Source organism: Thermostichus sp. MS-CIW-36 (genome assembly GCF_054059035.1).
This window is the reverse complement of record NZ_JBSSBR010000019.1, coordinates 1-55,781: the sequence shown is the minus strand read 5'-3', so window position 1 is coordinate 55,781 and position 55,781 is coordinate 1. Positions and strand designations below refer to the sequence as shown.

Sequence of the window (55,781 nt, the reverse complement as noted above, 5' to 3'; positions counted from 1 at the left end):
AAATTGAGCGAAGGATTGGTAGACAAGATTTCTCAAAAGTTACAGGAAAAGTTACAGGCCGTCCAAGCTACCCTTGAAGAGTTTAAATTTCGCCTTGCTGACAGCCAGCAAAGCTTGCTACAGGACTGGGGCAGAGACCTTCTACAAGCTATATCTGTAAAGTTGGCCGAACATGGCCAGCAACTGAACGATCAGCTAGCTATTCTGGAAAACCTAGTGGAAGAGGCCAAAGATATTTACCAGCAACTACGGGTTACTATTCAAAGTTCTCATGGATCCGAGATATGCCCAACTGCAAATCAGGACTCCCAGAATGAGCAGGTTACTCAGGTCATTGGTAAAGCACCAGATCCTGAGACACCAGACGAAGTACTAAGAGACAAGGATGGGACAGCTACTGTTGATATATCAAAGATAGAGTCGTTCTTAAACTCAAAAAACATAAAGATAAAAAGCATAGCTGCGGAAGAAAAAGAGGAAAAGCTAGACCAAATAGCTACCTTTATGGGCAGCCGATACTCTTTTATCAAGAGATTTTATGGAATGGTTAAGTCAAATATGAATAGCGGCAGTTCTTTCTCCCTAAACCTTAGAGACGAACCTCCACAAGTAATCAGTTTAACTTGCCAAGTTGCTAAGGAGTTACACGGCATCGCATTTTTGGAAGAGTACAGATACTCTAAGGCACCCAAACGCCTCTTGGAAGCAAGACCCAGTAGGTCGCCTCAGGCGCTGAATTTTCTGGCAGGGAACTGGCTGGAAAGATATGTTAGGGACACGCTGATCCGCCTTGTTGCGGCTCACACCAAAAAGATCAGTTTCTCTTACGTCGCGAATGCCCAAGTTACTTTATCGAATGGAGCCGATTTTGAGATGGATCTTTTCTTCCATATCAATGATAAATTCTACTGGGTGGAATCGAAGACAGGTGGGTACCAAGATAAAATACAAAAATACTCCAGAATCGCTCATGAACTCGGTCTTCAGGGAAGCCAAGCTTTCATAGTTTTAACTGATGTTAGTCAAGATACAAGAAGTAGTCTATCTTCCCTCTATCACCTGTCAGTGATTGGCGTCGATGAGGTTGAGTCTACCTTTGATGGGATCCTGAAAAGCCATCTCTGAAAGTCTGAAAAAGTCCCCAAGAGCATCGGCTCAGGCCACAATCTTGACGGCTTGCTCCATACACCACCAGGGATCCTCCGCAAAAGCTGGCATGGGAGTGCTGCCTGCTTTGCCCAGAATGGCCAGCCGGACTTCCCGATCCAGGCGGGATCCGGCCCCGTAGGGATCCTCGGAGGGGGGCTCCAGCCGTTGCCCCAGGGGAGGCATCACCATAATGCCCGGCTGCATGCTGGTGCCGCTGACCCAGATTTTGAAGCGATCCACCGCTACGTCTGTTCCTTCTGGCAGCTGCATCTGCAGCAGGTAGCGGGGGCCAGAGCCAATCAGCAGGCTCTCGTTGGGGCGTAAACGGGCAGGCAGATCTGGTTGATAGGGGTAAACCAAATCCACGCTGTACCGCCGCTCGTCAAAGACGGTGACATAAACATGCACTGGAGTGGGGGCTCTGTTTCTCAAGGCAATGGCCAGGTTGCGGCCTGCTTGGATTTGCACTTTCCCTTGGGGATCCCGCGGCAGAGGGCTCACTTCGGCAGGGGCAGAGCTGCTGGCCGGGGTTTCCAGTTGGAGAAATTCCACTTCCAAGATGCTGCTCAGCGCATCGCTGGGAGGTTGCAGATTCAAGAGGTTGCCGAAAGCGGCCACGTGCTCCAACAGCCGCACCAGCTTGCGAGGCAGGGCCTGTAGCTTTTTCACCGGGATCCGGAAGGCCGCCAGAGCCACCTCTTCCCCCCGACGGTAAAAGTGATAAATGGCATCGGGCAACAGCTCTACCCGCAAGTCTGCTGCTTCCGGATCTGTGTAGGCCAGAAGCGGTGAGGCCGGCAAAGCCGCCAGCAAATTGGCAACAGGCATTTGGATCTGACTGGGATCCGCACAGGTGAAAGCCACCCGCAACGGCTGGAATCGGACAGAGGACATGGGGGCAATCCTGCAAAAACCTGGAACGGAGTCTGCCGTATTCTCCTGCTGTGAGGTTGCCGGGCAAGCAAGCCAAGCTCTATATTACCTGCTCAGTTCTCCCCACCTCGACCGGGCTGTGGCCAAGTCAGCTCCCGGCCAACAGACCCCCAACAGGCCACAGCTCCGTAATCAAACTTAACACCAAAGGCAAATGGAACCATTGGGAAACTATCCCGGATCCCATCTGCAAATGATCTCTTGATGGTCTATTCTTGATCCTGTTGTCGGGTTTGCGGCTGGAGTGGAGCCCACCTCTCCTCTTTCTAGGCTGATCTACGGAGAACCATGTTTAGCAAAGCTTTTTCTTTTCAGAAGGTGTTTGCGCCAGCGCGTCGTCGGTTGCTTGTCCTGCTGTTGGCTGCGTTGATGGCTGGGTTTGGCTGGGGTCTGGCTCCAGTGTTTGCAGCTAGGGATATTCCTGCGGTGGCTCTGTCGCCAACTGAGTCTATTACCTTTACCGAAGCCCAGTTGGCCAAAGGGAAGAAGCTATTCAACACCGCATGCGCCCAGTGCCATGTGGGCGGCCAGACCTATCCCAACCCGGATGTGAGCTTGAAGCTTTCGGATCTGGAGGGAGCAACTCCCCCACGGGATAATGTGCTGGCGATTGTGGATTACATCAAGAATCCAGTCACCTATGACGGGGTGGAGTCTCTGTTGGAGTATCACCCCAACACCCAGCTCACCAGTGAGTATCCACGTCTGCGCAACCTCACCGACGAGGATCTGAAGCTGATTGCGGGCTACATTCTGGTGCAGGCCAAGACCGTTCCCGGCTGGGGTGGTACCAAGAACGAAAGCCACAGCGACCTATCAGCCTATCTCTAATGCCGCATCTGGATCAGAAGTTGCCTATGAGATGGCGGATCCCGTCTCGCCTCTAGGCCTAGGTCGGGATCCTGGCCTTGTTGTGGCTGGGGCTGGCCAGTCCGGTGGCGGCTCGCATTCATCCTTACCAAGAAAACTGGGTTTAGGGAACTGCCCCGCAAGGGGGAATGCCTGGGGAGATGAGCACCGCTGTCGTAGAGGGGCAGCCCAACACGGTAAGTGCTGTCGCAGAGCCAGGAACCAGAATCTCCTGCCTTTGGGCAGGGGAGTATGTCAAGGATGTCAAAAATCGTTTTCAGTCCGCCTGCTCGAATTGTCATGTGGGCGGTGCCACCTTGTCGGCTCCCAACATTTCCCTCTCTTTGAAGGACTTGCGCGGTTCTACTCCACCCCGAGATACCCTTCAAGCCTTGATGAAGTACCAGCGGGATCCCCGTAGCTACGATGGCTCGGATTCTATCTATGAATGACGTCCTGTGCCCCCTTCCTGGATGGACAACGAAGCCCTAAGAAATCTGGCTGCCTTTATTCGTTGAAGACCTTTCCGTATAGTCCAGCCATCCGGTGAATAAACTCCAACTGGCATCGCGAATGGCCTTGGCCAAGTGGTGGTTCCTCACCAAGTTGCGCACCGGCAAGTCCTCATACGCCACAATGTCGTGAGACAAAGCGCTCCGCGTCGCCGTAGGCGAGTACCACGCACCGGGTCACCTTGATGACACAGTCTCTGCGCTGGCGCTAGACTTTGAGATGCACCTTGCCCAGTCGCTTCCTCTGCTTTGGGTAGTTCTTAGATTGGGGTTTGATCCCCTTCCTATACTTCCGACTTAACCTCCGCTGGTGTCGCTTCAACCTCCTCTTGGCACGACGCAAGAATTTGGGGCACTCTACCTTGTTAGTGCATCAAGCCCACATCCAGCCCCGCCACCTGGCCGGTGGACTCCACCTGCTCCTGACGCTCCACGTCCAGGCAGAACTGGGCGTAGTAGCCATCGGCTCTCCGCACCACCCGCACCGGTTGATTTTCAGGGTGAGGATGTCCTGCCGCACCTCGCCGTTGCAATACAGAGCAAAGGTGCCTGCTTGGAAGCCATCTGTGAAGGTGAGGGACATCCTATCTGCTGCCAGCTTCCAGCCGGAGACTTTGTACTCCACAGAGCGACAGTGTTTCTGGAACTGGGGACAGCCTTTTTGGGCTTCCTGGTTCTGGCAGCGGCGGTAGAAGGTGGAGATGGCAGACCAAGCTCGCTCCGCGCTGGCTTGTCGGGCAGAGGAGTTCAGCTTCTGGGCGAAGGGGAACTCTCTGGCCAAGTTCTTGCAGAGGGCATAGAGGGCAGCTCTGCCAACCCCCTGGTTATCCATCCAGTGGCGCAGGCATTTGTTGCGGATAAACTGGGCAGTGCGGATGGCCTCGTCCAAGGCTTGGTACTGCTGGGCTGTGCCGTTGAGGAGCTTGGCTTCTGGAACGCGCATGGGCACACTTTAGCGCAGGTCTAACGAGATAAAAGTCGTCCTAGAAGGGCAGGGCTTTAAACCCAGTTTTTTGGTAATCGGTGGATGCCGATCTGTAATCCAACGGCTGCTCGAACTCCCTCAGGGCTCTATTTGGGATGGATCCGACTGCGCCCCTGGCCGATACGATCGCTGCCATTGCCACTGCGGTGGTGCCTGAACAGGGCAGCGTGGGGATTGTGCGCCTTTCCGGGTCACGAGCCCTTCCCATTGTCCAAGCCATCTTCACCCCTGCCCGCCGCAACGCAGTCTGGGAGAGCCATCGGCTCCTCTACGGCTGGATCCGCGACGAGAAAGGCCAAATTCTAGACGAAGCGCTGGCCGTTTGGATGCAAGCCCCCCGCTCCTACACCCGCGAAGATGTGGCAGAGCTGCATTGCCACGGTGGCATCATGGTGGTTCAGGCCACGTTGCAACAATGCCTGCGGCAGGGGGCGCGGTTGGCCCAGCCGGGGGAGTTTAGCCTGCGCGCTTTTCTGAATGGCCGCATTGACCTCACCCAGGCCGAGAGTGTGGCCGATCTGGTGGCGGCCCGCTCCCCTCAGGCAGCCCGGATGGCCTTGGCGGGCTTACAGGGCAAGCTAGGGGGATCCATTCGCGCCCTGCGCCAGGAGCTGCTGGGTTTGTTGGCAGAAATTGAGGCTCGCCTCGACTTTGAAGAGGATCTGCCCCCCTTGGATGTTGCCGCTTGGCAGGCCCGGCTCCAAGCTATTCAAGCCCAGATGCAAGCCCTGCTGGCCACGGCAGAACGGGGACAACTGCTGCGCACCGGGGTGAAGGTGGCCATTGTCGGGAGGCCCAATGTGGGCAAGTCCAGCCTGCTCAATGCTTGGTCAGGACAGGATCGGGCCATCGTCACCGATCTGCCCGGCACCACCCGCGACGTGGTGGAATCCCACCTGGTGGTGAAAGGGATCCCCGTTCAACTGCTGGACACTGCCGGCATCCGCGCCACCGAAGATCCGGTGGAACGGCTGGGGGTGGAGCGCTCCCAACGCCTAGCCCAGGCTGCCGATGTGCTGGTACTGGTCATCGACGCCCAAGCGGGCTGGACGGCTGCCGACGCCGCCATCTACGAGTCGATCCGCCATCGCCCCCTCATCCTGGTGATCAACAAAACCGACCTCGCCCCGCCAGAGGGGATCCCTCTCCCCCCCGAGATTGCCCACCGCGTCCCCGCCGTTGCCGCCCAAGGGAAAGGGATCCCGGAGCTGGAAAAAGCCCTGGAGCAGCTTGTCACCCAGGGACGTCCCCAGCCCAATCTGGAGATAAGCCTGAACCAGCGGCAGGCCGCTGCCCTCCAACAAGCCCAAGCCAGCCTGGAACAGGTGGGGCAGGCCATCCAAGCTCAGCTCCCCCTGGACTTTTGGAGCATCGACCTACGGGGCGCCCTGCATGCCCTTGGCCAGATCACCGGCGAGGAGATCTCGGAATCGGTGCTGGATCAGATCTTCAGCCGCTTCTGCATCGGCAAGTAACTCTATAGACTCCTCCTAACTCATACTCATTCTGAGTTTGTGTTACCATGGGCTCAGTTGGGAAGCCGAAGCGGATCCCCGATAATGGAAACACAGTTAGGAGGTTGGCCATGGTTACCGCCGAGAAAACCCGTCTCTACCCCACCCAGATCGATTTGCCAGCAGAGGCTCGCGCGCAACTGGTGGAGCTGCTCAACCAGTCCTTGGCAGACACGTTGGATCTGAAGACGCAGGTGAAACAGGCCCACTGGAACGTTAAAGGCATGCACTTCATCGCCTTGCACGAGATGTTCGACACTTTTGCCAGCACCCTGGAAAACTACGTGGACATGCTGGCGGAACGGGTTACGGCGCTGGGGGGCATCGCCCGCGGCACGGCTCGCATCGTTGCCCAAACCTCCACCTTGCCAGAGTACGATCTGGCCGCTGAAGAGGGTCGGGATCACCTGCAGGCTTTGGCAGCCCGTTACGCTCAATATGCAGCTTCCGTCCGCCGCAACATCGACCGCACCACCGAACTGGGGGATGCCGACACAGCAGACCTGTTCACCGAGATCTCGCGCCAGATTGACAAAGATCTTTGGTTTATCGAGGCTCACCTGCAGGCGTGACGCCAGCGAGGCCAGTCACAGGCAAGTGGATCAAGCAAAATGGGCGTTAACGTTCCCCTCCTGTATTTGGTGGCTCTGGCCAGTATCCTCGGCGTGGCGGGCTTCTTTGTCCTGCGGGAGGTGCTGCGGGTACGAGCCCAGGAAAAGGTCATCCGTGAGCTGCAGCCCCGCCTGAGCAAAGGCAAGGGATCCCCGCAGGAGCACTACGAGTTGGGCAGCGTCTATTTGCAAAAAGGCCTCTACGACCAGGCGGTTGCCCAGCTCAAAAAAGCCCTAGAAGTGGCTGGGGAGAACATTCCCCCCGTCTGCAACGCCCTCGGTTTTGCCTACTTCAGCCAGGGGCAGTACGACTTGGCCATCCGCTACTACAAGGATGCCGTGGCTGCGGATCCCGGCTATGTGACCGCCTGGAACAATCTGGCCCATGCCTATGAGAAGAAAAATCTCTACGGCCCAAGCCTGGAAGCTTACGAAACTGCCCTGAAGTTGGATCCCCAAAATGCCATTGCCAAGCGCCGCTCGGATTCTCTGCGCAAACGGTTGCAGCCCAGCCCTTGAGGATCCCATCTGCAATTCCATCCGCAGAAATCCTCTTGACCGCGGCACAGTTGTCCATAGGGGTTGGCGCTAAAGACTCCATCCTGCCTCTATAGGCACCTCCTTATCCTCTCAAAAGAAGATTGAAATATTGAAATCTTGAGCGTAAATGTAAGATCCGGTATCGTGTTGCCTGGGCTGGTATTATGTCTTAAATAAAATGAGAGGCCATTTCATGGATTCGCAATCGGTAGCACCTGTGGTTTTGGTGATCCTGGATGGCTGGGGTTATCGGGATGCTCTCGATGGCAACGCGGTGCTGGCTGCGGAAACCCCTGTCCTGGATAGCCTTTGGGCTGCCTATCCCCACACCCTGCTGCAAGCTTCGGGTCGGGCCGTGGGCCTGCCGGCAGGACAGATGGGCAACTCTGAAGTCGGGCACCTGACCTTGGGGGCAGGGCGGGTGGTGCCGCAGGAATTGGTGCGCATCAGCGACGCGATAGAGACAGGATCCCTTTTCCAGGATCCCTTGTTGATGCAAGTTTGTCGCCAGCTCAGAGAGCGAGGGGGCCGTTTTCACTTCGTTGGCCTTTGCTCCGAGGGGGGGGTTCACTCCCACATCGACCATCTCTATGGGTTGCTCAAGCTGGCGGCCCAGGCTGAGATTCCGGCCTATGTCCACGCCATCACCGATGGCCGCGACACCTTGCCCCGCGATGGTGCCAGGGTTCTGGCCGCCCTGGAAAAAGAGCTGCAATGGCTGGGCAATGGCGTCATCGCCACCCTGAGCGGACGCTACTACGCCATGGATCGGGATCGCCGTTGGGAGCGCACCCAAAAGGCCTACGAGATCATGACCCAAGACGGCCCTGGCCGTGGACAAAGCGCCGCGGAGGTGATGGAAGCTTTCTATGCCCAGGATCTCACAGACGAGTTCATCCCGCCCACCCGCCTGGCTCCGGGGGCTGTGCAGCCGGGAGATGCGGTGCTTTTCTTCAACTTCCGCCCAGATCGCGCCCGCCAACTTACCCAAGCCTTTGTCTGCCCAGACTTTTCGGGTTTTCAGCGCCCCTTGCTGCCGGATCTCACCTTCATCACCATGACTCAGTACGAGGCGGAGCTGCCGGTGCAGGTGCTTTTCAAGCCGCAGAACCTGGATCACCTGCTGGGCCAAGTGGTGAGCGAGGCCGGCCTCAAGCAATTGCGCATTGCTGAGACGGAAAAATACGCCCATGTCACCTACTTCTTCAACGGCGGCATTGAGCAGCCCTTCCCCGGTGAGGATCGCATCCTGGTGCAAAGCCCGCTGGTGACCACCTACGACCAGGCGCCGGAGATGTCGGCAGTGGAAGTGACCGACAAAGCGATAGAGGCCATCGCCCGCCGCGAATACAGCCTGGTGGTGCTCAACTATGCCAATCCCGACATGGTGGGCCACACCGGCAACTACGAAGCCACCATCCGCGCTTTGGAGACGGTAGATCGCTGTTTGGGCAGGTTGCTGGCGGCAGTGGTAGATGCGGGAGGCACTACTTTGATCCTGGCGGATCATGGCAATGCAGAGCTGATGTGGGATGAGAACGGCAACCCCTGGACGGCCCACACCACCAACCCCGTTCCCTGCATTTTGGTGGAGGGGGAAAGGCGCAAAATCCCCGGCTGTGGCGGCGATGTCAAGTTGTGCTCCAACGGCACTTTGGCTGATGTGGCCCCCACCCTGCTGGAGATTTTGGGCCTGCCTCAGCCCCCCGAAATGACAGGACGCTCGCTTTTGCAGCCGGCAGAATACACCATCCTCCAGCGGCAACCCAGTCCTGTGGGGCGGTAGGTGCCAGGGATCCCTTACTCCGTCACTGGGATCCCTTCTTGGGCCAGCCATGCTGTTAGCTCTCCCCAGTTGCGATAGACAGCCAGAACCCGTGAGCGATCGGGGTGATAGGGGGCAGCCAAGCGCTCCAACTGCAAAAAGCGGGCCTGGGGAGGGATCACCGCCGCTTCGGGATCGGGGGGAGTGGGTCGGCGCAAGGAGCTGCTGTAGCCGCGGTAGATCAGCACCAGATCAGACTCTCCCTCGCTTTCCACCTCCACCCGCAGCACCTCTTGCGGGTGGTCTTGGCTATAGCGCTCCAAGGCCAAGGGCCAAGGCAGGGCCCTCATGCTTCCAGTTCCCCCTTATCAGTTCCGGGTCGCAGCCGCCAGACAAAGTAGAGGCTGTAGAGCAGGTAGGCCACCAGCCCCCAGGCCCCCACGCTCCCCAGCAGCTCCGGCGATACATTGGGATGGAAGATCTCCCGAAACCCCAGCGGTGGCCCAAACCAAGCCCGGCACTCCTCTGGCAGAGAAGTGCGGAAAGCACAGGGCACAAAGGCCCCCGAAAAGAGGATCCCGGCCCCCATATAACCAGTCAGGCCCCACCGCCAGAGCAAAAAGGCTCGCGCCGCCCAGCTTCTCGACTGCTCGAGAGCAGCACTCCAGTCCCGCCAAAACCAAAGACAAACCAAGATCAACAGCCGCGCCATTGCTCCACTGAGAAAGCTGACGGGCAGGCCCCCAATCATCAGGTACACCGTCACCGCCAAGAGGCTCGATACCCGCCAATAAACGATCAATAGCTGAATCAAGGGCCGCAACCCCACCGCAAAAGCCCAAATCAGCAGCAGCAATGGCATCACCACCGTCAGCGCCACTGCCAAGCGGTAGTCCAGCCAGATTGCATCCACCAGCCAACTCTGGGGAGTCATCCTCACCCTCTGCCACTCCTGCCCCTTAGTATATGAAACCTGGGGGATCCAGGACGGGACACAGAGAGTTACGGAATGTTAACGCCTGCTGACCATCCCCAGCAAAACTTTACACCAGACAGCTTTCAGAAAGTTTTCCATTTTGCCGCTACCGATCCCCGAAAGTGGTAGATTCTTAGCTAGCTCCTCAGAGGAGTATCCCTGTCGTTCGGAAGGCCAGCTGCCTGTCTGAGCGACCAGCGGAGTCTCCTTCAGACCTTGGCCCAACTTAATCTCATTAAGTATTGTTACTTAATCGTGTTATCTTGGGTTAAGGTCAAACCTTGAGAGGCATGACCTCGAAACCATGGCCCGTTCTTCCAGACTCCTCTCTCACAGTTCTACCCGTTGGAAGGCGACCCAGTGGAAGCCCAGACCACTGCCTCCCTTGGAGAATGCACCTCCTTCTCCGAAGCGGGAGGAAGAGACAGGGGATCCAGTTGCGTCAGAGCCACCCCTTGCCCTGGGGAAGCCCGATTTGGCGAGGAAGGTGAAGGGTGGAGCTAGGGGGGCAGCAGTTGCTGGCAGCGGGAGCTATGAAGCGCTGCAGCTGTGGCTGGTGCTGGTTACCTTGGGGGTAAGTCTGGCCATTGCCGTGGGAGTGGCCCTGGTTTACTCTCTGGGGGTAGCTGCCAACTACTTGCTGGGGGCGGTTGTTGGCGTGGTTTATCTGCGCATGCTGGGCCGCGGCGTAGCGGAGCTGGGCAAAAGCCGCAACCGTTTGGGGGTGACGCGTTTGGCTCTGTTTGTCGGGCTGATCGTTTTAGCCACTCAGGTGAAGTCTTTACAGATATTGCCCATTTTCCTGGGGTTCATGACCTACAAGGTCACCCTGCTCATTCATCTTGTCCAGACCTTGACCCGTTCATCTTCTTCTGTGTGATGCCCATGAACCTGTCCTTCTCCTCTCCTCCTCTTTTGGCAGAACTCGAGGTCGGCCATCACCTTTACTGGCACCTGGGCAAATTCACGGTTCACGGGCAGGTTTTGATCGCCAGCTGGATCGCCATTGCCCTGATCTTGACGGTGGTTATCTTGGGCACCCGTCAACTGCAGCGGGAGCCGGCTGGTCTGCAAAACTTTGTCGAGTATGCCCTGGAATTTGTGCAGAGCATTGCCCGTGCCCAGATTGGCGAGAAAAACTTCCGGCCCTGGGTACCCTATGTCGGCACCTTGTTCCTGTTCATCTTCGTCTCCAACTGGATGGGCAACCTCTTCCCCTGGAAGTTAATTCCCCTGCCGGAAGGGGAGTTGGCCTCCCCCACCAACGACATCAACACCACTGCCGGGTTGGCGCTGCTCACCAGCATCATGTATTTCGTGGCCGGCATCAGCAAGCGGGGGCTGTCTTACTTCAAAAAGTACATCGAGCCTACCCCGATTCTGCTGCCCATCAACGTTTTAGAAGATTTCACCAAGCCCCTTTCCCTGAGTTTCCGTCTATTCGGCAACATCCTGGCAGAAGAGCTGGTGATTGCGGTGTTGGTGTTGCTGGTGCCCTTGTTTATCCCCGTGCCGGTGATGGTTCTGTTCCTGTTTACGGGGGCGATTCAGGCTTTGATCTTCTCAACCCTCTCGGCAGCTTACATTGGAGAGGCGCTGGAAGGTCATGGAGGAGGGGATCACCACGATTGATCCCGCTGGTCGGTCGATCCATCTTGAACCTTTTCGGGAGGATCATCTCAAATGGGTCAGCGCAAGGGATCCCTTCTTTTGGTAAGGTTTGTTGGGGCTGACAGATTGGTTCTGAAAGCCGCCGACAAGGGAGTGATTTGAGGCTGTAGTGTATCAGACCCGATCACCTCTGAAGCTCAAGAGACGTTGTTGTTGTGTCAATCACCAAGGAGCATCTCACTATGGATCCGTTAACCTCTGCTGCTTCTGTTCTGGCTGCTGCTCTGGCCATTGGTCTGGGATCCCTGGGTCCTGGGATCGGACAGGGGAACGCCGCTGCTGCTGCGATGGAAGGGGTGGCCCGCCAACCGGAGGCGGAAGACAAGATCCGCGGCAACCTGCTGGTTAGCCTGGCCTTCATGGAAGCTCTGACCATCTACGGCTTGGTGGTGGCTTTGGTGCTCTTGTTTGCCAACCCCTTCGCCTAGTGTCCTACGGGGGCGGGCCGCAGCGATGGCCGAGGTGAGCCATATCCGCCCCCCAACCCGGCCTGACGGTAGACCTAAGTTTCTGTTGGGGTCATAACACCCATGCTCTTCCAAACTCTATTGGCTGTTGAAGCGGCTGAAAAAGGTGGTCTTTTCGATCTGGATGCCACCCTGCCCCTGATTGCCATTCAGTTTTTGCTGTTGGTGGCAGTGCTCAACTCCCTCTTCTATGAGCCGGTTACGCGGGCTATCGACAGCCGCAGCGACTACATCCGCACCACTCAAGCGGAAGCCCAAGAGCGGTTGGACAAGGCGGTGTCGTTGACCCGACAGTATGAGTCTGAGATCAGCCAGGCCCGCTTGCAAGCCCAGCAGGTGATCGCTGAGGCAGAGGCTGCAGCTGCTCGCATTCGTTCCGAGAAACTGGCTGCTGTGCAGGCAGAGATCCAGCAGAAGCTGGAGGCGGCGCGGCTACAGGTCGAGCAAGAGAAGCAGGCAGCCCTCGAACAGCTGCAGCAGCAGGTGGATGCCATTGCCGCCCAGATTACCCAGAAACTGTTGGGCAGTGCTCGTTAGATCGCTGGTTGGAAGTACTTTTGGAGGAGCTTGCGATGCCTGTGTGGAGTTGGGTGGCCGGTTGGATCTTGGCTGTGGCCGAGACCACGGAGCTACTCCCAGAAGCCAAGGCAGGAGAGGGGGATCTCTTGGCCAAGATTCTCGAGAGCAACCTGATCAACATCGCGATCATTCTCACCTTGCTGTTTATCTTGGGTCGCAAAGTGGTGGGAGAAGCCCTGGCCAAGCGGCGGGAGGGGATCCTAGAAGAACTGCGGCAGGCGGAGCAGCGCAAACAGGAAGCCATCGAGAAGCTGGCGGATCAGCAGCAAAAGCTGGCCCAGGCTCAGCAGGAGGCTGAACGTATCCGCAAGCAGGCGGAAGCCAACGCCGAAGCCCGTCGGCAAGAGTTGTTGGAGCAGGCGGAGCGGGAAGTTGAGCGGCTGCGGGCCAATGCCGAGAAAGAGTTGTCCAGCGAGCAGGAGCGGGTTTTTCAGGAGTTGCGTCGGCAGATCGTTCGCCAAGCCTTGAGCAAGGTGGAGCAGGAGCTGCCGCAGCACCTCAACGAAGAGACCCACCGCAGCCTGATCGAGAAAGGGATCCAAATGATTGCCCGCTAACTCTCAAGGAGGAGAAAGGTATGATCAGCAGCACAATGGCTGAGAAGGTGGTGGATCCCTATGCCGAGGCTCTCATTGCTCTTGGGTCAGGCCAGGGATTGCTGGACACTTTTGCCGCCGATATGCGCTTTATTGCCGAGGTTTTGCGGGCTACGCCGGAGCTGGGCCAGTTTCTCGCCAACCCGGTGATCAAGGCCGAGGCCAAAAAGAACCTGCTGCAGCAAGTATTTGCCGATCAGATCCACCCTCTGCTGCTGAATGCGCTGAAGTTGTTGACCGACCGCCGCCGTATCATGTTTCTCGGGGCTGTCTGCCGGCGCTTTTTGGATCTGCAGCGGAAGCTCCAGAACATCGTCCTGGCCGAGGTGACGACGGCGATACCCTTGACGGAAGCTCAGCAGCAGTCAATTCGCGAGCGGGTGATGGACTTCACCCAGGCCAGCGGTGTGGAGTTGCAAGCCACTCAGGATCCGGAGCTGCTGGGAGGGGTGGTCATCAAGATTGGATCCCAGGTGATCGACCTCAGCTTGCGTGGACAGTTGCGCCGGCTTGCCTTGCAGTTGGCCTAAGTTGGTTTTTGAGGATCCCTTCCCATTACTTGAGAGGACTGCTATGCCTACCATTCGCCCAGACGAGATTAGCACCATCATCAAACAGCAGATTGAGCAGTACAACCAGGAGATGCAGGTCTCCAATGTGGGGACAGTTCTGCAGGTGGGGGATGGCATTGCCCGCATCTACGGTTTGGATAAGGTGATGGCCAGCGAGCTGCTGGAATTTGAGGATGGCACCACCGGTATTGCCCTCAACCTGGAAGAAGACAACATCGGTGCCGTGCTGATCGGCTCCGGGCGGAATATCCAAGAAGGATCCACCGTCAAATCCACGGGCAAGATTGCCAGCATCCCGGTGGGGGAAGCCCTCTTGGGCCGCGTGGTGGATCCCCTGTGCAACCCCCTCGACGGCAAAGGCCCGATCCAGTGTACGGAGTCTCGCCTGATCGAATCTCCGGCACCTGGCATTGTCGATCGCCGCTCTGTGTACGAGCCCCTGCAAACCGGCATTACCGCCATCGATGCCCTGATCCCCATCGGGCGGGGGCAGCGGGAACTGATCATCGGCGACCGCCAAACCGGCAAGACCACCGTTGCTGTGGACACAATCCTGAACCAAAAAGGGCAGGATGTGATCTGCATTTACGTGGCCATTGGTCAGAAGCAGAGCACCATCGCTCAGGTGGTGGGCATCCTGACCGAGCGAGGGGCTATGGACTACAGCATTGTGGTGGCTGCCGGCGCCGATAGCCCGGCCCCGTTGCAGTGGCTGGCCCCCTATTGTGGTGCCACCATTGCTGAATACTTCATGTACCAGGGCAAACACACCCTGGTGGTCTATGACGACCTCTCCAAGCAGGCGGTGGCCTATCGGCAAATGTCGCTGCTGCTGCGCCGTCCACCCGGTCGGGAAGCTTATCCTGGGGATGTGTTCTACCTGCACTCGCGGCTATTGGAGCGAGCCGCCAAGCTGAGCAGCCAACTGGGAGAGGGATCCATGACGGCGCTGCCGATCGTGGAAACCCAGGCCAATGACGTGTCGGCCTACATTCCCACCAATGTTATCTCCATCACCGATGGGCAGATCTTCTTGGAATCGGATCTGTTCAACGCTGGCATCCGCCCGGCCATCAACGTCGGGATTTCCGTCAGCCGCGTCGGCTCGGCAGCTCAGACCAAGGCGATGAAAAAGGTGGCTGGCTCCATCAAGGTGGAACTGGCCCAATTTCGGGATCTGGAAGCCTTTGCCCAATTTGCCTCTGACCTGGATGAGGCTACCCAAAAGCAACTGGCCCGCGGCCAACGGCTGCAGGAGTTGCTGAAGCAGCCACAGTACTCTCCCCTGTCTCTGGATCAGCAGGTGGCCATTATCTATGCGGGAACACGAGGCTATTTGGATGACATTCCGGTGGAGAAGGTCTCCAGCTTCAAACATGGCCTTTTGGCTTACCTGGGCACCACCCATCCCAAGTATGGCGAGATCGTCCTCTCCACCAAGCAACTCACCGACGAGGCAGAAGAAATCTTGAAAACGGCCATCACAGAGTTCAAGCAGAGCTTCGTGGCCAAGGCAGCCTAGCCTGACGCGGATCCCTGTCAACCACCGTTCGCGTTAGCAGGACGGAGTCCTTAAATAGAGGGAATAGGTTATGGCAAATCTCAAGCGTATCCGCGATCGCATCAAAGCGGTCAAAAACACCCGCAAAATCACCGAGGCCATGCGGCTGGTGGCAGCAGCCCGAGTGCGCCGCGCCCAAGAGCAAGTGATGGCCACCCGTCCCTTTGCCGACCGACTGGCCCAGGTTTTCTATCGGCTGCAGACGCGGCTGCGACTGGAGGATGTCAACTTGCCTCTGCTGAAGCAGCGGCCCATCCAGACGGTGGGGCTGTTGGTGGTGGCCGGGGATCGGGGCCTGTGCGGAGCCTACAACGCCAATGTGATCAAGCGCACCGAAGAGCGCGTCCGCGAACTGCAGGAGACGGGACAGCAGGTGCAGCTTTACCTGGTGGGACGCAAGGCGGTGCAGTATTTCCAGCGGCGCTCCGCTCCCATCGCCAAGACCTACGTGAATTTGTCGCAGATCCCCACGGCGGCTGAGGCTGCCCAGATTGGGGATCAGCTCCTGGCGGCCTTCTTGTCGGAGAAGGTGGACAAGGTAGAGCTGCTCTATACCCGCTTTGTCTCTTTGATCAGCTCCCGTCCGGTGGTGCAATCCCTGTTGCCCCTCGATCCGTCGCGGTTGGCCACTCAGGACGATGAAATTTTTCGTCTTTTGGTGCGGGGTGGGGAGTTTACCGTCGAGCGCAGCAAAGTCATTGCAGCGGTCTCGGCCCCACCTCAGGACATGATCTTTGAGCAGGATCCCGTGCAGATTTTGGATGCACTGCTGCCGCTGTACTTGAACAACCAGTTGCTGCGGGCTTTGCAGGAGGCGGCGGCCAGCGAATTGGCGGCTCGCATGACGGCCATGAACAACGCCAGCGACAATGCCAGCGAGCTTATCCGCACGCTGGGTCTTGCCTACAACAAAGCTCGCCAGGCGGCTATTACCCAGGAGATCCTGGAGGTGGTGGCCGGAGCGGAGGCCTTGTAGGGTTCTCAAAGGAGATCCCCTGAGGAGCCGAGGTTGCGTTGCCGCGCCATCTGGGAGTTGAGCAGAACCACCGGCAAAATCCCCACTAAGACAATGGCCAAAGCCGGTGCCCCTGCCTCCGCGAGACGCTCATCGGCTGCCAAGCGGTAGGTTTGCACCGCCAAGGTGTCGAAGTTGAAGGGCCGCAGCACCATCGTGGCCGGCAGCTCCTTCATCACATCCACAAATACCAGCAGCATGGCCCCCAAGATGCCACCGCTCATCAAGGGCAAATGCACCCGCCAGAGGGTACCCAGGGATCCCTGCCCCAGGCTGCGGGCTGCCTCATCCAAACTGGGGGGAATGCGCAGCAGCGTGGCCTCAACGGTGGCCAAAGCCACGGCCAAAAACCGCACCAGGTAGCCGAACACCAAAGCCGTGAGGGTGCCACTGATCACCAGGCCGGGTGGCTGTTGCAGCACCACCTGCCGCAGGTAGCTCAGCAGTTGATCCAACCACCCTAGGGGAATCAGAACCCCCACTGCAATCACCACCCCAGGCAGCGCATAGCCCAGAGAAGACAACTGCACTGCCAGCCGCAGGCCCCACGGGGATCCCGCCCGTCCTAGCCCCTGCATGCGCAGCCCGTAAAGCACCACCACCGACACGGAAACAGCAATGATAGCCGTGATGGTGGATAGCCAAAAGCTGTTCTGGGCGTAGCTCCAAAAGCGGCGACCCAGCTCCCCCTGCCGCAGGGTCATGTGGAGCAGGATCAAGGCCGGCACGACGAAGCCCAGCCCAATCGGGATCCCACAGGCTAGCCAAGCCCCCACCGCCCGGATCCCTTGTAGGCGGTGACGGGTTGGGGTGGGTTTGAACCCTTGGCGATAGTAGCGCGCCCGTCGGCGGGAGAATTGCTCCACCGCCATCAGCAGCAGCACCAGCAGCAACAGCAGCGCCGAAAGCTGAGCCGCCGCCACCGGATTGCCCAGGGCCGTCCAGGTGCGGTAGATGCCGGTTGTAAAGGTATCTACCCCGAAATAGCTGACCGTACCGAAATCGTTGAGGGTCTCCATCAAGGCCAGCAGACAGCCGGCCACGATCCCCGGTCGGGCCAGCGGCAAAGCCACCTTGAAAAAGCTGGCCCAAGGCCCGTAGCCCAAGGAGCGGCTTACCTCTAAGCAGGCCACCGATTGCTCCTGAAAGGCCAGCCGGGCCGAGAGGTAAACATAGGGATAGAGGGTGAGGATCAGCAGCAGGATTGCCCCCCACAACGAGCGAATGTTGGGGAACCAGTAGTCGCCGATCCCCCAACCTGTTACCCGCCGCAGCCAGATCTGGAAACCGCCGGTTACCTGCAAAAAATCGGTGTAGGCGTAGGCCAACACATAGGTGGGAGCCGCCAAGGGCAACACCAGCATCCATTCCAGCCAGGCCCGCCCCCAAAACTGACACATGGTCACCAGCCAGGCGGTGCCACTGCCCACCAGGATGACCCCCACCGCCACCCCTGCCATCATCACCAGGCTATTGCGCACATAGAGCCCCAAGACGGTGTCGGCCAAGTGTTCCCAAACCTGCCGCTCGTCGGCAAAAAGGCTGAGCAGCACCGTCAGAGTGGGAATCAAAAGTAAGCCCGTCAATGCCAAGGTCAGCAGCGTCCAACTGCTGAGCCAGCGCGGCCAACCCCCCTTGAGAGGATGGTCAAGGCGTTTACCCAGATTCAGCCAAGTCAACTTTTCCATCAACTACAAAAGTGCTCCCCACCGCTGACGCGAATGAAACCTGCAGGATCTCGCAAAGACTTTTTCTTTACCATTTCCCAATTGTCAGCTAGAAGGCACAGGAGCCCTCCCCTTTGCCTACAGTGCAAGGACCGGGAGGAATTCGGAGTCATAATGAGTCATAATATAACCTAACTATGACCCAAGTCCTGACCATTTCCTGCAAGCTCAAGGTGTCTGAGTCGCAAGCCGCAAAGTTGGACGCGACCTTGGAGGCTTTCGGCCACGCCTTGAACTGGGTCAACCAAAACAAACCCGAGAAGGTCGCCAACGCCGTCAAACTTCAATCTCTGGGCTACCACCAAATCCGTGCCCGGTTCGGCTTGTCCAGTAACTTGGCTCAACAGGTCTGCAGACAGACAGCGTCTGCTCGCAAGGTGGCACAACAGAAAAACCGCCCGGTCAAAGCGTTCAAGGGTGGCTTCGCTACCTACGACGCTCGTATCTTTTCGTTTCGCGAGAAAGACTGGACGGTGTCGCTCACCACGGTGGAGGGTCGAGAACGCTTTGAGCTGGCGATTGGTCATTACCAGAGAGAACAGTTGGCAGGCTCCAATCCCAAATCGGCCACTCTGGTCAAGCGCAAAGGTTCCTACTCCATCCAGATTTGCGTGGAAGCAAAGTTACCGGAACAGCAGAACACCGCTCGGGTAATAGGCGTGGACTTGGGAAGGACAGATATTGCCCATACGTCAGAGGGGGGCAACTGGAATGGACAGCAGTTGAACAGAGTCCGAGACCACTACTCCCGGTTGAGGGCGGTACTCCAACGCAAAGCCAGTAAGGGCACACGCAGTTCGCGGCGCAGATGCAGAGAACTGCTGCAACAGCTGTCTGGCAAGGAGAACTGAGACAGTTTCTAGAGTACAAGGCTCTGCGTGCAGGGGTTTCTCTGATCCTTGTTCCGCCTGCTCATACCTCGCAGAGCTGCCACCGGTGTCTGCACATTACATCCCGACCCTGCGCGATCCTATCGCAGTGGGAAGAAGTTTAAGTGTGAGCATTGTGGATGGGAAGGGGATGCGGACTTGAATGGGGCAAATATGATTGCACTTTTGGGGGCTGCTGTAAACCAGCCCAGAGGCTAAGCCTACGGCTCGCTTCGCGAACGTGATTGGCTTGCCAACTACAGGGCTACCGAAAGCTCGCTCTCTATATGTCAGCATGAGTGCGGGTGGTTTACTGAAGGCTATGGCAGAAGAAGAGCTACAAGAGCAAAGCGTCGGATCTTCCCACTCTCCTCCAGACGGTAGGGATCCCTCCCCTGAAGGACAAAGATCCGTTCACGCCGCTCGGACGGAGTCCTCGGCTTCTGAAGCACAAGCGGAATCGGTGCCCGATCCTATCAGCAGCGGGGGCGGGGAACTGTCTGCCATCCCGGTTGCCCCGCCGGGGTTTAAGTCGGGATTTGCAGCGCTGATCGGGCGGCCCAATGTGGGCAAGTCCACCCTACTCAACGCCCTGGTGGGACAAAAGATTGCCATCACCTCTCCCGTGGCCCAGACCACCCGCAACCGCCTACAGGGGATCCTCTCCCTACCCCAAGCCCAGATCATCTGGGTGGATACCCCTGGCATCCACAAACCCCACCACCGCCTGGGGGAAATCTTGGTACACAACGCCCAGGCAGCCATTGCCGCTGTGGACGTGATCCTCTTCGTGGTGGATGGATCGGTGCCGGCAGGACGCGGGGATGCTTTTATTGCCGAGCGGATCCCTGCTGCTTCCCCCTGCCTGATCGTCTGCAACAAAGCGGATCTGCTTCCTCGGGATGCTGCCGTGCGCCAAGCTCACCAAGAGAGCTACCAAGCCCTGCGCCCCGGCGCTCCTGTCGTTTGGGTGTCTGCCTTGGATCCCAGCAGTTTGACACCCCTGATCCAAGCCACCATCGATCTGCTGCCCACCGGCCCCTACTACTACCCACCGGATCTGGTGACGGATCAGCCGGAGCGGTTCATCATGGCGGAGCTGATCCGAGAACAGGTGCTGCTGCAGACCCGCGAGGAAGTGCCCCATTCCGTGGCCGTGACCATCGACCAGGTGGAAGAAACCCCCAACGTCACCCGCATCTTGGCCACCCTCTATGTAGAGCGGGACTCGCAAAAGGGGATCCTCATTGGCAAAGGGGGGGAAAGGCTCAAGCGGATCGGCCAGGCAGCCCGCCTGCAGATTCAAAAGCTGATCCTGGGCAAGGTGTACCTGGAGCTGTTTGTCAAGGTGCGGCCCCACTGGCGGCGCTCTGAGCACCTTCTGCGCGACTTGGGCTACAGCGCTACGTCCCCCTAGCGGAAAGAAGCCATTTGCGTCAGCAGGACGGAGTTCTTATGCCCCCCTCTCCCCTTGTGGGTAGGAGACTGGGGTATTTGCGCGAGCAGCACAGCGTGCCTGGGGGGAATGCTTCAAAAATGCCTTAAAAAAAATGCCTTGGATCTGCTTGGAATAGATGCCGGATGGGATCCCTGCGTTAGCTTGGATAGCAAAGCCTTTGGAGTTCAACGGCAGTTTTTCCCATCTTGCTTTGCTGCCCCGCGCTATGACCGCTTTCTATCCCGCTACTGTTCAACCGGGCGCCCGCACCCTGCCTGGCCACTACTATGTTTCTTCCAGCCGCTTTGAGGCGGAGATTGAGCAGATTTTTTATCGGCAGTGGTTCTGCGTGGGGCGCAGTGCCGATCTGGCCCAACCCGGAGACTTTTTGCAGGTGCAGGTGCTCAGAGAAAGCCTGATCCTGGTACGGGATCCCAAGGGGCAAGCCCATGCCTTCTTCAACCACTGTCGCCATCGAGGAACCCGACTCTGCAGCGAGCTCCAAGGCCATTTTGCCGATGGGATCCCTTGCCCCTACCACGCCTGGCGCTATGGGCTGGACGGGCAATTGTTGGCAGCTCCCCAGATGCACGAGGTGGAAGACTTTCGCCGTGAAGATTATCCCCTCCACTCCGCTGCCTTGGCAGAATGGGAAGGCTTCGTCTGGGTCAACCTCAGCCGCAATCCTCAGCCCTTCGATGAGGTTTTTGCCCCATTGCAAGGTCGTTTCCGAGAGTGGAACCTGTCCGCTCTGCGGCGAGGCCATCGTATTGAATACCACGTTCAAGCCAATTGGAAATTGCTGTTTGAAAACTACTCTGAGTGCTACCACTGCCCGCTCATTCACCCGGAATTGGCCCGCCTTTCGCCGGCTCGCAGTGGTCGCAACGACTTGATGGAAGGCCCCTTTTTGGGCGGCTACATGTTGCTCAACCCAGATGTGACCAGCCTAAACATGAGTGGCCAACGCAGCTTGCCCGTGATCTCCACCGTGCGAGGCGAGAACCAACGGCGAGCCTACTACTACACCCTTATGCCCAATCTATTCTTGAGCCTGCAGCCGGACTATGTCATGACCCACACTCTGTGGCCCCAGGGATCCGACCGGACGCGGGTTGTCTGCGATTGGCTGTTTGAGCCGGAGACCTTGGCGCTGGATGGTTTTGATCCCAGCGAGGTGGTGGAATTGTGGGATCGCACCAATCGACAGGATTGGCACCTGTGCGAGCTCACCCAGCAAGGGGTGGGATCCCGTGCCTATGAAGCAGGGCCTCTTTCCCATGCAGAAGGGTTGCTGCAAGCCTTTGGGCGGGAATACCGCCGGCAGATGCAGGAGTTGGAAGAACAAAGCTGGTGACATGCTCCCGCACTCATGCTGACGCAAAGCGCTCCGCGCCGCTAAAGCGAGAGAGTGCGGGCTTCTCAGTGACTCCTGTAAAGGACATTTCCTGAGCTTTGAGAACGGGATGCCCCACCGCTCTGTATTTGATGTTTATCGCCGCGTTGTGGTCTCGGCTCAGCTCTAGCCCACAATGCGGGCAAGAGTGCCATCTGTCTCGAATGGTTTTCGGTACTTTCTGACCACACTGAGAACAGTTTTGGCTTGTGCCGCTTGGATCCACTGCAATCGCCCTCAGCCCAGCTCTTTCAGCCTTGACTGCGAGAATTTGCAGGAATTGCCCCCACCCTGCATCATAGATAGACTTCGCTAGTCGGGTTCTAGCAATGCCTTTGGTGTTGAGCGCCTCATACGCAATATGCTTCCCTTTGCTTACCAGCTTCTTGGCTACTTTGTAGTGGAAATCTTTACGCTGATTGGCCACCTTGAGGTGCGCCTTGGCCACTCGCCTCAAGGCTTTCTTACGGCGGTTTGACCCTTTCTGCTTGCGGGATAAAGACCGCTGCAGCCTCTCCAGCCGCTTTTGGGCGCGGCGGTAATACTGGGGCACTGGGACGGACTCCCCTGTATCGGTCACCAAAAAGGAGTCCAGCCCCATGTCGATCCCTATCGTGTTCTCTGATGTTGGCGAATCGGGGGTTAATTCAGGGACAGACGCATCTTGCAGGCTTAATGTCACATACCACCCATCAGCCTTACGGGTGATAGTGGCAGTCTTGATAACAAACCCGTCAGGCAAAGGACGGTGTTGAATCAGTTTTACTGCTCCGATTTTGGGCAGATGAATGAACTTCCCCTGAAGGCAGTCCTGCTTCATCTGGGGAAAGGTGAAGGAATGATACCGGCCCGCCCCTTTGAATCTCGGCCTTCCTGCTCTCTTGCCGTTACGGTCGCCTTTCAGCCAGCGGTCGAATGCTTTATGCACTCGCTCTATGCAGTTTTGCAGGACTTGCGAATGGATTGCTTGGTATTCGGGGAACCTTGCTTTGGTATTCACCAAGTCCCGTTTTTGGGAGTAGAAATCAGGCCTGTCTCTCAGCTCAGGCAAATGACAGATTAAGGGGCAAGCGTTTATATCACAGCGGTTTTGCTCCCACCAGTTAAACCGCTCTGCCAACCGATAGTTGTACTGCTTGCGCAACAGCTCCAGCCATTGCTCCATCAGAACAACTTGACTGGGGGTAGGCCGCAGACGGTACTGATAGGCAGTCCTCATCTTAAGCGTGCTCAGAAACCGCTACACTGATTATAGCGCCAGCAGAGATTAGCTAGCTCGCCGGGAAGCCCCGCACTCTCTGCAACAGCAGGAGGGTCGGGATGAAAGGCGGATATATTCTGTACTATAATCAACATGGTTGTACAAAACGGCGTTGCCGGAATCTGGTGCAACTACGCGGTGGGGCATCCCGTGTCTGCTCGCAGAGGGTTCTTGCAGTAGCTCCCCGATGAAGCGAGAAGCCCACGCTGTACCTGTAGGGTCAGTGATGGGAGTATGTCACCAGCCATGAAGCATGATTTCGTTTCCAGCGGCAGAGCTGTATCTGATTTGAAGGCACATTTGGTCTTAACCACCAAGTACCGTCGCAAGGTATTTACCGGCGAAATGCTGCAGCGATTACATGGATTCATGTATGACCTCTGCCGAAAGTGGGGCTGTAAACTTATTGAGTTCAACGGCGAGGCAGACCATGTTCATCTGCTGTTCCAGTACTATCCGCAGATAGATCTGTCCAAATTGGTAAACAACATCAAATCCGTCTCTAGTCGCAGGATGAGAAGCGAGTTTGCGGACTACATCAGCAAGATATACCGAAAAAATGTGCCATGGAACGAGTCTTATTTCATCGCTTCATGCGGTGGGGTAACAGTCTCGGTATTGCGCCAGTACATTGAAAACCAAGGTACTCCCGCCTCTCATCCCGACCCAAGCGCTCCGCGCCGCTAGCGCGTTCGCTTCAGCGGGCCGTAGGCCATACGTCCTGCGGACAGAGGGCGGGGCTTCTCGGCGGTTTAGCTAAAAAAGTGTTAGGGACAGAGGGTTTTTGTTGATTGGGTTGCCGTTGGCGTTGTTAGGACGAAGTTCTTTGTAAGGTGCTTTGGGCTGAGGTTAACCACAATGTTGCGACTGTACGGGATCCCAACCTCCGGAAATTGCTACAAAGTGGAATTGCTCCTCAAGCAATTGGGGATCCCCTATGAGACGGTTGAAGTCAACTCCAGGGCCGGAGAAAACCGCCGCCCCGAGTACCTGGCCAAAAACCCCCTGGGCCAGATCCCGGCTTTGGAACTGGAAGATGGAACGGTCTTGGCCGAGTCCGCCGCGATCTTGGTCTACCTGGCAGAAGACACCCCCCTCTACGGCCAAAACAAGTTGGAACGGGCCGAGATTTTGAAGTGGTTGCTTTTTGAACAAACCCGCATTGCCCGCTACATCGCCACCACTCGCTTCTGGGTGCGGGCCGGCCAAGCAGAGGCCCATGCTGACGTGATCGCCCAGAACTTGAAATCTGGAACAGAGGCCTTGGAGATCATGGAAGGCCACCTGCAGGGGAAAGCATTTTTTGTGGGCAACCGCTACACCATCGCCGATCTCGCCCTTTTCACCTACACCCATGTGGCGGAGCAGGGTGGGTTTGACCTTAAGCCCTTTCCCCAGATCCGAGCCTGGTGTCAGCGGGTGAAAGCCACCGACCGCTTCTTCCCCCTCCCCGGAGCCTAGAACGCCTTCCGCTAGTTGCTGGCTCCCTCCATGCCCTCTAGCAACTGGCCCAGATACCAAATCTCGACCTCGCTGGCCACATCTCCCTCAGCCAAGAAGGGCGTGCCATCTTGAAAGTTGAGCGGCCCCTTGAAGAGCTGAGTGCTGCCATTCCCCAAGCCGGCGATGAACTCCTCCAACTTAGCCCTATCTTCTGGCTCCAGGGCTTCTCCCATGATGAACCCTGCCGAAGACGTGTCCGGGTTGTTGATATCCGACCAGTCGATGGGCGGACGTAGGAATTGGCTCTCGAAGGTGCCCGCGCGAGCTGCCTCGATCAATTGCTTGTATCCTGGCCCCCAGTTGTAGTAGGAAACCCCCAGGCAAATTTCGGGCGCAAAGTTACAACCGCTGGCCAGGCCGTAGTGGGTGTAGCGCACTCGCTTTCCGGCCTCAGCAGCCCGCTTGCCTTGCACCGCCGCCTCCGGCGTATCCAACCCCGACATCACCACATCAAAGCCGCTGTTGTAAAAGTCATCGGCAACCTTGCTTGGATCCAAAGTAACCCCTGGAATGTTGAACCAGAAGCCAATCCAGGTCACCCGGAACTGCAACTCTTCAGGACGATCTCGGTAAGTTTCCCAGCAGTATTTGGCCCCCAAGTAAGCAGCAGCAGCGTAACGGCGGGTTTCGTCGTTGATCAGAGGCCCCAACAGGCCAATTTTGCCGGTTTCGGAGCCCAGGGCTGCAGCACAGCCAGCCACCATGCGCATCGCTTCCATCTGGGGCATGATGTTGGCCAAGTTGGGCAGATCGATGTAATTTTTCCCCTCCTTCCAGGCCATGTCCCCAGAAGCATGGATAACCGCAATCTCGGGATGCTTGCGGGCCGTTTCAATCGCGTCGTCTTTGTGGTCATCAGAAGTAAAGATGATAACCTTGGCCCCTCGGGCGATCATGTCATCCGCCACCTGGGAGGCGCGCACATTGGGCCGATCCGCCGGGTTCACCTTATCCAGGTAATCAAACTCGACACCGGGCAACTTGGCCTTGACGTATTCGCTGCCCTCCACATGCGCCTGGCTCCAGCCGCCATCCTGCATCGGCCCCACCAGCACCATGCCCACTTTGAAGGTCTCTTGCGCTGTTGTGGGGGTGGATCCCAGTAAAGCGGCGACCGATAGGCCAACAGCCAAGCCTTTCAAGGGAGAAAAAGCGCGAATAAGATTCCAGCTCACAGGCAGCTCCAACAGAACAGGGATCCAAAGCCGGAAGACTACATCCATCATCGGGATCCCGCTGCAGATCGCTGTATCTGAGAATACAAAAAGGCGCTTGGCAAACGACGTGGAAGCCAGCAGGGGCTCAGGGAGAAATTTATCGTTCCTTCAGTTCCCGCTGAATCTCCCGCTGGGTTTGCCGCTCTTTGATTGCCTGCCGCTTGTCGTGGAGCTTTTTGCCGCGGGCCACGCCCAGATGGGCTTTGATCCAGCCGCGGTTGAGCACCAGCTTGAGGGGAACCACGGTCAGGCCCTTTTGTTCCACCAAGCCCCGTAGGCGGTCGATCTCGCGGCGGTGCAGCAGCAACTTGCGGCGGCGGGTAGGGTCGTGGTTAAACACTTTGCTGGCGGTGTCATGGGGGGAGATGTGCAGATTGTGCAGCCATGCTTCCCCATCCCGAAAGAGGGCAAAAGCGTCTTGCAGGTTGGCTTTGCCCGCTCGTATCGATTTCACCTCTGTGCCGGTCAGTTGGATCCCGGCCTCATAGGTCTCCAAGATGTCGTACTCGAAGCGGGCGCGACGGTTGTCAACCAGGGTTTTGACGTTGGGATCCACAGCCATAGGCTTTCAGTAGACCAGAGGGCCTAACGAGAGGTCAGGGATCTCTCCAATTTTCGCACCGCCCGCCCAACCAAGCGCTCGGATTTGCCGCGCCAGAGAAAGCGAATGGGGGTACCGGTAAAGTCCAGGTTTTGCCGGAAGTGCTTTTCCAGGAAGCGGCGGTAGTTATCCTTAAACAAATCGGGATCGTTGACAAACAGAACAAAGGTGGGGGGCCGATCCGCCACCTGGGTGCCGTAGTAAATTCTGCCCTGCTTGCCCTGGCGGTTGGTGGGGGGCGATTGCCAGGCAAGAGCATCCTGGAGCACTTCGTTGACCACAGCGGTGGGAACCCGTTTGCGGTGGGCGGCCACCACGGTATTCACCTGCTCAAAGATTTTGTGGGTGCGTTGCCCGGTGAGGGCGCTGACAAACAGGAGCGGCGCCCATTCAATAAAGTAAAGCCTGTCGCGAATCTCGCGGGTGAACTCGTTGATGGTGTGGGTATCTTTGTTTTCTACTGCATCCCACTTGTTGACGACGACAACGCAGGCGCGGCCCTCTTCTTCGATGCGCCCGGCCAGCCTCTGATCCTGTTCGGTAACCCCCTCCAAAGCATCGATCACCAGCAGCACTGCATCCGAGCGCTGGATGGCCTTGAAGGCCCGGTTGATGCTGAAGAACTCAATGCCGTACTGCACGCGGTTTTTTTTGCGGATGCCGGCGGTATCGATGAGGCGATAGGGCTGCCCTTCCCAGGTGACCACGGTGTCGATGGCATCGCGGGTGGTGCCGGAAATGGGGCTGACGATGGCCCGCTCGGATCCTACCAGGCGGTTGAGCAGGCTGGATTTGCCGACGTTGGGCCGTCCCACAATCGAGACGGCGATGGGATCTGGCTCGCCTGCGGCTTCTGCGGTCACTTCGGGCAAGTGAGCCAGCACCGCCTCCAACAGCTCGGCTACCCCATTGCCATGGATGCCGGAACAGGGGATCGGATCCCCCAGCCCCAGCTCCCAAAAGGCTGCTGCCTGAGCCAGGCCCATCTGCCCCGACTCGCACTTGTTTACGGCCACCACCACCGGCAGGGGTTGTTTGCGCAGCCAATCGGCCACTTCTACATCGGCGGGTGTCAGTCCCTCTCGGCCATCCACCACGAAGATCACGGCCTGCGCCTCGGCCATGGCTGCCATCGCTTGCTGGCGAATGTGGGGCAGAAATTCGCTGTCGTCGCCAAAAACCAGGCCGCCGGTGTCCACCACCCGCAAGCGGCGCCCGTTCCACTCCACCTCCTGGTACAGGCGATCCCGGGTCACGCCGGGCTCATCGTGCACAATGGCCGAACGCACCCCCGCCATGCGGTTGACGAGGGTGGATTTGCCCACGTTGGGGCGGCCCACAATGGCCACAAGAGGTAGGGGCACTGTTGGCTCGTCGATAACTTGGGATATCTATCCTAGCTGTTCGGGATCCCGGATGCCCAAAGCCGCCAATCTCGATCATTGCTTTGGATGCAGGTCTGGCGGTAAGTTAGGTACCTATCCTCCCATCAGGCACCGGCTGTGCCCCTTCCCCATTCTTGCCATGAACCGCGCTCTCGTTCCCGCCCAGCGGCTGAACAAGCTGCCCGCCTATGTCTTCGCCCGCTTGGATGAGCTGAAGGCCCGCGCCCGCCAGCAGGGGTTGGATTTGATCGATCTGGGCATGGGCAACCCCGATGGTCCCACCCCACAGCCGGTGGTGGAGGCGGCGCAGGCGGCCATTGCGGATCCCGCCCACCACGGCTACCCGCCCTTTGAGGGCACGGCCAGCTTCCGCCAGGCAATCACGGATTGGTACTGGCGCCGCTACGGGGTGGAGCTGGATCCCAATGGAGAGGCGCTGCCTTTGCTGGGATCCAAAGAGGGGCTGACCCACCTGGCTCTGGCCTATGTGGATCCCGGAGATCTGGTGTTGGTGCCCAGCCCTGCCTATCCAGCCCATTTTCGCGGCCCCATGATTGCCGGCGGGCAGATCTACCCGATGATGCTGCGCCCGCAGAAGGGGTGGTTGATCGATCTGCAAGAAATACCGCCGGAAGTGGCTCAGCAGGCGCGGGTGCTGTATTTCAACTACCCCAACAACCCAACGGCTGCGGTGGCGCCCCGCTCTTTTTTTGAGGAAGTGGTGGAGTTTGCCCGCCGCTACGATCTCATCCTGGTGCACGACCTGTGCTATGCCGAGCTGGCTTTTGATGGCTACCGGCCCACCAGCCTGCTGCAGATCCCAGGGGCCAAGGACTTGGCAGTGGAGTTCCACACCCTCTCCAAAACCTACAACATGGCCGGCTGGCGGGTGGGATTTGTGGTGGGCAATCGCCAGATCATCCAGAGCTTGCGCACCCTGAAAACCAATCTCGACTACGGCATTTTTGCCGCCATCCAAAAGGCCGCCGAAACTGCCCTGCGCCTGCCGGATAGCTATCTGGAGCAGGTGCAAGAACGCTACCGCTGCCGTCGCGACTATTTGATTGGCCGCTTGGCGGAACTGGGCTGGCGGATCGAGCCGCCACGGGCGACGATGTATCTCTGGATCCCTACCCCCCGCGCTGCCGACGGCACCCCTGAGGGATCGACGGAGTTTGCCCTGCGGGTGCTGGAATCTACAGGCGTGGTCGTAACCCCCGGCAGCGCTTTTGGAGAGGGAGGAGAGGGCTACGTGCGGATTAGCCTAATTGCCGATTGCGAGCGCATAGGTCAGGCTATCGATCGCTGGGCGGAAGCCGGGATCCGCTACTGCTGAGCCTCAGTCTTGCGGGAGTTGGTACTGCTCCACAATCCGCCGGGCAAAGGGGGGCACGTGCTGCTCCAACTTCTGGGGATAGTGGCGGCGCACGTAGAGGTAGTTGCGGGTGAAGTGGGAATCGATGGAGAAGCGGGCATATTCCAAACCGCGCGGCCCAAAGCGCTGGATTGCCGCCCCCAAGAGGCGAGCCAGCCACATTGGCAAACTCAGGGCTTGGTCGTAGGCTGGGATCCCCTGCTGCACTGCCGCCCTCCGGGATCCCTGCGAGATCACCGGTTGGGTTTCCAGCTCTTCCCAAACCAAGTCCAACAGCTCTTGCCCCCGCTGATTGCGCACCAGCAGCCATTGCCAGCCCAAGGGGGATCCCATGTAGCCCACCACCAGATCCGCCAGAGCATTCACATAATCAAAACAACTGAGGCAAGAGGGGGCAAACACATCCTTTAATTCCTTGGTTTTAAGACCGAAGAAAGGCACCTTTTCGATTGAGCCATCTTCGTGCCTGAAGTGAACACGAAAATCCTGCATAAACTCGTAATGCACCACCGTTTCTGGGGAGCGACTGGTGGTTTCTAGAAATTTTTGCAGCCCGGCGCGACTGACATTGTCCACACAAGGCGTGCCCAACACATACAGCTTCTCTAGGCCCAGTTTTTTTTCCACAGCCCGCAAAGCTTGGATTTGGCAGCCCACCCCGATCACCAATAGGCGTTTGAGGCCACTTTGCTCCACTTGCTCCAGCACCGACAAATTGGGGGACAGGGTTGGTTTATTGACCCGCGCCGCCAAGACCGCTTCGGGGGTACGTGCCAAGATGGGCCGGGGCTGAAAACGATCCTGGGCATCCGCCTGCACGCACACCACCCCTTCCACCAAGCCGCTGGTGAGGGCCTTCATGCCAATGCTGCTGACGATGCCCGTCCACTGGGCCCCCGGGATCGGATCCCGCTTGCGGGCTGTGTACATCGCCTCGTAGACACCGAAGTAATCGGTATCGGTGACGGCGAGGGATCCTGAGCGCAGCGATTCCCGGGATCGCCCGTGGGTCTGTTCTTCCAACTGGGTCAGTTGCTGGTTCAAGAACGCACAGGCTTCTCTGACCTGGGCCACGTAGCGGGTATCGCAAAGGCCACACTGGCTGCACAGCTCTTTGGCCGGATAGTGGCCGGAACGGATGGGCCGGGCTGGACGTGGTGAACGGGATCCCATGATCTCTGCTTACTGGGTCTTTCGAGGCTTCCGATTTGATCTCTTCCTTGAAGATGCAGGCACCCTTTTCAGTTTGCGGCCAAAACGGCAGACGGTGGCAAAAAGCTTCAAGGGATCCCTGGCCAAGGAGGGCAAAATCCCAGAGCCTCTATGAATCGCTGTAGCGTTCTTCTGCCCAGGGTTCACCGCGCATGTGGTAGCCGTTGCGCTCCCAAAAGCCCGGCTGATCTTGGGGGAGAAACTCCAGGCCGCCGATCCACTTGGCACTTTTCCAGGCGTACAGGTGAGGGATCAAAGTGCGCACCGGCCCACCGTGATCTACCGGGAGCGGCTGGCCTTCCAGGGTGTGAACCAGGTAGTTTTCGGGGCGGATGAACTCCTCCAGAGTCAGGTTGGTGGTGTAGCCACCATAACAGTGTTGCATCACCGCCTTGGCCTCAGGAGCGATGGATACTGCCTGCAACACGTCCGGGATCCGCACCCCTGTCCAAGTCACATCCAACTTTGACCAGCGGGTAACACAATGAAAATCGGCGGTGAACGTATGTTGGGGCAAGGCCAGCAGATCCTCCCAGGTGAGCACTACTTCTTTTTCCACGGATCCCCAAATGCGCAGCCGCCATTCTTCTGGCCGGATCACCGGCGTATCGCCGTAGGTGAGCACCGGAAAGCCCCGCGCCAAATGCTGCCCAGGGGGTAGCCGACCCGACAAGGGATCCTCTCCTGCCAATTTTTGAAAAAACTTACCCACCATGGTTATTCTGCTCTGCAAGCGCTGCTACCACCCTATCTCCAATCGGGCTGAGGAGAGAGAGTTCCTGAGCCGCTAAGCAAGAGGACTCCGAAAAAGGAGAGGAATCATAGCGGTTTTTTGCCCAGACCACTTTCTATTGCCCAGCGGGCCAGTTCTGTGCGGTTGTGCAGGCCAGTTTTGCCCAGCATGTTGCTGACGTGGCTTTCAACGGTGCGCTGGCTCACCCCAAGAACTTCGGCAATCTCGCGGTTGGACAGGCCCCTGGCCACGTACTGGATCACCTTGGTTTCCGTTGGCGTAAGTTCAATTTCCCGATCCAGTTTTATGACCGGCTGAATGCCTACATTCTGCACTTGTAACAGGCGCTCGGTATGTCTGAGAGAAGACTCCACCTGCGCCACCAATTCTTCCGGCTCAAAGGGCTTGACCATGTAAACATCTGCCCCTGTGGTCAGGCCGCGCACCCGATCCGCCGTCTGCCCACGCGCCGACAGAAAAATCACAGGTATCCAGTCTGTAGCACTGTTGGAGCGAATGGTTTCAACAAAGGTATAGCCATCCATCTCCGGCATCATCACATCGCAGATGATCAGGTCTGGAGTGAAATGGCGCATCGCTTCCAACCCCTCCAGACCGTTGCTCGCCGCCACCACCTCATAACCGCGAAACTCTAGGTAGTCCTTGGCCAGCAGGATCAAGTTCGGATCGTCGTCGATGAGCAACAGTCGCTTTGGGTTGTCCACGGTTTACCTTTTGAGCGCTAAGCTAAAAAGTTTTAGGTGAAGAAATACAGAACCCCTGTTTCCGTGACTTTCACTGTAGGGAAACGACTCTTGAGTACCACCCTTTTGCTTGCTCAATTGGGGAGCAGCCTATGGTAACTGTGCCCTACCTCTAGTCTCTAGGATATCACACATGGAAGAAGTGGAAGTATTCACTTGCGAAATGCTGGCAACAGTATCTCTACGGAATTTAGGAGCCCTGGCTGGTAACCCTATCCCACAAACCTGGCAGAGCTGGCCTCTGCTCTGAAATCGCAGTGCCCAACACATAACCGCAATCTACCCAAAAATTTGTATCTCGTGTGTCTATATATCACATACCTATATGCTTAAGTACCGATATATCTAACATCTGCTATCTATTCAAGTGCCCGTACGTCTTCTGGCTGGGGTTTCCAGGTAGGCAGGCGGACAGAGCTGATGGAGAATGGAAGAAAGCCTGCAATCTGACGACAGCCGACATAAGGAGAACGGGTGGAAAAGGGCACACTGGTGGAGTTTCGTTACAATAACGACCGTGTGTTGGCAGTGGTTCAGGGCACCGAGGGTAAGAAGAACCTACTGCTGGGGGTGCCTTCTGGGCAGGTTCATAGTGTTCACCCTCGCCAGATTACCTTTGCTTTGAACGGGGGATCCAGCTTCACGGCTTCCGACATTCCCGGCTTTTGGCAGGCGGTGCAGGCAAAGTTGGATCCCGAAAGTTTGGCGTTGGCCTGGGAACTGGTGCAGGAGGAGCGTCAGCCCCTGAGCTTGGCGGAGATGGCTCAGCTGTTGTTTTCTGATGATTCCCCGGTCTCCACCTATGCCGCCTATCGCCTCTTGAGCGAGGATCGCACCTACTTCAAGCAAAAGGGGGAAAGCTACGAACCCCGCACTCCGGCTCAGGTGAAGGAGATCCTCCATCAAATGGCCGTTGCCCAACAACGGCAGCAGGAACAACTAGAGTTTGAGGCCCATCTGCGAGAGGCTCTGGCTCATCCCGGCCAAGGGTATCCCTGGACTCCTGCCGAGCGGGCCCGCCTGGAGTTGCTGGAGCGCCTGGCCCTGCAGGGAGCAGCAGCAGCCATTCGCAGCCACGAGGATCTCTCTTCCAATCTCAACCCGTCGGATCGGGAACGGGCCTCGCAACTGCTGGAGCTGATGGGGTTTCCTGACACTCCGCAGGGGGCCTTTGAGGCTTTGGTGGCCCTGGGCCTGTGGAGCCGCCACGAGAACCTGGCCCTGCGCCTCACCGGGATCCCAACCCAGTTCCCGAAGGCGGTGGAGCGATACACCCAAGCCCTGCTCAGCCAGCCTCCCTCTTTCTGGGATCCCCACCTGCGGCGGGATCTCACCCATCTCCACACCTACACCATCGATGATGCCAGCACCCGCGACATTGACGATGCCCTCAGCGTCGAGTTCTGGTCGGATGACGCGGTGAAGCTCTGGATCCACATCGCTGATCCCAGTTGTTGGGTGCAGTGGGGGGATCCCCTCGATTTGGAAGCCCGCAAGCGTGGCACCAGCGTCTATTTGCCGGAGCGGGTGATCCCGATGTTCCCACCGGAGTTGTCCACTGGCCCGATGAGCTTGGTGCAGGGAGAGGTGCGGCCTGCCCTTAGCTTTGGCATTCTACTGGGATCCGACGGCCAGATCCGGGATTCCGAAATTTGCCTCAGCCAGATCAAAGTCACCTACCGCCTCACCTACGAAGATGCCGATGAAATGTTGGAGTTGGGGGCAGAGGCCCAACTGACGGCTATTGCCCGGGCGGCCCAGTGGCGTTATGGGTGGCGCATGGCTCAGGGGGCCATTCAGATCGGCCTGCCGGAGCAAGATATCAAGGTCATCGACGAGATCCCCCATCTCCGGGTGATCGAGGATACGCCGGCGCGGCAGATGGTGGCGGAAATGATGGTGCTCACCGGCGAGGTGGCGGCCCGCTTCGCCAGCCAAAATGGGATCCCGGTGCCCTATCGTCTGCAGCCGGCTCCCGACTTACCCCCACCCGAAGTGCTGGATAGGTACCCTCAGGGGCCGGTTCGGTCTTTTGCCATCATGCGCTGTCTATCGCGGGCGGAAGTGGCCACCCAACCTGGGCGACATACGGGGCTGGGTCTCGATGCCTACTGTCAGGTTACCTCCCCGATTCGGCGCTACCTGGATTTGGTGGCCCATTACCAGATCAAGGCTTTCCTGCGTGGGGATCCCTTGCCCTTGACGGAAGCGGATGTGCAGCAGTTGCTGCTGGGGATTGAGCCGGGCACCGCTGAGGCCAACCAGGTGGAGCGGAAATCCAAGCGCTATTGGAGCATCGAATACCTGCGCCTGCGACCGGGGCAAATTTGGCGGGCTCTGGTCTTGGGCTACCTGCGCGAGCAGGAAAACTTGGTGTTGGCCATGCTGGATGAGATTGCCTTTCGGGTGCCGGTGCGCCTAGAACGCCAGATTCCTCTGGGGGCTTGGATCGAGTTGGAAGTTGTGCAGGCGGATCCCCGTGCGGATGTGATCGAGCTGCGCGAGGTGGGACGAGAGGCGGCCATGGGCGGATAGATGCACCTTAACCTGCTGCTCACCCAATCTGCGCGGATAGCTGATACAACAGAGGGGGAAGTCTCAAAAGTCTGGATCGTGAATTTTCTTTAGGGGGGATCCCATGACTGCACGACCTTCCGGCCCACCTCCAATCGTTTACATTCTTTTGTTCGCGATACTGGGAGGCGGCGGCTGGTATGCCTATCGTTCCGGCCTGTTGGACTCGCTGCTCAATCGCTCCACTCCCACCCAAGCAGGGATCCCGGTCGCCCAGCCCCAAGCCCCAACAGCGCCCAACCCCCCTCAGGCTCAAGCGCCCAATCCGCCCGCCAACGCCGTTAATCTGGATACTTCTCTGCCCAACCCAGCAGTGCTCCAGGTGGATGGCAGCGTCACGATGATCCGGATCGTCTTGGCCCTGAAGGGAGGCTACACCCAGCGCAACCCCGGCATTCCCCTCACCTATGGGATCCCAGATGGCAAGCCCAATGGATCCAATGCCGGCCTGAAGGCCCTGATGGAAGGTCGCATCCAGATGGCCGCTAGCTCCCGCCCCCTCAATGCCAGCGAAGTGCAGGCGGGTCTACAGGCGATCCCGGTGGCCAAAGATGCCCTGGCGGTGGCGGTGGGGGTGAACAACCCCTACAAAGGAGGACTGACGCTGCAGCAATTGGCCGATATCTTCCAGGGTCGGATCACCAATTGGAGCCAGGTGGGCGGCCCGGATCGGCGGATTCGGGTCCTCAATCGCGCCCCCCAGAGCGGCACCTACAGCGTTTTCCAAGAACTCGTGTTGTTGGGGCTGCCCTTCGCTCCCGATAACCCTCCCTACTTCACCACCGCCACAGAAGATGTCACCACCCCGCTGCTGCGGGCTTTGGGAGAAGATGGCATCACCTACAGCACTGTCGATCAGGTGCAAAACCAGCAAACGGTGCGGATTGTGCCCATCGACGGCCAGATGCCCACCCGTGAGGCCATTCAGAGGGGCAGCTACCCCTTGGCGCGGAATGTGTTTTTGGTGGCACCTCAGAGGACTAGCCCTGTGGTGGCCGATTTCATCAACTACGCGCTCTCGGATCAAGGCCAGCAAATCATTGGCCGCACTGAGTTCATCCCCCTCCGATAGCAACCCAAAAATAGCATCTGAGATAGCCGCCGACAGCAAGCGCAGCGATATCTCTGGACTTTTCCAGAAGACGCCTTCCACCTGCTCCTATTCAAGGCACTTAGTCGTTTCAGGTTAGAGTGAGGCGCCTGAGCTATTGAGAAAAGCCTTTGGCCGCGTGCGTTCAACGTTTTAGGGGTGGGTGCAGCGTCCTAGTTTGAATCCAAATGACCCTAGATGTTAGAGAGGGGGCCCTAATTTTCACCAAAGTTCAATTTTTCAGTTCTCTCGGCGCACAGCGCTCTCATGCCACTTGCCCAACACCCTGTCGGATAGAGCACTTAAGGAAATAAAGATCAGGATCCCCAAGCCGGTGACCAAGATCAAGGCCGCAAACATGCGGGGCACCTGCAGGTTGAAGCTGGAGATCAAGATCTGGTAGGCGATCCCGGCCCGCTGCCCGCCAGTACCAGCGACAAACTCCGCCACCACCGCCCCAATCAAAGAGAGGCCACCGCTGATGCGCAGGCCCCCCATGAAATAGGGCATGGCACTGGGTAGCCGCAAGTAGATCAACGTTTGCCAGCGGTTGGCCTTGTACAGTTGGAACAGGTTGAGCAGGTTGTGATCGACGCTGTTCAGCCCCAGAGTGGTGTTGGAAAGAATCGGGAAAAAAGCCACAATCCAGGCGCACACCACCATCGCGGCAAAGGTGTTGTTGCGCAGCCAAATGATGATCAGCGGGGCGATGGAGACAATGGGCATCGTCTGTAAAATCACCGCATAGGGGAAAAAGCTGCGCTCAATCCACTTGCTCTGGGTGAACACAATCGAGACCAAAAGCCCCGACACTGTGGCAGCCAAAAAGGCCACCACCGTAATTTGCACAGTGATCAACAGGGAAGGAAAAAGCGTTCCCCAGTCGCGGATGAGGGTTTGCACCACCAAAATCGGCCCCGGCAAGAGGTAGTGGGGCACTCCCGTTACCCGCACCGCCACTTCCCAGCCCACCAAGAAGAGGATCCCGACGATAAGGGGGGCAATCACTTCCAGGTTGAACCAACGGCCCAGATTCAACCCCTTTGCAGGCACCCCTGAGCCGGCACTCGGTATGTCTGCCTCATCCGTGGGTTGGGATCCGAGTTTTTCTCCAACTGCGCCGGTCAGCTTGGGCAGAGACCAATCTGGCCAATGGAGAGGCCAGCTCTCCCCCAAGCCAACAAGGGATCCCAGCCAACGGCGCCATGGCTCGAGAAGCTGGACAAACAGGTCGAACATATCGTGAGGTTGGGGCATCAAGGGACTTACGCAACAGAGAGAACACCGCTAAGCCAGGGATCCCATCAGCGCAAACGTCCAGCAGAGAGGGGGCGCAAATAGGGGGGATCCTGAGCTGAGCCGTGCATGGCCTCGTGCAGACGGGCCGACACTTCACGGCAGTAGTTGTTGTAAAGGGAAGAGGTGCGAAAGTCTTCCGAGCGGGGATAGGGCGCATCGATGGGAATATCGGCTATCACCCGCCCTGGGCGAGCCGCCATCACCACCACGCGGTTGGACAGGTAGACGGCCTCGTAAATGTTGTGGGTAACAAAGATCACCGTCCAGCGCTTTTCTTGCCACAGCTCCAACAGATCGCTGTTCAACTTGCTGCGGGTGATTTCATCCAAAGCGCCGAAGGGCTCGTCCATCAGCAACACTTGGGGCTTGGTTACCAGGGCGCGAGCAATGGAAACCCGCATGCGCATGCCGCCCGATAGCTCGCGGGGAAAACTGCGCTCAAACCCCTGCAGGCCCACCCGTTGTAGAGCTTCCAAGACATCTCGATTGGCTTTTGGCTTGGGCTCACCTGCCAACTTTAAGGGTAGCCCCACATTGTCCATCACCGTCGCCCAAGGCATAAGGGCCGGTTCCTGAAACACAAAGGCCAACTTGGGTTCCCCTTGGGGAGCATCCTTCTCAAGATTTTGCCCCCATTCGATAGAGCCTGTGGTCAGATGCCCCAGACCTGCCACCAACCGTAGCACTGTGCTTTTCCCACAGCCGGATGGCCCCACCAAGCTAACGAACTGCCCTTCTTGGATGGTCATATTCATGTCCTGCAAAGCCACCGTGCCATTGGAATAGACCTTGCTGACATGGTTGAGGGTGATGACAGGGGCAGGCATGGCTGGCAGTTCCCAGAGCAGAGGATAGAAGAGTATCCTTCCCAATCTAAAAAGGGGAAAAGATGGGTGATAGAAAGCGCACACTTTCAAAATAACCCTCTCTGCCGCCTCTGCTTGGTAGGCGTAACTACAACTCTTTCCCTCAGAACCGGTTTCCAGAGAGTTTCTCACGGAAAGCTTGCGATGACCCAAATCGGAGCAGCAAGTCGGTATGATGTTGCCGACCACCCTCTGGCCAAGGAACACATGGGATCCCCATTTAAACCGGTTGCAGGTGCTGTTACAGCCCCGCGAGGATTTCGAGCCGCTGGAGTGGCCGCTGGCCTCAAGCCCTCAGGAGCTGCGGATCTGGCTTTGATCGTTTCCGAGTGCGATGCGGTTGGGGCAGGCGTTTTTACCACCAATCAGGTCAAAGCAGCCTGTGTTACCTACAACCAAGGGATCCTCGCCCAACAGCAGCCGGTGCGGGCCATCCTCTGCAATGCTGGGCAAGCCAACGCCTGTACCGGAGAAGAAGGAGAGCGCAACAACGCCCAACTGGCCCTCTGGGTGGGAGAACGGTTGGGGATCCCGGCCCATCAGGTGCTCACGGCCTCCACAGGGGTCATCGGGCGACAACTGGAAATGCCGAAAATCCAAGCAGCCCTGCCTGGCCTTATCGACAGCCTCTCTCCAGAGGGGGGGGAGAGCGCCGCCCGCGCCATCATCACCACCGACTTGGTGACCAAAAGCGTTGCCCTGCAAGCTGAGATCGACGGGTACACCGTCAGGGTCGGGGGCATTGCCAAGGGATCCGGCATGATCCACCCCAACTTGGCCACGATGCTGGCTTTTTTAACCTGCGACGCGGCTGTGGATCCCCGCCTGTGGCAGCAGATCCTCAAGCAAGCTGCTGACCTCAGCTTTAACCAAATCACGGTGGATGGGGATACCAGCACCAACGACATGCTCTTGGCTCTGGCCAACGGCCAAAGTGGGATCCCAACCCTGCAAGCCGGCACAGAAGCTGCCCAGACTTTGGCGGAGATGGTCAACCAAGTTTGCATTCATCTGGCTAAGGCCATTGCCCGCGATGGGGAAGGAGCTACCAAGCTGCTGGAAATTCGGGTGTGTGGGGCTGTGGATGATGGGGCAGCCCGGCATATGGCCCGTGTGATCGCCAGCTCTCCCTTGGTGAAGGCGGCAGCTTTTGGCAACGATCCCAACTGGGGACGGGTGGCAGCCGCCGCCGGACGGGCCGGGATCCCTTTTGACAGCCGCCGGTTGGATATTCGTCTGGGGGATTTTCTGCTCATGCAGGCGGGAATGCCCCTGGCTTTCGATCGCAAGGCAGCCTCTGAGTACTTGAAAGGGGATCCGGTGACCTTTACCGTGGATCTCCATCAGGGATCCGGCCAGGGCGTGGCCTGGGGCTGCGATCTCAGCTACGATTACGTGCGCATCAACGCCGAATACACCACCTAACGGGGGATCCCAACCATGACCACCGAATCGAACGCAAATAACGGCTTTTCTACCGAAGCCCAAGCGGCTCTGGCCAAGGAAGCGAGGCTTTCCCTATCCGGTTGGCAGCAAGAGGTGAGTCGAGGCTTAGAGTTTGGCCTCGAGGCAGCAGCCAGCATCGGCGATCGCTCCATCCCCACCTTTTCCCGTGGCGAATTGCCCCATTATGCCGGCATCAACACCTTCCTCAAGGCTCCCTACCTGGAGGATGTGCGCAAAGTTGGGGAGTACGATGTGGCAGTGGTGGGTGTACCCCACGATTCCGGCACCACCTATCGGCCCGGCACTCGCTTTGGCCCACAGGGGATCCGGCGCATTTCCGCTCTGTACACCCCCTACAACTTTGAGTTTGGCGTCGATCTGCGAGAGCAGATCACCCTCTGCGATGTCGGCGATATTTTTACGATCCCGGCCAACAACGAAAAATCCTTCGACCAAATCTCCAAAGGGGTAGCTCACATTTTCGGGTCTGGCGCCTTTCCCGTCATCCTGGGCGGGGATCATTCGATTGGCTTTCCCACGGTGCGGGGGATCTGTCGCCACTTGGGGGACAAGAAGATGGGCATCATCCACTTCGACCGCCATGTGGACACCCAAGAAACCGACTTGGATGAGCGCATGCACACCTGTCCTTGGTTTCATGCCACCAACATCCGCAACGCACCGGCCCATAACCTGGTGCAACTGGGCATTGGCGGCTGGCAAGTGCCACGGCAAGGGGTGAAAGTGTGCCGGGAGCGGGCCACCCATATCCTCACCGTTACCGACATCACCGAAATGGGCTTGGATGCAGCCGCCGATTTCGCCCTCGAAAAAGCTCTAGACGGCACCGATTGTGTGTACATCAGCTTCGATATCGACTGCATCGATGCCGGCTTTGTGCCGGGTACAGGCTGGCCGGAGCCCGGTGGGCTGCTGCCGCGGGAAGCGCTCTACTTGCTCAAGCGCATTGTGCGGGAAGCGCCGATCTGCGGCCTAGAGGTGGTGGAAGTCTCTCCCCCCTACGACATCAGCGATATCACAGCCCTGATGGCCACCCGAGTCATTTGCGATACGCTGGCGCATTTGGTGGTATCTGGGCAACTGCCGCGCCGAGAAAAGCCCGCCTACATCCACCCGGAGGCGACGCCAGAAATGGTCGGCGACTGGAGGTGAGAGATGCACGAGACCGACATGACCCGCGCCTTGATCCAAACACTACGCGACTGGTGGCAAAGTCAGCCAGGACAGCCTCAGATTGCTCGGGTGCACCTGGTGGTGGGACAGTTTACCTGTGTAGAGCCGGCCAGCCTAACTTTTGCCTATGCCGCACAAACCCAGGGTACTTTCCTACAGGGATCCCAGTTGGTCATCCGGGAAACGCCGCTCATTGCCTATTGCCAGCCCTGTAGCCAAGAGTACAAGCCAGAGATAGGCCGGCGCTATGCTTGCCCCAACTGCGGATCCCCGATGGAGGAGATTCGCTCGGGCCGAGAGCTGAAGATCGACTACATCGAATGTCTGACTGACTCCGCCCCACCGGCGCGACCAGAGGTCGCCTAAGCCGATCCAAAGCTAAGCCCCAGAAGGACAGCCGCTCCCAAGCTGAGGATGAACATCAAGCTGGCAGGCATCAACTTTCGGGTTTTGCGGTAGCGCAGGGCAAATAGGATAGACCCCAGCACCGCCGTCCCCAAGCCCAGCCCCCAGTGGGGATCCACCCCCAGCAGCCCATAGCTGACTCCGCTGAGTGCGGCCCCAACCAGCCGCAGAGAGCAAAGAGCAGAGAGGAAAGAGGAGAGATTTCTTCCTCTCACTCCTCTCTTCTCACTTCTCACTCCTCGCTCCTCGGTACTCAATTCGAGACCTAGTACGTGCCCTCAAGAAGGACAAGGTAAGAATTAGAGACGCATAGACCGTTACCGGGAAAACCGTTTCTTTCCTGTCGCTCTCAATAAGATAAAAAGTCTGACTCCAATCCAATTGACCCCAGTCCAATCAAGAGCGAGGATGCAAACCATGAGCACGACTGCAACTGCCACCACCGTTGTCCGGGTGCCGATTGTGGATGCCACCCCAGAAAATGTGCAACCCTTCGGCCAACTTATAGGGGACGATGTGGCCAATCCTGGGCTGGGGATCCCCTTTTATCAGGGGCGTGTCCTGGAAGGACAGAACATCGACTTTCAATACACCGGCAGAGCCGTTATCCGTACGGCTAAGATCCTGCCCGGATATCCACCTGTGCTCTGGCTGGAGCGCCACATGCGTATGACCCAGTTGTTTGTCGGCCTGGGGCAAGAGCCGTTCATCATGGTGATGGCTCCTCCCAACCATCCCAAAGCAGCTCCCGATCTCGACAAAGTACAAGCCCTGCGATTCCCTGCCGGGCATGGGCTGCTGCTGCACCTCGGCACGTGGCACGATTTCCCCATTGCCTGCGAGCGCCCCGTTGTGGTGCTAACCGCCAACTCCGAAGAAGTGGTGGAAGCCCTGGCCAGCATGAAAGGTGCCCAGGAAATGAATCAGGGGGATGTATTCAAAATTTCCCTCCCCCAACGGCTGAAAGCGGAGATCCACCTGGAGTTGGTCTGAACGCAAACCTGGATCCCGGGTCTCCACAGAATGCCAAAGCCTCAGTTCTAGAAGCGGCCCTCTATCAGCCTTTGGCCAGATAGGGGACTCGTCGCCTTATTGGGGTCGGCCTCTTGTACCGAAACCACCCTTTGGGCTCTTTCTCCCTTGCAAGGGACAGCGCTCTGCAACAGATTCTGGTAGTGGTTTATTTCTCCAAAAAGGTGCCCCGGCAGCATCCCATTTTGACTACAGGAGGCCGGTATTCCCGGATACTTGAAAAGCAAGGCGCGATGTTCATTTTGGGCAATCACGAATGTCGTTACAGCCCTTTCGCGAGTTTACTCCGTCCGCATCTGGGTTCCCGGCCCACTTGGGTAAGGGGCTCTGGCAGCGGATCTTGTGCAGGTGACCGGCGGAAGGGCTGCTATCGCGGGCCATCTCGGCAGCAGCTTGACCCATCCAAACTTTGTCTAAGTATTCGAGAACACCTATCCACCCAGCGAAGAGCTTTGAGACAAGTTCAGAGAGAAATGCCCCTGCGCAAGGGAGGATTCACAAGCAAAGTGCGAGACAGAAGGCTACCTACGACTCTGCCAACGGGACTCTCTAGGAGAGGCGTATCCAACCGGAAGATTCACAAACGTCTGCAGCGTTGGCATCTGAAGAGAGTTGCCTTATATTAAATCAGCTAGCATGTTCGATATTTGCCAGAATTTAAGTTATCGTGAGAGCTGACATGCCATCCAATTGGTCAGACATCCATCCTCCCAATCCTGGGCAAGGGCTCGATCAAACTCAGTCAACGCCTTCCCATTGGAATGAGGGCTACAGGGGAGAAGGCTCTCACGCCGAGTATGAGAGGAACGGATCTCAGACCAGAGCGGCGGATCGTCCAGAGGAGATCATGCCGAGCAATGCCGCAAAGATTAAGGTTGTAGGCGTGGGGGGTGGGGGTGGCAACGCGGTCAGTCGGATGGCGGCCAGCAACATTGTGGGCGTCGAGTTTTGGAGCGTCAACACCGATGCGCAGGCCCTTGCCCAGTCCTCGGCAGTGAACCGCTTGCAAATTGGGCAGAAGCTGACTCGAGGCTTGGGTGCAGGTGGTAACCCGGCTATTGGCCAGAAAGCGGCAGAAGAATCCAGCGAAGAAATAGCAGCAGCCATCAAAGGAGCAGATCTGGTCTTCATTGCCGCCGGCATGGGGGGAGGCACGGGCACGGGTGGAGCACCCATCATTGCCCAAATTGCCAAAGCCAGCGGTGCCCTGACGGTGGGAGTGGTGACACGGCCCTTTTCCTTTGAGGGCAAGCGCCGCAGCAAGCAGGCCGAGGAAGGGATCCAAGCGCTGCAAGAGGCAGTCGATACCCTGATTGTGATTCCCAACGACAAGTTGCTTTCGGTGATCTCCGAGCAAACCCCTGTCCAAGAGGCTTTTCGCGTTGCGGATGATGTGCTGCGTCAGGGGGTGCAGGGCATCTCGGATATCATTCTCATTCCCGGCATGATCAATGTGGATTTTGCCGATGTGCGCAGCGTGATGGCCGATGCCGGCTCTGCCTTGATGGGAATTGGCATGGGATCCGGCAAGTCCCGCGCCCGCGAAGCCGCCATTACCGCTGTATCTTCGCCGCTTTTGGAAACCTCCATCGAAGGGGCTAAAGGTGTCCTCTTCAACATTACCGGTGGGCCGGATTTGTCCTTGCATGAGGTCACGGTGGCTGCCGAGATCATCGCCGAGGCAGTGGATCCCGAGGCCAACATCATCTTCGGCACCGTCCAAGACGAGCGCATGCAGGGGGAAGTGCGCATCACCGTCATTGCCACCGGTTTCCATGAGAAAGCCCGTGCGGCTGCCATCCCTGCTGCAACCAAAGTTTCTGCCTCCAACAAGTCAGGGGTTCGTAAGCCCACCCCCACGAGCCCTGAGCTGCCGCCTCGACAGCCCCCGGAGCCTGAGCCTCCGATGTCGGGTGGCTTGGATATTCCCGAGTTTTTGCGCCGCCGGCGGCCCCCTTCGTAGAGTAGAGTGAAGGAATGCCGGTATCTTGGTGCCGGTTGTCAAGGGTGGGGAGTGCTTCGGGGTTAAGCCATGAACATTGTTGTCTTGGCGGGGGGTCGTTCGGCAGAACGTCAAGTTTCTTGGGTAACGGGTAAAGCCTGCAAGCGAGCTTTGGAGGATTTGGGCCACCGGGTGAAGGTGATCGACCCAGAGGAGGATCTGCCGCTGCGCCTTTGGCAGGAACGGCAAGCCGGCTGCGATTTCGTTTGGATTGCCTTGCATGGCCCCGGCGGCGAGGATGGGGTGGTACAGGGGATGCTGGACTGGCTGGGCCTGCCTTACCAAGGATCCGGGCCGCTGGCCAGTGCCCTTGCCATGGATAAGCTGGTCTCCAAGCAGATCTTTCGCGCCGCGGGGATCCCTACCCCCGATTGGCGGGTTTGGGATGACCAAAACCCCCTCGCTTGGGCCGACTGTGCGGCAGAGTTGGGATCCCCACTGGTGATTAAGCCCAGCAACAACGGCTCGACGGTGGGCATCAGCATTGTCCGGGATGAGAGGTCATTTGCTCAGGGGCTGGAGTTGGCCCGCTCAGTCTCGTCGCGGATTTTTCTGGAGCGCTACGTTCCCGGAAAGGAGATCACCCTCTCGATCTTGTCCGGCCAAGTTCTTCCGGCCATTGAGATCATCCCCGCCCAAGGCGACTTCTACGACTACGAAGCCAAGTACGCACCCGGTGGCTCGCGGCATTTGATCCCCTGTTCCCTCAGCCCGGCAGGGTTGGCCCGCTGTGAGGCTGCAGGTCTGAAGGCCTACCAGGCGTTGGGGTGCGAAGGCTTGGCGCGGGTGGATCTGCGGGTGGATCCCGAGGAAAATCCTTGGGTGTTGGAGGTGAATACACTGCCCGGCATGACCCCCACTTCCCTCTGTCCCGATGCGGCGGCAGCTCTGGGGTGGACATTCACCGAGTTGGTGGAGCGGATGCTGCAGGATGCCCTGCGAAAGGCAAACTTGACCGGATCCCGGCGTTCTCAAAGTCCATCGGCGACTCTCGGCAACGCTCCGTAAACTACCCGACTCCGACCGCTAAAGCGGTACGGAGCGGGCTTTCAGTAGCCCTGAGCCTGCTCTGCTCTACCAGAGAACAAAACAGGCCCGAACCTCTAGGCTGGTTTACGACAGCCCCCAAGAGCGCAATTACGTTTGCACCATTCAAATCCGCATCTCCTTCCCATCCACAGTGCCCACACTTGAACGACTTGCCACTGCGGTAGGACTTGCCCTGCTCAGGGTGGATGTGTAAGCACCGGTGACAGGTCTGCGACGTGTAAGCAGGCGGCACAAGAATCAGAGAAACCCCTGCAACCCTCGCCTTGTATTCCAGAAACTGGCGTAGTTGGTAGAACGCCCAACTGTTGGCCCTGCGCCGCTCGGCTTTGCTGCGCGGCTGTTGATTGACTCTTTTCCGGATCCCTGTCAGGTCTTCCAGGGCGATAGCGCTGTTGGTAGCTTTTGCCCTAGAGACAATAGCTTTGGAGATGCGATGATTGACCCACGCCTGAAAGCGCCTCTCCTTGCCAGACAGCCGTTGCAGCAGTTGACGGCATCTGCGCCGCGAACTGCGTGTGCCCTTACTGGCTTTGCGTTGGAGTGCCGCCCTCAATCGAGAGTAGTGGTCTCGGACTCGGTTCAACTGCTGTCCATTCCAGTTATCCCCCTCTGACGTATGGGCAATATCTGTCCTTCCCAAGTCCACCCCCAGCACTCTACCCGTGCGTTGCGGTGGGGATGGCTCCGTTTCCACACAGATCTGAATAGAGTAGGAACCGTCTTTGCGCTTGACCAGAGTGGCAGATTTGGGATTGGAGCCCGCCAGCCGTTCTCTCTGGTAGCGGCCAATCGCTAGCTCAAAGCGCTCCCGACCCTCCACCGTGGTCAGCGACACCGACCAGTCTTTCTCGCGGAACGAAAAGATACGTGCATCGTAGGTAGCGAAGCCACCCTTGAACGCTTTGACGGGGCGGTTTTTCTGTCGGGCAACTTTACGGGCGCCGGCCAGCCGTCTGCAGACCTGCTGAGCCAAGTTACTGGATAAGCCGAACCGGGCACGGATTTCGCGGTAGCACAGAGACTGGAGCTTAACGGCGTTGGCGACTTTCTCGGGTGTGTTTTGGTTGACCCAGTTCAAGGCTTGGCCAAAAGCCTCCAAAGTCGCGTCCAATTTGGCGGCTTGCGACGGGGACGCCTTGAGCTTGCAGGAGACGGTCAGGACTTGGGTCATGGTTCTATCATAACTTCCGCATTCCTCCCGACACTGACCCTACGGGTACAGTGCGGGGCTCCTGCGATTTCTAGCTGAGGCTTTTCCCAAGACAAGAACAAGAACCTTTACCCAGCTCTTTCAGAGAAGGGCAACCAGCAAAAGAATCACCCCAATTCCAACAATCAGTACAGCTCCCCCCAGCCACACCCAGGAGATGCGGGACCTGCTGCCTATGTCGGTTTTCCCGACAGGATTCTCCGGCGCAGGTTCAGGCTTTGAGTTGACCGAATCCGGGGCAACAACTGTCAGATCCTGCAGTAGGCGATCGCCTTTTTTTTCCAACAGAACTGTGGTTTCTTCTGAGGCCAGCAGCGGGTTCAACAAGGGGGCCGTTTGCTCCCACTCGTATTCAGAATGTCCCGACTCACGCCCGTACACCGTGACCTGCTCTAAGCCGGGCAAGCCCAACGCCCTGAGCTCCACCCGCACCCGCTCCGTGAGATGGGGGTAGTCCACTCGAGCCAGGGGGGGCCGATTCAGGAGAACGTGTAGATGACCTTGGCGGCGTTTGACCGCAATTCTGACCGGGGCAGCCAACCGAGCCTGCAACGCTTGGGCAATCTCAGCTTCGGTCATGGTGCAGCATCCAAGGTGTGCGGGCTAATTCTAATACAATCCTAGAGCAACCGTGCAGAGGGCTACGGGGGCTCGGGGTAGAATGAGATGCGCGTTGGCGAAGAAAAGCAGAGCGTTCCTCTTTTCTCTCGCCGGATCCCTAGCTGGAAGTTCTATGCAAGAGAAAACCATTGTCCGCGATTACTTCAACTCCGTTGGCTTCGAGCGCTGGCGGCGCATTTATGGTGAAGAAGAAGTCAATTTCGTCCAAAAAGACATCCGCCTTGGCCATGCTCGCACAGTAGAGACGGTGTTGCAGTGGTTGGGGGATCCCTCGGGTTTACGCATTTGTGATGCCGGATGCGGGGTGGGCAGCCTCAGTTTGCCCTTGGCCACCAGAGGGGCGCAGGTGTTCGCCAGCGACATCTCGGAACAAATGGTGAACGAAGCGCGCCGCCGCCAGCAAATGGAGCTGGGATCCACAGACAACCCCCAATTTTGGGTCTCGGATCTGGAGGAATTGACGGGGGAATACGATGTCGTCATCTGCCTCGATGTGATGATCCACTACCCTGAAGCCGAGGCCCTGCGCATGCTAAAGCACCTGACCCGCCTGGCTCGGTCCCGCCTGATCTTCAGTTTTGCTCCCAAAACCCCCTGGCTGACGCTGCTGAAGAAAGTGGGAGAGTTCTTCCCCGGCCCCAGCAAAACCACCCGCGCCTATCAACACCGAGAGGCGACCTTGGTGAGCCAATTAACCGAATGGGGCTGGAAAGTGCAGCAGCGACAAACCATTCGCAGCCGCTTCTACTTTGCTTGGCTGCTCGATCTGGTTCGCTGAACCTGCCGCCCACTGGATACCTTCTGTCGGAATGTTCGCCTGAGGTGGTGATCTCCCAGATTTCCAGACGCCAGGAAGCGATCTCGAGCCAGCAGTATGGCCATGCTGGTTTGCCTCAGCCCAAGGGGTCAGCCGAGGTTATCCAGTTGCTCCAGCAAATCGGGATCCGCCAACTTTTGTAGGGCAAGCCGCGCGTCATCCCGCACCCCCCAATCGGGATCGCGACTGGCGCTGGTCAGCAATTGCCTTGTTAGCATCGTGTAAACAATGGGATCCTCGAGAGCCAGTTTCACCTGTTGCCCCAGGATCCCTAAGCTCCAGGCACAGTTGCCGCGTACCGCTGCGATTGGATCTTGAGCCAAGCCCCGGCAGAGAGCTGCGACCACCTCATCCAATGCCGGGCCAGGCAACGCCTGCGCCTGGGCCAGTTGTCCGAGGGCACTGGCAGCCCACAATCGCACTGCCGCGATATCCCCGGCCAACACTTCCAGCAACACCGGGTACGCCCGCGGATCCTTGGCATTGCCCAACGCCCACACCAAGCCTTTGCGCACATAGCCGTTCCAATCCCAGCGCAAGCCCTCGATCAGCACCTCCACCTCAGCGGGATCCGGATTCCGACCTAGGGCATAGGCTGCTCCCACCCGCACCAACGGGCAGGGATCCCGGACTAGGGCCAGCAGGGGTTTAACGGCACGGGGTTCTTCGATCTCACAAAAAGCGCGGGCCGCCTGCATCCGCAAATAGGGATCCGGATCCTGCAACTGCTGCAGCATCAGCTCCACATCCACCTCCGGCGGTGAGTGAGGTGGCAGCTCGTCTAGGGGCTCTAGGGGAGAAAAAGCGTCTTCTTGCATGAAGGGGTGCCCAGGTGTTGGCGGAGGGGACGAGGGCAAAACTTGCCCTTCCTCAAGGCAAAAGCCAGAGCCACAACAACCAAACCAGCAGCAGAGTTGCTGCCCATCATAAACTGCCGGGATCCTCCATCTGATCTGCTCTTTCCGGTTGGGATCCCGGCACCCTAAGCAAGTCCGCTCCTTCCAACACCCGCGCCGAGCGGATCACATCTCCCACCTGGATGCGCTCCACCCACTCCATCCCCTCGGTGACGTAGCCGAACACGGCATAGCGCCCGTCCAAAATCGGCAGAGCAGAGAGGGTGATGTAAAACTGGGAAGAGGCTGAGTCAAGTGGGCTAGAACGGGCCATGGCCACCGCCCCCAAACGATGGGGCAAGAGCAACTTACTCAGAGCAGCGGGATCCTGGATCAAGGTGTTGTAGCGGGGGTAGGGTTCCCCACGCAGCTGAATTTCCAGGGGGATGGTGCGCAGGCGGTTGCTCCCCGGCTCTGTTGCACCCCCTGTACCGTCACCACGGGGATCCCCACCCTGCACCACAAAAGGCTGCGGATCCTTTTCCACCCGATGGAAGGTGAGGCCATTGTAAAAGCCCCGCTGAACCAAATCCACGAACTGGCCGCCGGTCAGGGGTGCCGCTTCCCCGTGGATCGCCAAGATCACCTTGCCTACCCCCTCAGCAGTTTGCACCTCCATCTCCACCACTGCCTTCCCTTGCAGTTGCGGGCGGCTAGCATAGGCCGCCGGGATCCCAGAGGGGGATTCTGAGAGGGGGGGTGTACTGCGACAAGCCAACAGCCCGAGACAGAGGTATCCCAGAACTAAGCCCACTCCCACTCTGCAGCGGCTCATTCGCCCCAGCTTGGCGAATTTCATCTGCCCCTTCTCCTTCAATCCAATCTCCCACCCTCCAGGCGCTGCTGCCATCGAGATCTCTTAGCCCGGGGGGGATCCCTATTTGGATGCTTTAGATCCGCTGCGACAGTCCCAACTGCAAGGTGACGCTTTGAGCGCCATTGCTCACCCTCACACCGTAGGGGCTGATGGAGGTAACCCGCCACTCTGCTTTCACCGCATGGCCAACAGCCACCTGACGTACTACGTTGTCGATCAAAATCAGGGCCTTGGGAGCACCTGGATCGTGGATCAATCCCACCAGCTTCATCTGCGGCACAGGCTGGGGTGGGATCCGCGCTGGCACCGGAGGCGCAGGTACCCTGGGGGGAGAGGGAAGACCAGCCCCTCTTGAAGCAAGAGGAGCGGCAACAGTCGGCGGTTTTGCCGGTTCGACCAAGACAGCCTTTGCAGAATCCTCAGGTGGAGCTTTGGGGTTTTCATCCACATCAGCAGCAGTGGGAAGCAAGGGCTCCTGGTGAGCATCGGAATGGGAAGAATTGGGTGCCTCAGCCAAGGGATCCCGAGTGGCCTGCGAAAAAACCACCGCCCGCGGGCGCAGGGTCATCCAAAAAGCCAGCCCTGCCACCAAGGTAGCGGCCAAAGCCATACCCAGCAGTAATCCTCCGGCAGCAGAGAAGCGCCGGGAAGGCAGTGGGGGCCGTGTGCCGAGGTAAGGATATTCGCCGGCTTCTGACAGCCCCTCTTCCAAGCTGTTCTCCAAATCCTCGAACAGCTCATCCAACAGAGAATCTGCCTGCTTGACTTGGCCAGACCATGCCCAAGGGGAACGACGGCCTCTGCCCGCTGAAGCATCTAACCCGGACATACAACCTCCCTAGCCTGAACGGCGGGGATCCCGAGGAGTTGAGACACTCAGCCAACAGTTGCCGTCTATCGCCCAAAGGCTCTCAAAGGAGCCGCATTTCCGGGTACTCGGTCAACAGCGCCTCTGCCGACAGGGTGTCTCCCTCCAACTGCGGCGTCCACAGCACTTCGATGGCCACAATCCGATCTGCCGGAATCGAAGCCAGCTGCAACAGGCACTGCCGCAGATCCGCCATGGAGTTAACTACAGGTAGTGTACCCAAGTTACCACGATACGCAACCAGTAGATTTACCAGCAGGTACTCGCCAACATCTGGGATCCCAGCAGCAGATCGCTGCAGCGCCGCTTGGGAGACTTGTTGGATCTGGTTGTTGCGGTTGCTGAGGCTTTCGACGCTGAACTTGCTCCGTTCTTGTAAAGAGGCTTGATAGAACAGGGATTCGGCGCGGGAGAGGGGCAGCTTCTCCGCTTGGGCATGGCCATAGGCCCAGTAGTCACTGTAGCGCATCAAGCCAAGGGTGACCTCTTGCAACAGTTGGCTCAGCCCTTCTGGCGACTGAGTATCCGCCTCCAGAGCCAGGGCGTTCATGTCTTTTTGCAGTTGCCGGGCGCTGGCCAGCAGTCCCACTTTTACCTGCGCAACAGTTACCTGGGGATCGCGAACCCCAATGCTATCGTCCCCTTCTTCGGATCTGATCCCCGAGCGCAGCGTCTGCACCAAAAAGCTACCTGCCCCAATCAAGAGCAGCAGTGTGAGCAGGCCGCCACCCCCTCCCCAGAAAAAGGGCACCAGCAGCGGAAAACCGAAGCCGCCCCCATAGCTGGGGTACACGGGAGCTGAGTAGTGCGGGCCAATCGAGCGGGGGGCAGAGAACGTCGGAGACCGGAAAGATCCGCCGCCAATGCGACCGCCACTGCGTGCCCAAACAGCGCCTATGGGAGCCAGGGCCAAGGTCAAGGCCAGGGCAATGGCCAGCAGAGGCCGGCAGACGCGACCGATTCGTTTCAGCATGATCACAATGTTTTCGTCCATCACGGGGCTAGTCTTTCTTAATTCTACGCTTTCTCGTTGGCGGGAATAGGGGCGGAAACCGATCCCCCACCCGGCCATCTCACTTGTTCAATTCTTCTGTGTTGATTCTTTGTGTACTGAGCCGGCCAATGACCGTCAACCAATCGAGGCAGAGCCATGCTACGGTCTGGAAGGTTGCCAGGAGGAGGGCAAACAACAGCAATGCAAACTCAGGCTAACGTCCAAGCCGAGGAAAGAGAGCGGGCATCTTCTCCACCCCGTGCCCAGATTCGGCTGTTGGTGGTGGATATCGATGGCACGATTGCCGGGCCTTCCAACCAGGTTTCAGAGCCGGTTCGGGAGGCCATTCAGAAGGCCAAAGCAGCAGGGGTGCGAGTAGCCATCGCTACGGGTCGCATGCATCGTTCTGCCGAGCGGTTCCACTACGCGATTGGGGCCGATATGCCCCTATGCAGCTACCAGGGGGCTTTAATTCGGGATCCCGATAGCCAAAAGACCCTAAAGCACTGGAGCCTGGACTGGCCGCTGGCCGAGGAGTTGTTGCAAGCGTTGCAGGATCAGCCGGTGGGGGTTCACCTCTACATCGATGACCAGCTCTACTTACGGGAGCTGAGCCCTCTCAGTCAGGCCTATGCTGAGCGCTCTCAGGTGCCGTTCCAGATGTTCTCTTCCGCCCAATACGGACGAAGCCCCACCAAGATCCTGGCTGTTTCCGAGGATCTCGAGTTCCTGCAGGAATTGCAGGGATCCCTGCGGCGGCGGTATTCCCCTGACCAGCTCTACCTCACCCGTTCAGAGCCGATTTTTCTCGAGGCTACCCATCCGGCGGTGAACAAGGGCAATGCCGTTCGTTTTTTGGCGGAGGAAATGCTGGGGTTGTCGGCGGAGCAGGTGATGGCCATTGGCGATGGCGACAACGACATCGAGATGCTGCGGTATGCGGGGATCGGGGTGGCGATGGGAAATGCCTCGCCTGCTCTGTTGCCCCATGCCGATTGGATTGCCCCTCCTGTGGCAGAAGACGGGGTGGCGGCAGCCATCGAGACCTTTATCCTGGGCTAGGCAGGGATCCCATGCTGGGTCTGGCTTCTTCTCCCTTTCCTGAGGTCACCCTGCGTCCGGCGCAGCAACAGGCGTTGGCCTACCAATCGGGGCCGCTGGGGATCGCCGCCGTTCCGGGGAGCGGCAAGACCTTTATTCTGGAGCTGTTGATCGCCGATTTAATTCTCAATCGGGGGATCCCACCGGAGCGCATCGGGGTGTTCACCTACATGCGTTCGGCGCGGGGCAACTTGATCAGCCGCATCAATCAACGTTTGCAACGGGCGGGGTATCCGGATCGCTTTACCCAGGCCTTTACCCTGCATTCTTTGTCGTTGCGGGTGTTGCGGGAGGCCCCCAGCCGTTGGGAGGAGCTGTCTATTTTGGAGGGATACGAACAGGAGCGGTTGCTCAGCCGCCTGTGCCGCGCTTGGCTCGTCCGCCATACTCAGCTCTGGGAGCCGCTGATCCCCGGCGACAACAACCCGCAAAAGATCGCCCAAAACCGAGCCCAGTTCCGGCGCAGTTTCCAGCAGATGGTGCAGGTGGTCATCAGCAGGGCCAAGAATCTGCGCCTGGGGCCAGAAGTGATCCCCAGCGAGGGCTATCTGGGCTGGGCTGCTCCCATCTACGCCGGTTATCAAGCGGAATTGCGTCGCCTGGGCAAGTTAGACTACGACGACCTGGGCTGGCAAGCAGTGGATTTGATCGAGGGCAGTCCAGAGCTGCGGAAGCAGGTGCAGAACTGGTACGACTACCTGTTCGAGGATGAGGCCCAAGACAGTTCCCCCCTGCAGGAAGAGCTGCTGCGGCTGCTCAGCCAACGCACCGGCAACCTGGTGCGGGTGGGGGATCCCAACCAGAGCATCATGGGCACCTTTACCAGCGCCGAGCCGCGGCTGTTTCGCGCCTTTTGCCAGGCCAGTCCTCAGGTGGTGCTCTTGGATGAATCCAGCCGCAGCGCCCCCCAGATCATCGCTTTGGCCAACCGCCTGGTGGAGTGGGTGAATCAGCAGCACCCCATCCCGGCTTTGCGCACCGCTCTGGCCCCCCAGCCCATTCAACTGGCCACCTCCGGTGGCCAAAACCCCCCGGCCAGCGAGGGTGGTGTGGACTTTCTGCGGGTTGTCGGATCCCCGGAAGAGGAGCTGCAACAGGTAGTGCGGCAGGCCATTGCAGCCGCCCAAGCTTTTCCCGGCCAAACGGTGGCCATTCTGGTCACCACCAACGAAATGGGGGGCAAGGCCCTCAGCTATCTCCAGGAAATGGGAGCGGAGCGGGTGATCGATCTGTTGCGGGGCAGTCCCAGTCAGCGGCGGGTGTTGTTGCAGCTCAAGGGAATCATCGACTGGTTTGCCCAGCCCACTGCCCCCCCTCGCTTGGCTGCTGCTGTGGATTGCTTGGCGGATTGGGCGGGGATCCCACGTGCTGAACTGGGACCGATGTTGAGCTGGATCCGCGCCTCTCTGCCGGAGCGGCTGCTATTTCCCAACTTTGGTGAGGCTCCCACTCTGCCCGATGGCCCGCCTTGGCAGAACTTGGGCAGGCTGCTGCGCACCCTTGCCGGTTGGCTCCGGGCCGGGCGCTCCCCTTGGCCAGAGGTGCTGAATGTGATCGTTCAAAGCCTCTACCGCAAGCCGGAAGAGCTGTTTGTGGGTCGCTATGTAATCGATCAGCTGGAGCAGGTGCTGGGATCCCTGCCCGAAACCGATTGGCAGGAGATCGCCCAAGAATTTCAAGTGATTCTGGATCACCGCCTCAACAACTTGCCTTCGGAGATCTTCGCCTTCGACCCCGAGCCGGGCAGCATCACTGTCACGACTCTGCATCGCGCCAAGGGGCTGGAATGGGATCAGGTGTTCATCCCCCAGGTGTCGGCCTACGAGTTTCCCACCCAGTACGGGGAGCGGCCCCTGGGGCTGAGGTTTTTGGATGAAGTGGATATGCAGGCAGAGGCCCTGGCTCAGTTGCGACAGCTCAGCCCCAAAGGCGGCTGGGATCTGCAGGCCGACTCGGCCACCAAGCAAGCCTTTTTGGACTTGGCAGCGGAGCGGCTGCGGCTGCTGTATGTGGGCATCACCCGCAGCAAACGACGGCTCACCCTCTCGGTATCCAGCCAATCTCGCTTTGGCACAGAGCAGAGTTCATCTTTGGTGTTTCGGGTGTTAAGTCGCAGTTTTAGGGCCGGTTGACCGAGTGAGTCTCTCGTTCTTCATGGATTGGCAACCTGCTAGCATGGCTAAGCCCGATAGCGCTTGCGCGCCGCCTTGCGGCAATGGGGCAGTCTTTCAGAAGCTATGGATATTCTGCAATGCAACCTCGGCGTATTGCCCGCGAACTGGCCCTGCTGGGGGTCAATCAACTGCCAGCCACGGCGGCCAAACTGAGCGAAAAACAACTGGAGGACTTGCTGCTGGCAGCCATCCGCGCCCTGAGTGAAGAGACCCATGAAACCCTCTCCACAGCGGCGGCGGAAATCCAGCGCAGCGACCGTTTGTTGCACGAGAGCGATCCTCTATTGTTGGCCGATTCGGATCCCAAAGAAGAGGGTGGATCCCGCTCCGTCACCCTCCGCCTTCAGCAGGCCCAACGACACCTGCAGCGCCTGGAAATCACTCTGAAGGAGGCGGACGTTCCTGACCCCAATGCCTTACGGGGGGAATTGCTGGAGCTAATCCAGCAGGTGCAAGTGGCCCTCGGCAACGCCGGCCAAGCCTTAGAACACCTGGAACAGCGGCTGCACAGCGTCCGCCACATCTTGGATGAGGTTGTCCAGTTGTCCCAAAGAGCAGTCAACCGGGTGGGCGTTGCCCTGTCCATGCCGGAACTGTTGTACATTGCCCAATCCCAAGAAGTGCGCGCCTACGCTTTGCAACTGTTAACTGCCCTGCGAACCCACAAGGAGGCGATTGATGCTCGTTTGCAAAAGGCTTTGGTGGGTTGGCAATTGCAGCGGGTTGGTCGGATCGAACGAGATATCCTGCGCCTGGCGGTGGTGGAGATGGAAATACTGGCCAGCAGCCCCGTGAAGGTTGCCATCAACGAAGCTGTAGAATTGGCCAAAAAATACGGGGATCCTGAGGCCGCCGCTTTCGTCAACGGAGTGCTGCGACGGGTAGTGGACAGCCAGATGGAGACCCACCGGGGTCGGGATCCCTCCCTCCCTGGTTCTGGTTCCGGGGGCTGAGCAGATCACTGGGGATCTTCCTTGCCAGGATAAAAGTCGGGATCCATCACCTGCTCAAATGTGTAGGGACACTGGGCAGGCAGATCTGCTTCAGACAATGGTGTTTCTCTCACCACCAACAGGATCCCGTCCTGGTGAGCCTCTTGCAGGGCTGCCGAAAGATCGGGCTTGAGGCTGGGACTGTCTTTGAGCAATCGCTGGATCTGGCGGCGTTGTTCAGTAATCGTTGCCCGCCAACTTTTGCCTCGCAGGTGGGGTTGCAATTGCCACTTCAGCAAATGCCCTACCAGGATCCCCAGCCGGTGCAGCAATTCCCGGCGTTCTTGCCTGCCCAAAGCCTCGATTTCCTCCACCAAGTTGGCGATATCCAGTTGATCCCACTGCCCCGATTTCAGCAGTGCGGCTTGCTTTTGCGTCCAGGCATAGAAGTCGTACTCGTAAAGTTGCATGCTTCATTGCCTAACTGGGCACTGGCCAAGGAGATCTTAGTAAACTACCCGACTCCGACCGCTAAGCGGTACGGAGCGGGCTTTCAGTAGCCCTGAGCCTGCTCTGCTCTACCAGAGAACAAAACAGGCCCGAACCTCTAGGCTGGT

53 protein-coding genes and 2 pseudogenes (1 of these 55 running past the window's edge) are annotated in these 55,781 nt (G+C 58.3%); 33 read left to right on the top strand and 22 right to left on the bottom strand.

The window, feature by feature from the left end; translation table 11 throughout:
* On the top strand, positions 1–1,125 hold the 3' portion of the coding sequence (locus ACVWVQ_RS09490) for a hypothetical protein (RefSeq protein WP_457508165.1). 216 nt of this gene lie to the left of the window's left edge; the window shows 1,125 of its 1,341 coding nt (coding positions 217–1,341); its start codon lies beyond the left edge, outside the window; the stop codon is at positions 1,123–1,125.
* Positions 1,126–1,155: 30 nt separating this feature from the next.
* On the opposite strand, the gene ACVWVQ_RS09485 is transcribed toward ACVWVQ_RS09490, so the two are convergent.
* Positions 1,156–2,043: a hypothetical protein gene (locus tag ACVWVQ_RS09485; RefSeq protein ID WP_457508163.1), complete on the bottom strand. Its 888-nt coding sequence runs from the start codon at positions 2,041–2,043 to the stop codon at positions 1,156–1,158.
* A 327-nt stretch (positions 2,044–2,370) separates the two neighbouring features.
* Between ACVWVQ_RS09485 and psbV the strand changes: the two genes are divergently transcribed.
* Positions 2,371–2,913 carry a photosystem II cytochrome c-550 gene (psbV, locus tag ACVWVQ_RS09480; RefSeq protein ID WP_011434097.1) on the top strand — a complete coding sequence of 181 codons (543 nt, stop codon included), beginning with the start codon at positions 2,371–2,373 and terminating at the stop codon, positions 2,911–2,913.
* Between the two features lie 179 nt (positions 2,914–3,092).
* Positions 3,093–3,383: a cytochrome c family protein gene (locus ACVWVQ_RS09475; protein WP_414357017.1), complete on the top strand. Its 291-nt coding sequence runs from the start codon at positions 3,093–3,095 to the stop codon at positions 3,381–3,383.
* A 78-nt stretch (positions 3,384–3,461) separates the two neighbouring features.
* Here ACVWVQ_RS09475 and ACVWVQ_RS09470 read toward each other — a convergent pair.
* A pseudogene (locus ACVWVQ_RS09470) lies at positions 3,462–4,386 on the bottom strand (RNA-guided endonuclease InsQ/TnpB family protein); the annotation flags it as partial.
* Between the two features lie 137 nt (positions 4,387–4,523).
* Between ACVWVQ_RS09470 and mnmE the strand changes: the two are divergent.
* From mnmE to gpmI, 4 genes are all read left to right on the top strand, one after another.
* On the top strand, positions 4,524–5,903 hold the full coding sequence (gene mnmE / locus ACVWVQ_RS09465) for a tRNA uridine-5-carboxymethylaminomethyl(34) synthesis GTPase MnmE (RefSeq protein WP_457508161.1): 1,380 nt from the start codon (positions 4,524–4,526) through the stop codon (positions 5,901–5,903).
* Positions 5,904–6,013: 110 nt separating this feature from the next.
* On the top strand, positions 6,014–6,514 hold the full coding sequence (gene dps / locus ACVWVQ_RS09460) for a DNA starvation/stationary phase protection protein Dps (protein WP_414344460.1): 501 nt from the start codon (positions 6,014–6,016) through the stop codon (positions 6,512–6,514).
* A gap of 39 nt (positions 6,515–6,553) precedes the next feature.
* Positions 6,554–7,072, top strand: coding sequence for a tetratricopeptide repeat protein (locus tag ACVWVQ_RS09455; protein WP_457508159.1), 519 nt, complete (start codon positions 6,554–6,556; stop codon positions 7,070–7,072).
* 214 nt (positions 7,073–7,286) lie between these two features.
* Positions 7,287–8,879 (top strand): 2,3-bisphosphoglycerate-independent phosphoglycerate mutase, encoded by a 1,593-nt coding sequence (gene gpmI, locus ACVWVQ_RS09450; RefSeq protein WP_457508157.1) that lies wholly within the window; start codon positions 7,287–7,289, stop codon positions 8,877–8,879.
* Between the two features lie 14 nt (positions 8,880–8,893).
* Here gpmI and ACVWVQ_RS09445 read toward each other — a convergent pair whose 3' ends face one another.
* Both ACVWVQ_RS09445 and ACVWVQ_RS09440 read right to left on the bottom strand, forming a co-directional pair.
* On the bottom strand, positions 8,894–9,208 hold the full coding sequence (locus tag ACVWVQ_RS09445) for a DUF7734 family protein (protein WP_414330481.1): 315 nt from the start codon (positions 9,206–9,208) through the stop codon (positions 8,894–8,896).
* On the bottom strand, positions 9,205–9,792 hold the full coding sequence (locus ACVWVQ_RS09440; protein ID WP_457439747.1) for a DUF3177 family protein: 588 nt from the start codon (positions 9,790–9,792) through the stop codon (positions 9,205–9,207). The genes ACVWVQ_RS09445 and ACVWVQ_RS09440 overlap by 4 nt, the downstream gene beginning before the upstream one ends.
* A gap of 517 nt (positions 9,793–10,309) precedes the next feature.
* Between ACVWVQ_RS09440 and ACVWVQ_RS09435 the strand changes: the two genes are divergently transcribed.
* The 8 genes from ACVWVQ_RS09435 to ACVWVQ_RS09400 all read left to right on the top strand — a co-directional run bounded on the left by ACVWVQ_RS09435 (position 10,310) and on the right by ACVWVQ_RS09400 (position 16,256).
* Positions 10,310–10,714 carry a hypothetical protein gene (locus ACVWVQ_RS09435; RefSeq protein ID WP_238376806.1) on the top strand — a complete coding sequence of 135 codons (405 nt, stop codon included), beginning with the start codon at positions 10,310–10,312 and terminating at the stop codon, positions 10,712–10,714.
* 5 nt (positions 10,715–10,719) lie between these two features.
* Positions 10,720–11,466, top strand: a complete 747-nt coding sequence (gene atpB / locus ACVWVQ_RS09430) for a F0F1 ATP synthase subunit A (protein WP_414349847.1) — start codon at positions 10,720–10,722, stop codon at positions 11,464–11,466.
* A gap of 221 nt (positions 11,467–11,687) precedes the next feature.
* Complete coding sequence (atpE, locus tag ACVWVQ_RS09425; RefSeq protein WP_235280127.1) at positions 11,688–11,933, top strand: ATP synthase F0 subunit C; 246 nt, start codon at positions 11,688–11,690, stop codon at positions 11,931–11,933.
* Between the two features lie 102 nt (positions 11,934–12,035).
* A complete protein-coding gene (locus ACVWVQ_RS09420; protein ID WP_414349846.1) occupies positions 12,036–12,509 on the top strand; it encodes a F0F1 ATP synthase subunit B' in 474 nt (157 codons plus the stop codon).
* A gap of 35 nt (positions 12,510–12,544) precedes the next feature.
* Positions 12,545–13,108 carry a F0F1 ATP synthase subunit B gene (locus ACVWVQ_RS09415; protein WP_414357036.1) on the top strand — a complete coding sequence of 188 codons (564 nt, stop codon included), beginning with the start codon at positions 12,545–12,547 and terminating at the stop codon, positions 13,106–13,108.
* 20 nt (positions 13,109–13,128) lie between these two features.
* Positions 13,129–13,677: an ATP synthase F1 subunit delta gene (gene atpH, locus ACVWVQ_RS09410; protein WP_414330491.1), complete on the top strand. Its 549-nt coding sequence runs from the start codon at positions 13,129–13,131 to the stop codon at positions 13,675–13,677.
* A 43-nt stretch (positions 13,678–13,720) separates the two neighbouring features.
* The gene (atpA, locus tag ACVWVQ_RS09405) at positions 13,721–15,241 is read left to right on the top strand and encodes a F0F1 ATP synthase subunit alpha (RefSeq protein WP_457508155.1); all 1,521 of its coding nucleotides are present in this window, start codon (positions 13,721–13,723) and stop codon (positions 15,239–15,241) included.
* Positions 15,242–15,311: 70 nt separating this feature from the next.
* Positions 15,312–16,256, top strand: coding sequence for a F0F1 ATP synthase subunit gamma (locus ACVWVQ_RS09400; protein WP_011434217.1), 945 nt, complete (start codon positions 15,312–15,314; stop codon positions 16,254–16,256).
* 5 nt (positions 16,257–16,261) lie between these two features.
* On the opposite strand, the gene ACVWVQ_RS09395 is transcribed toward ACVWVQ_RS09400, so the two are convergent.
* Positions 16,262–17,983: an ABC transporter permease gene (locus ACVWVQ_RS09395; RefSeq protein WP_457508153.1), complete on the bottom strand. Its 1,722-nt coding sequence runs from the start codon at positions 17,981–17,983 to the stop codon at positions 16,262–16,264.
* Positions 17,984–18,159: 176 nt separating this feature from the next.
* Here ACVWVQ_RS09395 and ACVWVQ_RS09390 point away from each other — a divergent pair.
* The 3 genes and pseudogenes from ACVWVQ_RS09390 to ACVWVQ_RS09380 all read left to right on the top strand — a co-directional run bounded on the left by ACVWVQ_RS09390 (position 18,160) and on the right by ACVWVQ_RS09380 (position 21,686).
* Positions 18,160–19,136, top strand: a pseudogene (locus ACVWVQ_RS09390) (RNA-guided endonuclease InsQ/TnpB family protein).
* A gap of 218 nt (positions 19,137–19,354) precedes the next feature.
* Entirely contained in the window at positions 19,355–20,308 is a 954-nt protein-coding gene (gene era, locus ACVWVQ_RS09385) for a GTPase Era (protein WP_457508151.1), read from the top strand.
* 247 nt (positions 20,309–20,555) lie between these two features.
* Complete coding sequence (locus ACVWVQ_RS09380) at positions 20,556–21,686, top strand: aromatic ring-hydroxylating oxygenase subunit alpha (RefSeq protein ID WP_457508149.1); 1,131 nt, start codon at positions 20,556–20,558, stop codon at positions 21,684–21,686.
* Positions 21,687–21,699: 13 nt separating this feature from the next.
* Here ACVWVQ_RS09380 and ACVWVQ_RS09375 read toward each other — a convergent pair whose 3' ends face one another.
* Entirely contained in the window at positions 21,700–22,944 is a 1,245-nt protein-coding gene (locus tag ACVWVQ_RS09375; protein ID WP_457508147.1) for an RNA-guided endonuclease InsQ/TnpB family protein, read from the bottom strand.
* A 288-nt stretch (positions 22,945–23,232) separates the two neighbouring features.
* On the opposite strand from ACVWVQ_RS09375, the gene tnpA reads away from it, so the two are divergent.
* Both tnpA and ACVWVQ_RS09365 read left to right on the top strand, forming a co-directional pair.
* Positions 23,233–23,673 carry an IS200/IS605 family transposase gene (gene tnpA / locus ACVWVQ_RS09370; RefSeq protein ID WP_414350393.1) on the top strand — a complete coding sequence of 147 codons (441 nt, stop codon included), beginning with the start codon at positions 23,233–23,235 and terminating at the stop codon, positions 23,671–23,673.
* Between the two features lie 171 nt (positions 23,674–23,844).
* A complete protein-coding gene (locus ACVWVQ_RS09365; RefSeq protein WP_011432893.1) occupies positions 23,845–24,447 on the top strand; it encodes a glutathione S-transferase family protein in 603 nt (200 codons plus the stop codon).
* Between the two features lie 11 nt (positions 24,448–24,458).
* On the opposite strand, the gene ACVWVQ_RS09360 is transcribed toward ACVWVQ_RS09365, so the two are convergent.
* The 3 genes from ACVWVQ_RS09360 to der form a co-directional block, all read right to left on the bottom strand.
* Positions 24,459–25,664, bottom strand: a complete 1,206-nt coding sequence (locus tag ACVWVQ_RS09360) for a BMP family lipoprotein (protein ID WP_457508145.1) — start codon at positions 25,662–25,664, stop codon at positions 24,459–24,461.
* A gap of 139 nt (positions 25,665–25,803) precedes the next feature.
* Entirely contained in the window at positions 25,804–26,268 is a 465-nt protein-coding gene (smpB, locus tag ACVWVQ_RS09355; protein ID WP_011432891.1) for an SsrA-binding protein SmpB, read from the bottom strand.
* A gap of 23 nt (positions 26,269–26,291) precedes the next feature.
* A complete protein-coding gene (gene der / locus ACVWVQ_RS09350; RefSeq protein ID WP_011432890.1) occupies positions 26,292–27,671 on the bottom strand; it encodes a ribosome biogenesis GTPase Der in 1,380 nt (459 codons plus the stop codon).
* Between the two features lie 160 nt (positions 27,672–27,831).
* Between der and ACVWVQ_RS09345 the strand changes: the two genes are divergently transcribed.
* Positions 27,832–29,028: an aspartate aminotransferase gene (locus ACVWVQ_RS09345; RefSeq protein ID WP_414412552.1), complete on the top strand. Its 1,197-nt coding sequence runs from the start codon at positions 27,832–27,834 to the stop codon at positions 29,026–29,028.
* Positions 29,029–29,031: 3 nt separating this feature from the next.
* Here the strand turns inward: ACVWVQ_RS09345 and ACVWVQ_RS09340 are convergent, their stop codons facing one another.
* The 3 genes from ACVWVQ_RS09340 to ACVWVQ_RS09330 all read right to left on the bottom strand — a co-directional run bounded on the left by ACVWVQ_RS09340 (position 29,032) and on the right by ACVWVQ_RS09330 (position 31,737).
* On the bottom strand, positions 29,032–30,240 hold the full coding sequence (locus ACVWVQ_RS09340; RefSeq protein WP_457508143.1) for a Coenzyme F420 hydrogenase/dehydrogenase, beta subunit C-terminal domain: 1,209 nt from the start codon (positions 30,238–30,240) through the stop codon (positions 29,032–29,034).
* A gap of 148 nt (positions 30,241–30,388) precedes the next feature.
* Positions 30,389–30,994: a sulfite oxidase-like oxidoreductase gene (locus ACVWVQ_RS09335; protein ID WP_414374616.1), complete on the bottom strand. Its 606-nt coding sequence runs from the start codon at positions 30,992–30,994 to the stop codon at positions 30,389–30,391.
* Positions 30,995–31,098: 104 nt separating this feature from the next.
* Positions 31,099–31,737 carry a response regulator transcription factor gene (locus tag ACVWVQ_RS09330; protein WP_414329571.1) on the bottom strand — a complete coding sequence of 213 codons (639 nt, stop codon included), beginning with the start codon at positions 31,735–31,737 and terminating at the stop codon, positions 31,099–31,101.
* 513 nt (positions 31,738–32,250) lie between these two features.
* On the opposite strand from ACVWVQ_RS09330, the gene ACVWVQ_RS09325 reads away from it, so the two are divergent.
* Together ACVWVQ_RS09325 and ACVWVQ_RS09320 are read left to right on the top strand one after the other, a co-directional pair.
* Positions 32,251–34,311 carry a ribonuclease catalytic domain-containing protein gene (locus ACVWVQ_RS09325; RefSeq protein WP_457508141.1) on the top strand — a complete coding sequence of 687 codons (2,061 nt, stop codon included), beginning with the start codon at positions 32,251–32,253 and terminating at the stop codon, positions 34,309–34,311.
* 103 nt (positions 34,312–34,414) lie between these two features.
* Entirely contained in the window at positions 34,415–35,422 is a 1,008-nt protein-coding gene (locus tag ACVWVQ_RS09320; RefSeq protein ID WP_457508139.1) for a phosphate ABC transporter substrate-binding protein, read from the top strand.
* Positions 35,423–35,680: 258 nt separating this feature from the next.
* Here the strand turns inward: ACVWVQ_RS09320 and ACVWVQ_RS09315 are convergent, their stop codons facing one another.
* A complete protein-coding gene (locus tag ACVWVQ_RS09315) occupies positions 35,681–36,478 on the bottom strand; it encodes an ABC transporter permease (protein WP_457466194.1) in 798 nt (265 codons plus the stop codon).
* 266 nt (positions 36,479–36,744) lie between these two features.
* Positions 36,745–37,566: an ABC transporter ATP-binding protein gene (locus ACVWVQ_RS09310; protein ID WP_457508137.1), complete on the bottom strand. Its 822-nt coding sequence runs from the start codon at positions 37,564–37,566 to the stop codon at positions 36,745–36,747.
* Between the two features lie 246 nt (positions 37,567–37,812).
* Here ACVWVQ_RS09310 and argJ point away from each other — a divergent pair, with 246 nt between their 5' ends.
* The 3 genes from argJ to hypA are packed head-to-tail and all read left to right on the top strand — an operon-like array spanning position 37,813 to position 40,611.
* A complete protein-coding gene (gene argJ, locus ACVWVQ_RS09305) occupies positions 37,813–39,030 on the top strand; it encodes a bifunctional glutamate N-acetyltransferase/amino-acid acetyltransferase ArgJ (protein ID WP_414374640.1) in 1,218 nt (405 codons plus the stop codon).
* A gap of 15 nt (positions 39,031–39,045) precedes the next feature.
* Positions 39,046–40,224 (top strand): agmatinase, encoded by a 1,179-nt coding sequence (speB, locus tag ACVWVQ_RS09300; protein WP_414356327.1) that lies wholly within the window; start codon positions 39,046–39,048, stop codon positions 40,222–40,224.
* Positions 40,225–40,227: 3 nt separating this feature from the next.
* Positions 40,228–40,611, top strand: a complete 384-nt coding sequence (gene hypA, locus ACVWVQ_RS09295) for a hydrogenase maturation nickel metallochaperone HypA (RefSeq protein ID WP_414356329.1) — start codon at positions 40,228–40,230, stop codon at positions 40,609–40,611.
* Here the strand turns inward: hypA and ACVWVQ_RS09290 are convergent.
* Positions 40,608–40,865 (bottom strand): TMEM14 family protein, encoded by a 258-nt coding sequence (locus ACVWVQ_RS09290; RefSeq protein WP_414356331.1) that lies wholly within the window; start codon positions 40,863–40,865, stop codon positions 40,608–40,610. The genes hypA and ACVWVQ_RS09290 overlap by 4 nt on opposite strands.
* A 202-nt stretch (positions 40,866–41,067) precedes the next feature.
* On the opposite strand from ACVWVQ_RS09290, the gene ACVWVQ_RS09285 reads away from it, so the two are divergent.
* The 3 genes from ACVWVQ_RS09285 (at position 41,068) to ACVWVQ_RS09275 (ending at position 44,692) form a co-directional block, all read left to right on the top strand.
* Positions 41,068–41,643, top strand: coding sequence for an ureidoglycolate lyase (locus ACVWVQ_RS09285; protein ID WP_414388025.1), 576 nt, complete (start codon positions 41,068–41,070; stop codon positions 41,641–41,643).
* Positions 41,644–42,529: 886 nt separating this feature from the next.
* Positions 42,530–43,645 (top strand): cell division protein FtsZ, encoded by a 1,116-nt coding sequence (gene ftsZ, locus ACVWVQ_RS09280; RefSeq protein WP_457508135.1) that lies wholly within the window; start codon positions 42,530–42,532, stop codon positions 43,643–43,645.
* Positions 43,646–43,714: 69 nt separating this feature from the next.
* Positions 43,715–44,692 carry a D-alanine--D-alanine ligase gene (locus ACVWVQ_RS09275; protein WP_457508134.1) on the top strand — a complete coding sequence of 326 codons (978 nt, stop codon included), beginning with the start codon at positions 43,715–43,717 and terminating at the stop codon, positions 44,690–44,692.
* 1 nt (position 44,693) lies between these two features.
* Here ACVWVQ_RS09275 and ACVWVQ_RS09270 read toward each other — a convergent pair whose 3' ends face one another.
* Together ACVWVQ_RS09270 and ACVWVQ_RS09265 are read right to left on the bottom strand one after the other, a co-directional pair.
* Entirely contained in the window at positions 44,694–45,905 is a 1,212-nt protein-coding gene (locus tag ACVWVQ_RS09270; protein WP_457508132.1) for an RNA-guided endonuclease InsQ/TnpB family protein, read from the bottom strand.
* A 120-nt stretch (positions 45,906–46,025) separates the two neighbouring features.
* Entirely contained in the window at positions 46,026–46,523 is a 498-nt protein-coding gene (locus ACVWVQ_RS09265) for a hypothetical protein (RefSeq protein WP_457384787.1), read from the bottom strand.
* A gap of 154 nt (positions 46,524–46,677) precedes the next feature.
* On the opposite strand from ACVWVQ_RS09265, the gene bchM reads away from it, so the two are divergent.
* On the top strand, positions 46,678–47,343 hold the full coding sequence (gene bchM / locus ACVWVQ_RS09260; RefSeq protein WP_457404286.1) for a magnesium protoporphyrin IX methyltransferase: 666 nt from the start codon (positions 46,678–46,680) through the stop codon (positions 47,341–47,343).
* Between the two features lie 128 nt (positions 47,344–47,471).
* Here bchM and ACVWVQ_RS09255 read toward each other — a convergent pair whose 3' ends face one another.
* From ACVWVQ_RS09255 to ACVWVQ_RS09240, 4 genes are all read right to left on the bottom strand, one after another.
* On the bottom strand, positions 47,472–48,200 hold the full coding sequence (locus tag ACVWVQ_RS09255) for a HEAT repeat domain-containing protein (RefSeq protein WP_457508130.1): 729 nt from the start codon (positions 48,198–48,200) through the stop codon (positions 47,472–47,474).
* 106 nt (positions 48,201–48,306) lie between these two features.
* Entirely contained in the window at positions 48,307–49,077 is a 771-nt protein-coding gene (locus tag ACVWVQ_RS09250; RefSeq protein WP_011433685.1) for a peptidylprolyl isomerase, read from the bottom strand.
* Between the two features lie 91 nt (positions 49,078–49,168).
* The gene (locus ACVWVQ_RS09245) at positions 49,169–49,924 is read right to left on the bottom strand and encodes a hypothetical protein (RefSeq protein ID WP_457404281.1); all 756 of its coding nucleotides are present in this window, start codon (positions 49,922–49,924) and stop codon (positions 49,169–49,171) included.
* A gap of 82 nt (positions 49,925–50,006) precedes the next feature.
* Entirely contained in the window at positions 50,007–50,957 is a 951-nt protein-coding gene (locus ACVWVQ_RS09240) for a DUF1517 domain-containing protein (RefSeq protein WP_457508128.1), read from the bottom strand.
* 201 nt (positions 50,958–51,158) lie between these two features.
* Between ACVWVQ_RS09240 and ACVWVQ_RS09235 the strand changes: the two genes are divergently transcribed.
* From ACVWVQ_RS09235 to nusB, 3 genes are all read left to right on the top strand, one after another.
* On the top strand, positions 51,159–52,019 hold the full coding sequence (locus tag ACVWVQ_RS09235) for a Cof-type HAD-IIB family hydrolase (protein ID WP_457508126.1): 861 nt from the start codon (positions 51,159–51,161) through the stop codon (positions 52,017–52,019).
* An 11-nt stretch (positions 52,020–52,030) separates the two neighbouring features.
* The gene (locus ACVWVQ_RS09230) at positions 52,031–54,190 is read left to right on the top strand and encodes an ATP-dependent helicase (RefSeq protein ID WP_457508124.1); all 2,160 of its coding nucleotides are present in this window, start codon (positions 52,031–52,033) and stop codon (positions 54,188–54,190) included.
* Between the two features lie 119 nt (positions 54,191–54,309).
* Positions 54,310–55,185, top strand: coding sequence for a transcription antitermination factor NusB (gene nusB / locus ACVWVQ_RS09225; protein WP_414331399.1), 876 nt, complete (start codon positions 54,310–54,312; stop codon positions 55,183–55,185).
* Positions 55,186–55,190: 5 nt separating this feature from the next.
* Here nusB and ACVWVQ_RS09220 read toward each other — a convergent pair whose 3' ends face one another.
* Entirely contained in the window at positions 55,191–55,634 is a 444-nt protein-coding gene (locus ACVWVQ_RS09220; RefSeq protein WP_414331397.1) for a DUF29 domain-containing protein, read from the bottom strand.
* Positions 55,635–55,781: the final 147 nt, after the last annotated feature.

Bases quoted from the DNA above. Each gene is read 5' to 3' on its own strand.
- ACVWVQ_RS09485 (WP_457508163.1), bottom strand. From the start codon at position 2,043: ATGTCCTCTGTCCGATTCCAGCCGTTGCGGGTGGCTTTCACCTGTGCG.
- psbV (WP_011434097.1), top strand. From the start codon at position 2,371: ATGTTTAGCAAAGCTTTTTCTTTTCAGAAGGTGTTTGCGCCAGCGCGT.
- ACVWVQ_RS09475 (WP_414357017.1), top strand. From the start codon at position 3,093: ATGAGCACCGCTGTCGTAGAGGGGCAGCCCAACACGGTAAGTGCTGTC.
- mnmE (WP_457508161.1), top strand. From the start codon at position 4,524: ATGGATCCGACTGCGCCCCTGGCCGATACGATCGCTGCCATTGCCACT.
- dps (WP_414344460.1), top strand. From the start codon at position 6,014: ATGGTTACCGCCGAGAAAACCCGTCTCTACCCCACCCAGATCGATTTG.
- ACVWVQ_RS09455 (WP_457508159.1), top strand. From the start codon at position 6,554: ATGGGCGTTAACGTTCCCCTCCTGTATTTGGTGGCTCTGGCCAGTATC.
- gpmI (WP_457508157.1), top strand. From the start codon at position 7,287: ATGGATTCGCAATCGGTAGCACCTGTGGTTTTGGTGATCCTGGATGGC.
- ACVWVQ_RS09445 (WP_414330481.1), bottom strand. From the start codon at position 9,208: ATGAGGGCCCTGCCTTGGCCCTTGGCCTTGGAGCGCTATAGCCAAGAC.
- ACVWVQ_RS09440 (WP_457439747.1), bottom strand. From the start codon at position 9,792: ATGACTCCCCAGAGTTGGCTGGTGGATGCAATCTGGCTGGACTACCGC.
- atpB (WP_414349847.1), top strand. From the start codon at position 10,720: ATGAACCTGTCCTTCTCCTCTCCTCCTCTTTTGGCAGAACTCGAGGTC.
- atpE (WP_235280127.1), top strand. From the start codon at position 11,688: ATGGATCCGTTAACCTCTGCTGCTTCTGTTCTGGCTGCTGCTCTGGCC.
- ACVWVQ_RS09420 (WP_414349846.1), top strand. From the start codon at position 12,036: ATGCTCTTCCAAACTCTATTGGCTGTTGAAGCGGCTGAAAAAGGTGGT.
- ACVWVQ_RS09415 (WP_414357036.1), top strand. From the start codon at position 12,545: ATGCCTGTGTGGAGTTGGGTGGCCGGTTGGATCTTGGCTGTGGCCGAG.
- atpH (WP_414330491.1), top strand. From the start codon at position 13,129: ATGATCAGCAGCACAATGGCTGAGAAGGTGGTGGATCCCTATGCCGAG.
- atpA (WP_457508155.1), top strand. From the start codon at position 13,721: ATGCCTACCATTCGCCCAGACGAGATTAGCACCATCATCAAACAGCAG.
- ACVWVQ_RS09400 (WP_011434217.1), top strand. From the start codon at position 15,312: ATGGCAAATCTCAAGCGTATCCGCGATCGCATCAAAGCGGTCAAAAAC.
- ACVWVQ_RS09395 (WP_457508153.1), bottom strand. From the start codon at position 17,983: ATGGAAAAGTTGACTTGGCTGAATCTGGGTAAACGCCTTGACCATCCT.
- ACVWVQ_RS09380 (WP_457508149.1), top strand. From the start codon at position 20,556: ATGACCGCTTTCTATCCCGCTACTGTTCAACCGGGCGCCCGCACCCTG.
- ACVWVQ_RS09375 (WP_457508147.1), bottom strand. From the start codon at position 22,944: ATGAGGACTGCCTATCAGTACCGTCTGCGGCCTACCCCCAGTCAAGTT.
- tnpA (WP_414350393.1), top strand. From the start codon at position 23,233: ATGAAGCATGATTTCGTTTCCAGCGGCAGAGCTGTATCTGATTTGAAG.
- ACVWVQ_RS09365 (WP_011432893.1), top strand. From the start codon at position 23,845: ATGTTGCGACTGTACGGGATCCCAACCTCCGGAAATTGCTACAAAGTG.
- smpB (WP_011432891.1), bottom strand. From the start codon at position 26,268: ATGGCTGTGGATCCCAACGTCAAAACCCTGGTTGACAACCGTCGCGCC.
- ACVWVQ_RS09345 (WP_414412552.1), top strand. From the start codon at position 27,832: ATGAACCGCGCTCTCGTTCCCGCCCAGCGGCTGAACAAGCTGCCCGCC.
- ACVWVQ_RS09340 (WP_457508143.1), bottom strand. From the start codon at position 30,240: ATGGGATCCCGTTCACCACGTCCAGCCCGGCCCATCCGTTCCGGCCAC.
- ACVWVQ_RS09335 (WP_414374616.1), bottom strand. From the start codon at position 30,994: ATGGTGGGTAAGTTTTTTCAAAAATTGGCAGGAGAGGATCCCTTGTCG.
- ACVWVQ_RS09320 (WP_457508139.1), top strand. From the start codon at position 34,415: ATGACTGCACGACCTTCCGGCCCACCTCCAATCGTTTACATTCTTTTG.
- ACVWVQ_RS09310 (WP_457508137.1), bottom strand. From the start codon at position 37,566: ATGCCTGCCCCTGTCATCACCCTCAACCATGTCAGCAAGGTCTATTCC.
- argJ (WP_414374640.1), top strand. From the start codon at position 37,813: ATGGGATCCCCATTTAAACCGGTTGCAGGTGCTGTTACAGCCCCGCGA.
- speB (WP_414356327.1), top strand. From the start codon at position 39,046: ATGACCACCGAATCGAACGCAAATAACGGCTTTTCTACCGAAGCCCAA.
- hypA (WP_414356329.1), top strand. From the start codon at position 40,228: ATGCACGAGACCGACATGACCCGCGCCTTGATCCAAACACTACGCGAC.
- ACVWVQ_RS09285 (WP_414388025.1), top strand. From the start codon at position 41,068: ATGAGCACGACTGCAACTGCCACCACCGTTGTCCGGGTGCCGATTGTG.
- ftsZ (WP_457508135.1), top strand. From the start codon at position 42,530: ATGCCGAGCAATGCCGCAAAGATTAAGGTTGTAGGCGTGGGGGGTGGG.
- ACVWVQ_RS09275 (WP_457508134.1), top strand. From the start codon at position 43,715: ATGAACATTGTTGTCTTGGCGGGGGGTCGTTCGGCAGAACGTCAAGTT.
- ACVWVQ_RS09270 (WP_457508132.1), bottom strand. From the start codon at position 45,905: ATGACCCAAGTCCTGACCGTCTCCTGCAAGCTCAAGGCGTCCCCGTCG.
- ACVWVQ_RS09265 (WP_457384787.1), bottom strand. From the start codon at position 46,523: ATGACCGAAGCTGAGATTGCCCAAGCGTTGCAGGCTCGGTTGGCTGCC.
- bchM (WP_457404286.1), top strand. From the start codon at position 46,678: ATGCAAGAGAAAACCATTGTCCGCGATTACTTCAACTCCGTTGGCTTC.
- ACVWVQ_RS09255 (WP_457508130.1), bottom strand. From the start codon at position 48,200: ATGCAAGAAGACGCTTTTTCTCCCCTAGAGCCCCTAGACGAGCTGCCA.
- ACVWVQ_RS09250 (WP_011433685.1), bottom strand. From the start codon at position 49,077: ATGAAATTCGCCAAGCTGGGGCGAATGAGCCGCTGCAGAGTGGGAGTG.
- ACVWVQ_RS09245 (WP_457404281.1), bottom strand. From the start codon at position 49,924: ATGTCCGGGTTAGATGCTTCAGCGGGCAGAGGCCGTCGTTCCCCTTGG.
- ACVWVQ_RS09240 (WP_457508128.1), bottom strand. From the start codon at position 50,957: ATGGACGAAAACATTGTGATCATGCTGAAACGAATCGGTCGCGTCTGC.
- ACVWVQ_RS09235 (WP_457508126.1), top strand. From the start codon at position 51,159: ATGCAAACTCAGGCTAACGTCCAAGCCGAGGAAAGAGAGCGGGCATCT.
- ACVWVQ_RS09230 (WP_457508124.1), top strand. From the start codon at position 52,031: ATGCTGGGTCTGGCTTCTTCTCCCTTTCCTGAGGTCACCCTGCGTCCG.
- nusB (WP_414331399.1), top strand. From the start codon at position 54,310: ATGCAACCTCGGCGTATTGCCCGCGAACTGGCCCTGCTGGGGGTCAAT.
- ACVWVQ_RS09220 (WP_414331397.1), bottom strand. From the start codon at position 55,634: ATGCAACTTTACGAGTACGACTTCTATGCCTGGACGCAAAAGCAAGCC.